The 45,140-nt window shown below is 66.3% G+C and carries 44 protein-coding genes and 1 tRNA gene; 25 read left to right on the top strand and 20 right to left on the bottom strand.

From position 1 onward, the window contains the following. The first annotated feature begins 167 nt into the window (after positions 1-167). On the top strand, positions 168-731 hold the full coding sequence (locus G3N94_RS19245; RefSeq protein ID WP_205794166.1) for a YggT family protein: 564 nt from the start codon (positions 168-170) through the stop codon (positions 729-731). Positions 732-777: 46 nt separating this feature from the next. Here G3N94_RS19245 and G3N94_RS19240 read toward each other — a convergent pair whose 3' ends face one another. Next, the gene (locus tag G3N94_RS19240; protein WP_205794165.1) at positions 778-1,128 is read right to left on the bottom strand and encodes a DUF190 domain-containing protein; all 351 of its coding nucleotides are present in this window, start codon (positions 1,126-1,128) and stop codon (positions 778-780) included. Positions 1,129-1,153: 25 nt separating this feature from the next. Then, complete coding sequence (gene crcB, locus G3N94_RS19235) at positions 1,154-1,540, bottom strand: fluoride efflux transporter CrcB (RefSeq protein ID WP_205794164.1); 387 nt, start codon at positions 1,538-1,540, stop codon at positions 1,154-1,156. A 467-nt stretch (positions 1,541-2,007) separates the two neighbouring features. Between crcB and G3N94_RS19230 the strand changes: the two genes are divergently transcribed. After that, positions 2,008-3,216, top strand: a complete 1,209-nt coding sequence (locus G3N94_RS19230) for a S53 family peptidase (protein ID WP_205794163.1) — start codon at positions 2,008-2,010, stop codon at positions 3,214-3,216. Between the two features lie 115 nt (positions 3,217-3,331). Here the strand turns inward: G3N94_RS19230 and G3N94_RS19225 are convergent, their stop codons facing one another. From G3N94_RS19225 to G3N94_RS19210, 4 genes are all read right to left on the bottom strand, one after another. Further along, positions 3,332-4,192, bottom strand: a complete 861-nt coding sequence (locus G3N94_RS19225) for a Sir2 family NAD-dependent protein deacetylase (RefSeq protein ID WP_205794170.1) — start codon at positions 4,190-4,192, stop codon at positions 3,332-3,334. A gap of 172 nt (positions 4,193-4,364) precedes the next feature. Then, positions 4,365-4,643, bottom strand: a complete 279-nt coding sequence (locus tag G3N94_RS19220) for an SMR family transporter (RefSeq protein ID WP_205794162.1) — start codon at positions 4,641-4,643, stop codon at positions 4,365-4,367. A 127-nt stretch (positions 4,644-4,770) separates the two neighbouring features. Further along, positions 4,771-5,190 (bottom strand): DUF4406 domain-containing protein, encoded by a 420-nt coding sequence (locus tag G3N94_RS19215; RefSeq protein ID WP_205794161.1) that lies wholly within the window; start codon positions 5,188-5,190, stop codon positions 4,771-4,773. Further along, positions 5,187-5,786: an NUDIX domain-containing protein gene (locus G3N94_RS19210; protein ID WP_205794160.1), complete on the bottom strand. Its 600-nt coding sequence runs from the start codon at positions 5,784-5,786 to the stop codon at positions 5,187-5,189. Before G3N94_RS19210 ends, G3N94_RS19215 begins: the two co-directional genes overlap by 4 nt. A gap of 78 nt (positions 5,787-5,864) precedes the next feature. Between G3N94_RS19210 and G3N94_RS19205 the strand changes: the two genes are divergently transcribed. Continuing rightward, positions 5,865-6,620: a DeoR/GlpR family DNA-binding transcription regulator gene (locus G3N94_RS19205; protein WP_205794169.1), complete on the top strand. Its 756-nt coding sequence runs from the start codon at positions 5,865-5,867 to the stop codon at positions 6,618-6,620. Positions 6,621-6,724: 104 nt separating this feature from the next. Here G3N94_RS19205 and scpB read toward each other — a convergent pair whose 3' ends face one another. The 3 genes from scpB to G3N94_RS19190 are packed head-to-tail and all read right to left on the bottom strand — an operon-like array spanning position 6,725 to position 10,121. Then, positions 6,725-7,534: a methylmalonyl-CoA decarboxylase gene (scpB, locus tag G3N94_RS19200; RefSeq protein WP_205794159.1), complete on the bottom strand. Its 810-nt coding sequence runs from the start codon at positions 7,532-7,534 to the stop codon at positions 6,725-6,727. Beyond that, entirely contained in the window at positions 7,531-8,772 is a 1,242-nt protein-coding gene (locus tag G3N94_RS19195) for a CaiB/BaiF CoA-transferase family protein (RefSeq protein WP_205794158.1), read from the bottom strand. The genes scpB and G3N94_RS19195 overlap by 4 nt, the downstream gene beginning before the upstream one ends. A gap of 35 nt (positions 8,773-8,807) precedes the next feature. Continuing rightward, entirely contained in the window at positions 8,808-10,121 is a 1,314-nt protein-coding gene (locus G3N94_RS19190) for an MFS transporter (protein WP_205794157.1), read from the bottom strand. A gap of 173 nt (positions 10,122-10,294) precedes the next feature. On the opposite strand from G3N94_RS19190, the gene G3N94_RS19185 reads away from it, so the two are divergent. The 3 genes from G3N94_RS19185 (at position 10,295) to G3N94_RS19175 (ending at position 12,450) form a co-directional block, all read left to right on the top strand. Then, the gene (locus tag G3N94_RS19185) at positions 10,295-11,221 is read left to right on the top strand and encodes a LysR substrate-binding domain-containing protein (protein WP_205794156.1); all 927 of its coding nucleotides are present in this window, start codon (positions 10,295-10,297) and stop codon (positions 11,219-11,221) included. A 96-nt stretch (positions 11,222-11,317) separates the two neighbouring features. Further along, the gene (locus G3N94_RS19180; protein ID WP_205794155.1) at positions 11,318-11,911 is read left to right on the top strand and encodes a chromate transporter; all 594 of its coding nucleotides are present in this window, start codon (positions 11,318-11,320) and stop codon (positions 11,909-11,911) included. Next, on the top strand, positions 11,911-12,450 hold the full coding sequence (locus G3N94_RS19175) for a chromate transporter (protein WP_205794154.1): 540 nt from the start codon (positions 11,911-11,913) through the stop codon (positions 12,448-12,450). Before G3N94_RS19180 ends, G3N94_RS19175 begins: the two co-directional genes overlap by 1 nt. Before the next feature lie 88 nt (positions 12,451-12,538). Here G3N94_RS19175 and G3N94_RS19170 read toward each other — a convergent pair whose 3' ends face one another. From G3N94_RS19170 to tssI, 4 genes are read right to left on the bottom strand one after another with little or no spacing between them, the layout of a single operon-like run. After that, on the bottom strand, positions 12,539-12,802 hold the full coding sequence (locus G3N94_RS19170; RefSeq protein ID WP_205794153.1) for a PAAR domain-containing protein: 264 nt from the start codon (positions 12,800-12,802) through the stop codon (positions 12,539-12,541). A gap of 37 nt (positions 12,803-12,839) precedes the next feature. After that, on the bottom strand, positions 12,840-14,483 hold the full coding sequence (locus G3N94_RS19165) for a DUF6396 domain-containing protein (protein WP_241021943.1): 1,644 nt from the start codon (positions 14,481-14,483) through the stop codon (positions 12,840-12,842). Between the two features lie 10 nt (positions 14,484-14,493). Further along, complete coding sequence (locus G3N94_RS19160; protein WP_205794152.1) at positions 14,494-16,527, bottom strand: phospholipase D-like domain-containing protein; 2,034 nt, start codon at positions 16,525-16,527, stop codon at positions 14,494-14,496. A gap of 38 nt (positions 16,528-16,565) precedes the next feature. Beyond that, the gene (tssI, locus tag G3N94_RS19155; protein WP_205794151.1) at positions 16,566-19,304 is read right to left on the bottom strand and encodes a type VI secretion system Vgr family protein; all 2,739 of its coding nucleotides are present in this window, start codon (positions 19,302-19,304) and stop codon (positions 16,566-16,568) included. Positions 19,305-19,660: 356 nt separating this feature from the next. Between tssI and G3N94_RS19150 the strand changes: the two genes are divergently transcribed. Beyond that, positions 19,661-19,735 (top strand) — tRNA-Gly (locus tag G3N94_RS19150). Positions 19,736-19,863: 128 nt separating this feature from the next. Here the strand turns inward: G3N94_RS19150 and G3N94_RS19145 are convergent. The 3 genes from G3N94_RS19145 to G3N94_RS19135 are packed head-to-tail and all read right to left on the bottom strand — an operon-like array spanning position 19,864 to position 24,166. Continuing rightward, entirely contained in the window at positions 19,864-21,288 is a 1,425-nt protein-coding gene (locus G3N94_RS19145) for an aldehyde dehydrogenase family protein (protein ID WP_205794150.1), read from the bottom strand. 37 nt (positions 21,289-21,325) lie between these two features. Further along, positions 21,326-22,723, bottom strand: coding sequence for an aspartate aminotransferase family protein (locus G3N94_RS19140; RefSeq protein ID WP_205794149.1), 1,398 nt, complete (start codon positions 22,721-22,723; stop codon positions 21,326-21,328). Positions 22,724-22,774: 51 nt separating this feature from the next. Next, on the bottom strand, positions 22,775-24,166 hold the full coding sequence (locus tag G3N94_RS19135; protein WP_205794148.1) for an APC family permease: 1,392 nt from the start codon (positions 24,164-24,166) through the stop codon (positions 22,775-22,777). Positions 24,167-24,478: 312 nt separating this feature from the next. On the opposite strand from G3N94_RS19135, the gene G3N94_RS19130 reads away from it, so the two are divergent. Both G3N94_RS19130 and trmB read left to right on the top strand, forming a co-directional pair. Beyond that, positions 24,479-25,570: an AraC family transcriptional regulator gene (locus tag G3N94_RS19130; protein ID WP_205794147.1), complete on the top strand. Its 1,092-nt coding sequence runs from the start codon at positions 24,479-24,481 to the stop codon at positions 25,568-25,570. Between the two features lie 335 nt (positions 25,571-25,905). Next, on the top strand, positions 25,906-26,673 hold the full coding sequence (gene trmB, locus G3N94_RS19125; protein ID WP_205794146.1) for a tRNA (guanosine(46)-N7)-methyltransferase TrmB: 768 nt from the start codon (positions 25,906-25,908) through the stop codon (positions 26,671-26,673). A gap of 139 nt (positions 26,674-26,812) precedes the next feature. On the opposite strand, the gene G3N94_RS19120 is transcribed toward trmB, so the two are convergent. The 3 genes from G3N94_RS19120 to G3N94_RS19110 form a co-directional block, all read right to left on the bottom strand. After that, a complete protein-coding gene (locus G3N94_RS19120; protein WP_205794145.1) occupies positions 26,813-27,643 on the bottom strand; it encodes an undecaprenyl-diphosphate phosphatase in 831 nt (276 codons plus the stop codon). Between the two features lie 78 nt (positions 27,644-27,721). Next, positions 27,722-28,303, bottom strand: a complete 582-nt coding sequence (locus tag G3N94_RS19115) for a DUF1439 domain-containing protein (protein WP_205794144.1) — start codon at positions 28,301-28,303, stop codon at positions 27,722-27,724. A 139-nt stretch (positions 28,304-28,442) separates the two neighbouring features. Then, positions 28,443-28,751 carry a YkgJ family cysteine cluster protein gene (locus G3N94_RS19110; RefSeq protein ID WP_241021942.1) on the bottom strand — a complete coding sequence of 103 codons (309 nt, stop codon included), beginning with the start codon at positions 28,749-28,751 and terminating at the stop codon, positions 28,443-28,445. Between the two features lie 161 nt (positions 28,752-28,912). Between G3N94_RS19110 and hemN the strand changes: the two genes are divergently transcribed. From hemN to G3N94_RS19090, 4 genes are all read left to right on the top strand, one after another. Then, positions 28,913-30,298: an oxygen-independent coproporphyrinogen III oxidase gene (gene hemN, locus G3N94_RS19105; RefSeq protein ID WP_205794143.1), complete on the top strand. Its 1,386-nt coding sequence runs from the start codon at positions 28,913-28,915 to the stop codon at positions 30,296-30,298. Between the two features lie 80 nt (positions 30,299-30,378). Next, entirely contained in the window at positions 30,379-30,636 is a 258-nt protein-coding gene (locus G3N94_RS19100; RefSeq protein ID WP_205794142.1) for a hypothetical protein, read from the top strand. 100 nt (positions 30,637-30,736) lie between these two features. After that, positions 30,737-31,390 carry a protein-L-isoaspartate O-methyltransferase gene (locus G3N94_RS19095; protein ID WP_124600277.1) on the top strand — a complete coding sequence of 218 codons (654 nt, stop codon included), beginning with the start codon at positions 30,737-30,739 and terminating at the stop codon, positions 31,388-31,390. Between the two features lie 13 nt (positions 31,391-31,403). Then, complete coding sequence (locus tag G3N94_RS19090; protein WP_205794141.1) at positions 31,404-31,727, top strand: rhodanese-like domain-containing protein; 324 nt, start codon at positions 31,404-31,406, stop codon at positions 31,725-31,727. A gap of 106 nt (positions 31,728-31,833) precedes the next feature. Here the strand turns inward: G3N94_RS19090 and G3N94_RS19085 are convergent, their stop codons facing one another. Beyond that, complete coding sequence (locus tag G3N94_RS19085) at positions 31,834-33,162, bottom strand: aspartate aminotransferase family protein (RefSeq protein WP_205794140.1); 1,329 nt, start codon at positions 33,160-33,162, stop codon at positions 31,834-31,836. Positions 33,163-33,498: 336 nt separating this feature from the next. Here G3N94_RS19085 and urtA point away from each other — a divergent pair, with 336 nt between their 5' ends. The 12 genes from urtA to ureG all read left to right on the top strand — a co-directional run bounded on the left by urtA (position 33,499) and on the right by ureG (position 44,922). Then, positions 33,499-34,806, top strand: a complete 1,308-nt coding sequence (gene urtA, locus G3N94_RS19080; RefSeq protein WP_205794139.1) for an urea ABC transporter substrate-binding protein — start codon at positions 33,499-33,501, stop codon at positions 34,804-34,806. A 25-nt stretch (positions 34,807-34,831) separates the two neighbouring features. Next, the gene (urtB, locus tag G3N94_RS19075) at positions 34,832-36,451 is read left to right on the top strand and encodes an urea ABC transporter permease subunit UrtB (RefSeq protein ID WP_205794138.1); all 1,620 of its coding nucleotides are present in this window, start codon (positions 34,832-34,834) and stop codon (positions 36,449-36,451) included. A 117-nt stretch (positions 36,452-36,568) separates the two neighbouring features. Next, positions 36,569-37,753, top strand: a complete 1,185-nt coding sequence (urtC, locus tag G3N94_RS19070) for an urea ABC transporter permease subunit UrtC (protein ID WP_205794137.1) — start codon at positions 36,569-36,571, stop codon at positions 37,751-37,753. Then, positions 37,750-38,610: an urea ABC transporter ATP-binding protein UrtD gene (urtD, locus tag G3N94_RS19065; protein ID WP_205794136.1), complete on the top strand. Its 861-nt coding sequence runs from the start codon at positions 37,750-37,752 to the stop codon at positions 38,608-38,610. The genes urtC and urtD overlap by 4 nt, the downstream gene beginning before the upstream one ends. A gap of 4 nt (positions 38,611-38,614) precedes the next feature. Continuing rightward, positions 38,615-39,307 (top strand): urea ABC transporter ATP-binding subunit UrtE, encoded by a 693-nt coding sequence (gene urtE, locus G3N94_RS19060; protein ID WP_205794135.1) that lies wholly within the window; start codon positions 38,615-38,617, stop codon positions 39,305-39,307. 137 nt (positions 39,308-39,444) lie between these two features. Then, a complete protein-coding gene (locus tag G3N94_RS19055) occupies positions 39,445-40,320 on the top strand; it encodes an urease accessory protein UreD (protein ID WP_205794134.1) in 876 nt (291 codons plus the stop codon). A 249-nt stretch (positions 40,321-40,569) separates the two neighbouring features. Then, positions 40,570-40,872, top strand: coding sequence for an urease subunit gamma (gene ureA, locus G3N94_RS19050; RefSeq protein ID WP_006048588.1), 303 nt, complete (start codon positions 40,570-40,572; stop codon positions 40,870-40,872). Positions 40,873-40,882: 10 nt separating this feature from the next. Then, positions 40,883-41,188 (top strand): urease subunit beta, encoded by a 306-nt coding sequence (locus tag G3N94_RS19045; RefSeq protein ID WP_205794133.1) that lies wholly within the window; start codon positions 40,883-40,885, stop codon positions 41,186-41,188. A 40-nt stretch (positions 41,189-41,228) separates the two neighbouring features. Further along, a complete protein-coding gene (gene ureC / locus G3N94_RS19040) occupies positions 41,229-42,935 on the top strand; it encodes an urease subunit alpha (RefSeq protein WP_205794132.1) in 1,707 nt (568 codons plus the stop codon). Between the two features lie 31 nt (positions 42,936-42,966). After that, the gene (ureE, locus tag G3N94_RS19035) at positions 42,967-43,590 is read left to right on the top strand and encodes an urease accessory protein UreE (protein WP_205794131.1); all 624 of its coding nucleotides are present in this window, start codon (positions 42,967-42,969) and stop codon (positions 43,588-43,590) included. Continuing rightward, positions 43,577-44,257 (top strand): urease accessory UreF family protein, encoded by a 681-nt coding sequence (locus G3N94_RS19030; RefSeq protein ID WP_205794130.1) that lies wholly within the window; start codon positions 43,577-43,579, stop codon positions 44,255-44,257. The genes ureE and G3N94_RS19030 overlap by 14 nt, the downstream gene beginning before the upstream one ends. Before the next feature lie 17 nt (positions 44,258-44,274). Then, complete coding sequence (gene ureG / locus G3N94_RS19025; RefSeq protein WP_205794129.1) at positions 44,275-44,922, top strand: urease accessory protein UreG; 648 nt, start codon at positions 44,275-44,277, stop codon at positions 44,920-44,922. The last annotated feature ends 218 nt before the right edge of the window (positions 44,923-45,140 follow it).

The raw sequence follows: 45,140 nt of genomic DNA, 5'->3' as shown, positions 1-45,140 counted from the left end.
CCCGCGTCGCTGCCGGCGCTCGCCGACGCGGTCGAGGCGGCGCTCGCGCGTGCGACAGCGGGCGCCTCCCCCTCGCACGACGAGGCGTGATAAGGTGTCGGCCGATGCGCCGCCATCCGGCGTTGGCGGCCGCACGCTACTCGACTGTATAAAAAAGGATGCCAACGATGTTCGGCGAGATCGCCCGTTTTCTGCTCAATACCGTCTTCACGCTGTTCGGCGCCGCGTTGCTCCTGCGCGTCTGGATGCAGGCCGTGCGCGTGCCGCCGTACAACCCCGTCACGCAGGCCGTGCTGCAGGCGACCAACTGGCTCGTGCTGCCGCTGCGCCGCGTGATCGCGGGCGTGCGCGGGATCGACTGGGCGTGCATCGTCGCCGCGCTGCTGACCTCGCTCGTGTACGTCGTCCTGATGATCGTGATGGCGGGCGTCGATCCGACGGCGCTGGCCGCGACGATCGTCGTCGTCGCGCTGCTGACCGTCGTCAAGTGGGCGCTGAACCTCGTGATCTGGATGACGATCCTGATGGCGCTGCTGTCGTGGCTGAACCCGCGCTCGCCGGCGATGCCGATCCTGTACCAGCTCACCGCGCCGTTCCTGAACCCGCTGCGCCGCGTGATCCCGAACCTTGGCGGCCTCGACCTGTCGCCGATCCTGCTGTTCGTGATCGTGCAGGTGCTGCTGATGATCGTCACGCGCGCCGCCGTGTCGCTGACGCTGTTCGGGATCTGACGACGGAGAACCTGCAAGCGCGGTGCCGGCCAGCCCGCGAGGCCTGCTAGCCCGCCTGCCCCTGCGCGGCCGGCGCGCCGAGCGTGTCGATCACGCCGAAGCGCGCCGGAATCATCGCGTAGCACACGCGCACCTTTTCCTGCCCGATGCGCTCGAGCAGGCGCTGCGCCTCCTCGTCGGTGACGACGAACTCGACCTCGATCGTCAGCGATCCCTGCAATTCGAAGAAGCGGTCCTCGTGCAGCACACGGTGCTGGCCGAAGCCCGCCATCGCGCGAAACGCGGATCCGCCCGCGACACCCATCCGGCTCGCCTCCTCGAGCAGCCACTCCCACAGCGGCTTCCAGTGCAGCCGATGCTGCTCGTGCACGTAGAAACGCAAGAAGATCCTGTCCATCGCGAGCCTCCGGTGCCGGTCGCGCTCAGGCCGCGGCGAGCCACGCACGCGCCGTCCACATGCCGAGCGCGGTCAACGTGAACGATCCCATCAAGTGTAGGGCAGCCACCGCCAACGCCCATCCGAACTCGCCCTGCAACGCGTGCGTCATCACTTCGACGGAGTAGGTCGAAAACGTCGTCAGCCCGCCGAGAAAACCGGTGATCACGAACAGGCGCCACTCGGGCGGCAGGCCCGCCTTCGCGGTAAACACGACCGCCGCGATGCCGATCACGTAGGCGCCGATCAGGTTCGCGGCGAGCGTGCCGAGCGGCACGTCGGGAAGGTATTCATTGAGCGCGAGGCTCAGGAACCAGCGCAGCAGCGCGCCGAGCCCGGCGCCGACGAAGATCGCGACGATCGAATAGAACAAGTGGATGCCTCACTGACGATGCGGCGCGGCACCGGCCGCTGCGCGCGGATTGCAGGCTACCGCCGACGAACGCCGCCCGCGATGCGTGGCGGCCCGGCGCACGCTGCACTGTATGCGGATTTGCGCGGCGCCGGCAATGCATGCCAAGCGGATTGACGTATGCCGGATGCCGCCTCCAGCGCGCGATGCGGCGGCGATCGATTAGCGCCGCGCAACCCGAATTTCCGACGCATTACGCTGCTCATTACAAAGTCATTCTGATAAAACGATTATCTTCCGACCTCGAAAAAATCCGGAAATCGATTTCATGACTTTTATCGATTTCCCGAAAACACCCGTTTTACATGGCCCTCCGGTATTTTCCCTGTTCAGAGTTTCCCGAATTCTGCCGATAAGACATCCAATCCAATCGGATTATTTCGTAGACTTGATTCGACCCATCCACTCCATCGACATGGAGACTCAAAATGAACAAAAACCGCCTGTCGTCCATGTTGATGCCGGCGCTGTGCGTGTCGCTGCTTGCATCGACCGTCGCATTCGCGCAGGACAACGGACAGTCGTACCTCGAAGGCAATCGCGCGCCGAAGGGTTTTGCGCGGCCGCCATTCCACACGAAGCCGCGCGCGAGCGCGGCCACCGTCTCGGGGCTCACGCCGGCGCTCACCCGCCACGCTTACGGTTTCGACGCGCTGTCGAACCAGGGCGACGGGATGGTCGTCGCGATCGTCGACGCGTATGACGATCCGAAGATCGAGTCCGACCTCGGCGTGTTCAGCAGCACGTTCTCGCTGCCGTCATGCACGACGCTGAACGGCTGCTTCACGAAGGTGTATGCGAGCGGCAGCCGGCCGAGAAGCGACGCGGGCTGGGCGCTCGAAATGGCGCTCGACGTCGAATGGGTGCACGCGATCGCGCCGAAGGCGCGGATCGTGCTCGTCGAGGCCGCGTCGGCCAGCTTCACCGACCTGATGACCGCGGTCGACGTTGCCGTGAAGCGCGGCGCGTCGGTCGTGTCGATGAGTTTCGGCGGCAACGAGTTCAGCGGCGAGAACAGCTTCGACAGCCATTTCAGCGCGCCGGGCGTCACGTTCGTCGCGTCGTCCGGCGATAGCGGCACCGGCACCGAGTATCCGGCGGCCTCGTCCAACGTGATCGCGGTCGGCGGGACGACGCTGTCCGCCGACGCGTACGGCAACTACGTCGGCGAAACGGCGTGGAGCGGCAGCGGCGGCGGCGTGAGCACGCACGAGACCGAACCCGCCGGCCAGGCGGCGTGGCCGATTCCGGTCGCCGGCAAGCGGGGTGTGCCCGACGTCGGCTACGACGCGAATCCGTCCACCGGGTTCGCGGTGTACGACTCGGTCAGCTATCAGCGGCAAGCGGGCTGGTTCCAGGTCGGCGGCACGAGCGCCGGCGCGCCGCAATGGTCGGCACTCGTTGCGATCGCGAATTCGATGCGCGCGGCGGCCGGCAAGAGCCGGCTGAGCGGGACGTACAACGCGCTGTATGCGGCCGGGAAAAACGCGTACGGCAGCGACTATCACGACGTGACGACCGGCAGCAACGGCAACTGCGGCACCGTCTGCAACGCGGCCGGCGGCTACGACTACGTGACCGGCCTCGGTTCGCCGCACGCGCCAGCGCTCGTGCAGGCGCTCGTCGGCCAGCCGTAGCCGCGACCGCCGGCCACGCGTGGCGCGGCGTCGGCGTTCAGCTGTGTCGTTCAGCTGTGTCGTTCAGCTGTGTCGCTCAGTGGCGCCGTTAAGTGGCGTCGTCCAGCGGCGTCGTTCAGCCGCGCCGCCACGCGGCGTCGAGCGCGGTCAGCGTCGCGAGCGCCCCGCCCTTCAGCCCGATCACGTCCGCGCGGCGCGCATGCGCTTCGCGTGCGTTGATGCGGATTACGTCGGCGCCGATCCGTTCGCTCATCAGGCGCACGGTCGGAATCGCGGTGCCCGCGCCAACTTCGACGACGACGACCCGCCCTGCCCCCGCAAGCCAGTCGTCGAGCGCGCGCTGCTGCGCGTCGTAACGCTCGCCGATCCATCCCGTGTCGCCGAACATCAGGATATTGGGCCGGGCGACCCCGCCGCAGTGCGGACACGCCGGCAAATCGCCGACAAGGCGGCAGGTCGCGTCGTCGACGACCGGCGCGAACGCCTCCGCCGACCAAGTGTGTCCGCTGCACGGCCGCAGGCACTGCATCGCATGGATCGAGCCGTGAATCTCGACGATGCGCGCCGGATCGAAGCCGGCCTTCTGGAACTGCCCGTCGACGTTGCTCGTCAGCACGAAGCCGCCGTTCGGCATCGCGTCGATCCAGCGGCGCAGGATCGCGAAACCGTCGTGTGGCACCGTCGACCGGTACAGCGCGAGGCGATGGCCGTAGAAGCCCCACGCGAGCTGCGCACGCGCGCGAAACGCTTGCGGCGACGCGATCTCGTGGAATTCGAAACGCTCGTGGCGCAACGCGGGGTACGCGCGCCAGAAGCCGTCCGTGCCGCGGAAGTCCGGCAGGCCGGAATCGACGCCGATGCCGGCGCCGGCCGTGACGAGCAACGCGTCGGCGCGCGACAGCGCATCGACGGCGGCAGTAACAACGGACGCGGGAAGCGGTGGTTCGGTGAAGGCAGTGGAATCGGTGGGCGGCATCATGGTTTGGTCGTCAGCGGCGAACGTCGTGGCGTTCGCCGCCGCGATCATACGCCGGAACGGACGGCTTGCAACGGGTTCGTCCGGGCAGGGACGACGCCTGACCGAATGCTGCCGATTGCTGTCGAATGTGGCCGGACGCGGGCAATATGCGGGGCCGCGCGCGGAACCGTCAGCGCCCGTCGCCGGCCGCATTCAGCGCCGCCAGACTGCCCACTGCCAGCGCAAGACCGACAAGCTTGAGCGGCGCAGCCGATTCCCCGAAACACAAGATGCCAACGACGGTGGTCGCCGCGGTGCTGCCGCCGGCCCAGACCGCATAGGCGAGACCCATTTCGATGCGCGTCGTCGCGAGCGCCATCAGCCAGACGGCCGCGAGGTACGCGATCACGGTCAGCGCGGCGGGAAGAACGAGGTCAGCGGTACCCTGGAACGCTTGAGCGTAGTGCACGCGCCGCGCGAATACAAGCGAGCGCGTGAACGCGCATGGCGGGCGTGGCGGGCCAGCGGACTCGTCCGCGATCGCGTCGCACGCGCCGCGCGGTTGCCGGGATATGGCTGCCCGCCCGCGTCAGCGGTTACCCGCCAGCGCCGCCCGGTTCACCCGGTTCACCCGGTTCACCCGGTTCACCCGGCACCGCAGCCGCTATCTCGTCGAGCGCACGATAGACGGGCTTGCCGAGGCGCCGCGCCAGCGCCACGTCGGCATCGGCGCCACGCGATGCGCCGTGGATCCGCAACACCGCGTCGCACCTATGCAGCAGCCGGTGCGCGGCCGGATACAGGAATGCCTCGCTGACCGCATCGCCGACCTGCCGCGATCCGGCCGTCGCCGCGAGCGGCAGCGACAGCCACTCGGCGATCATCGGCACATGCCCGCGGCGATAGACGGCAAGCGCCGCCTGTTCGAGCCGCGCGAGGTTCGCGGCGATGCGCGCGGGATCGCCGTCGGTACCGCTGCGATACGGGCCGGCGATCAGGATCAGTTGTGGCGTCATGCGCGCCTCCCGCCTGCGAGGCCGTGCAGCGCGACGTACTGCAGCAGCATGATCGTCTTCGCATCGACGATCTCGCCGCGCTCGATCGCGTCCAGTGCCGCGTGCAGCGGCATTTCGACGACTTCGAGATCCTCGCCCTCGTCCGCGAGCCCGCCGCCGTCGCTCGTGCGCAGCGACGCGTCGTATTCGCCGACGAAAAAGTGCAGTTTCTCCGTCACGGACCCGGGGCTCATGTACGCGTCGAACACCTTGCGGACGTTGCGCACGCGATAGCCCGTCTCCTCCTCGGCTTCCGCGCGGATTCGCGCATCCGGCGTCGCGTCGTCGAGCAGGCCCGCCGCCGCCTCGAGCAGCATCCCGTGATGGCCGCCGACGTACACCGGCATCCGGAACTGGCGCGTCAGCACCACATTGCCGGTGTCGGGGTTGCACAGCAGGATCGTCGCGCCGTTGCCGCGATCGTAGGTTTCCCGGCTGAGCCGCTGCCAGGTGCCGTCGCGACGGCGGAAATCGAACGTCACCTTCTTCAGCACGTACCAGTCGTCGGACAGTACGGTAGTCTCGATGATGCGCACGCGGTCCTGCATTGCAGTCATGGCAGCCTCCATTCGACAAATGACGACGCTCATGCTAACGTGCATATTCGTGCAGTTTCAAGAAATTTCGTGCAAACGATGCTGACGACGCAACGCAAGAAAGCCATCCTCGATTTGCTCGCCCGCGACGGCCAGGTGTTGGCCGGAGCATTGAGCGAAGCGTTCGGCGTATCGGAAGACACGATCCGCCGCGACCTGCGCGAACTCGCCGCGGAAGGCCTGCTGCAGCGCGTGCATGGCGGCGCGCTGCCGGCCTCCCCGGCCACTGCGCCGTTCGCGCAGCGGCAGGACCTCGAGTCGGCCGCGAAACGCCGCATCGCGCGCCGGGCCGCCGAGATGATCGCGCCGGGACAGGTCGTGATCATCGACGGCGGCACGACGTCGGCGCTGCTCGTCAGCCAGTTGCCTGCCGATCTCGTGGCGACCGTCGTCACGCACAGTCCGAGCGTCGCGGTCGCGCTCGTCGAGCATCCGTCGGTGGACGTGATCCTGATCGGCGGACGGCTCTTCAAGCATTCGATCGTGACCGTCGGCGCGGCCGCGATGGAGGCGATCGCGCACGTCCACGCGGATCTCTACTTCATGGGCGTGACCGGCGTCCATCCGAGCGCCGGCCTCAGCACCGGCGACTACGAGGAAGCGGGCATCAAGCGCGCGCTCGCCGCCCGCGCGGCCGAGACGGTCGTGCTGGCGTCGTCGTCGAAACTCCATGCGGCGTCGCCGTTCGTGATCGGCGACATTACGCTCGCGCAGACGATCGTCGTCGAGCAGACGGCCGACCCGGAACTGACGAAACCGATCGAAGCCGCGGGCGTGACGGTCGTGCGGGCGTAGCGGCGCGCGCCGCGCAGCCGCGTTGTCACGCGACAGCCGCTACGGCATCCGCCATGCGGCAACCACCGCTACATCCGCCATGCGGCAACCGTCGCGGCATCTGGTCAGCTGCCGCGAAATTGCGGCCGCCGCCGTTCCGCAAACGCGCGCAAGCCTTCATCGAAATCCGCCGCCGCGCACGCGTGGCGGCGCAACTCGGCGATCCGCTCGAATGCATCGACCGGCAGCGGCCGCGCGTCCTGCAGCACCCGCAACTGCTCCTTGACCGCCTGCACCGCGAGCGGCGCCTTTGCAGCGATCGTCCGTGCGAGCTCGAGCGCGGCCGCCTCGAATTCCCCGTCGGCGGCGAGCCGGTTCACGACCCCGAAGTGCGCGGCGCGCTCCGCATCGAGCGGCTGCGCGCAGAAGAACATCTCCTTCAACACGTGGATCGGCAGATTGTCGCTAAAGCGCAGCAGGCCGCTCGTCGAGTACGGCAGGCCGATGTTCGCGGGCGTCATCGCCAGGCTCGCGCCGCGCGCCGCGACGACGAGGTCGCAGCTCATCACGAGATCGACCGCCCCGCCCCACGCGGAACCCGACAACGCCGCGATCACGACGCCCGGATAGGTCCGCACGCGCCGCAGCGCACGTTCGAGCGGCTTGTCGTATGCAAGCGGATCGCGGTCGTCGGCCAGCTCGCGCAGATCGTGTCCCGCGCTCCACACGTCGCCGCCGGCGGCGTTCGACAGGATGACGACGGGCGGCGGCCGGCGGACCGCGAGCGCATCGAGGTGCGCGACCAGCGCGTCGAGCAGCGTCGCATCGAGCGCATGCCGGCGCTCGGGATTCGCGAACGCGACGCGCGCGATGCGTTCGTCGAGCAGTTCGACCGTCACGCGCGGCGGCGCGGCATGTGTCGTCGGCGCGCTCATTGCATGGCTCCCGCCAGCGCGTCGGCCGGCTCGACCGCCTCCGCCTGAAAGATCGCGCGCGACGCGAGCAGCGACTCGATCGTCCCGGCTTCGATGCCCGCTTCGCGCAGCACCTCGACCGTATGCTCGCCAAGCAGTGGCGGTGCGCGGCGCGTGCGCGGCGACGGCTGGTCGCTGTCCATGTCACCGAGCGGCGTGACAACCTGGCGCAACGCCCCGAGCGTCGGATGCGCGACCGTCTCGACGAGCCCGCACTGCGCGACCTGCGGATCGTCGAATACTTCGTCGAGCGTGTGGATCGGCCCGGCCGGCAGCCCGGCCTCGACGAAGCGCTGCGTCCACTCGCGCTTGCCGCGCGTGCGCAGGCGCGCTTCGAGCAGGACCTTCAGCGCGTCGCGGTTCGCGACGCGCGCGTCGTTGGTCGCGAAGCGCGCGTCGCCGGGCAGCTCGGGCAGGTCGAGCAGGTCGCACAGGCGCAACCACATGTCGGTCGTGATCGGCGCGAGGTTGAGCGGCCCGTCGGCCGTCTCGAACACGCCGTACGGCGCGATCACCGCATGCGCGTTGCCCGTGCGGCGCGGCACGTCGCCGAGACTCAGGTAGCGCTGCCCGTGCACGCTCAGCAGCGCGACGAGACTTTCGAGCAGCGACGTGCCGACGTGCTGGCCGCGGCCAGTGCGCGCGCGCTCGAACAACGCGGCGACGATCGCGGTCGCGACCCACATGCCGGAACTGAGATCGCCGATCGCCGTGCCGGTGCGGGTCGGCTCGCCGTCCGGGAAACCCGTCAGGCTCATCAGGCCCGCATACCCTTGCGCGATCTGGTCGAAACCGGGCCAGTCGCGCAGCGGGCCGCGCGGGCCGAACGCGGTGATGCTGCCCATCACGAGCCGCGGATCGCGCGCGCTCAGCACGTCGTAGCCGAGCCCCATCGCTTCCATCGTGCCGCCCTTGAAGTTCTCGATCACGACGTCCGCCTGCGCGATCAGTTGCCGCACGACGTCGAGGCCCGCCGGTTGCCGGAAATCGACGCAGATGCCGCGCTTGTTGCGGTTGCAGGACAGGTAGTACGTGCTGACGCCGCGATCGAACGGCCCCCACGTGCGGCTCATGTCGCCGTGCGGACCGGATTCGACCTTGATCACGTCGGCACCGAGATCGGCGAGCACCATCGAGCAGAACGGTCCCGACAGCGCGCGGCTCAGATCGACGACCTTGATTCCTTGTAAAGCCTGCATTCCGGACTCCTGAGATAGAACATTGAACGCGCCGCTCATTCCGGCAGCGCCTGGTGACGGGTTTCGACCGCGAACGGCAGGATCAGGATGCCGAGCACGAACGCGGCCGCGGTCCACGCGACCGGCACGCCGAGCGACCCGTAGCCGTGAATCGCCGCGCCGAGCACGAAGTTCACGCCTGCGCCGATGAAGCGGCCGACCGATGCATTGAATGCGAACGCGGTGGCACGCACCCGCGTCGGATAGAGCTCCGGCAGCCAAAGCGAGAAGATCGCGAAATTGCCGCCGAAGAAGCCAAGCAGCACGAGCGTGACCATGAACGCGCCGAGCCCGTTCGGCTGATAGAACGCCCAGCCGAACGCGAACACGATCGCCCAAGCCATGCCGGCAAAGTACGCGCCGAGCGCGGCGCGCCGGCCGATCCGTTCCGCGAGCCAAGGCGCCGCAACGCAGCCGACGATCGTCGCGCACGACAGGATCGCCGCGCCGATCGACGCGAGCCGCAGCGCGCCGACGTGGTCGATGCCCGCACGCGCCGCGAGCGTGCTGACCGCACTCGCCTCGTACACCGAACCGGCCCACAGGCCGATGATCGCGACGCCGACGAGACTCGCGCTCGTCAGCGTGCGGCGCCGGTACGCGGGTGCGAAGATTTCGCGCAGCGGATGGACGGGCCGCGCGTCGGTGTGCGCGATGTCGCGCCGCCGCCATTGGCCGGGCTCCTTGACGCGCATCACGGTGAACACCGCCAGCAGCGCGGGTGCGAGGCCGCACAGGAACATCGCGCGCCAGCCATAGGTCGCGCCGATCGTGTAGTTCAGGCACGCGGCGATGAAGAATCCGAAGTAATAGCCGGTCTGCAGGTAGCCGGCGCCCATCTTGCGGCGGTCTTCCGGCCAGCTCTCCGCGACGTAGGTGCCTGCGAGCGCCCATTCGCCACCGACACCGATCCCGGCGATCAGCCTGCACGCGGCCAGCATCCACACGTCGTGGACGAATGCCGCCGCGCCGGTGAACACCGAATAGATCAGGATGCTCGCGGCGAGCGTGCGCACGCGGCCGAAGCGATCGGCGAGCGGCCCCCAGATGAACGACAGCCCCCAGCCGACGAGGAACAGCGCGAACAGGATCGACCCGTACAGGCCGAGGTTCGCGGGCGTCGCCGCGATGCCTGATGCCGGCAGCAGTTCGGTCAGCGCGGGAATCAGCACGAGCGCGTAGATCACCGAATCCACGCCGTCGAGCACCCAGCCCGCATAGACCGCCCAGAAGCCCTTGACCTGCTCGCGCGTGAGCGGCGTGCGCCGCGGCTTCGCGCCGGCCGCGGGCGCATCGATCGCGTTGGACATGCTTCGTCTCCTTGCCGGTCGTGCCGGCGTCTGTCGCCACGGCCGGTCCGGGATGGCCGGCGCGCTGGCATTTTTGTGAAGGCAGTATAGAAACGCGATCGATCGCCGAAAAATATGATATTTGTCTTGATCGATCGGATTGCCTTATGGCTTGACGTACGGGGAGGATCGACATGGATCTCAGGCAGCTGCGCTACTTCGTCAAGGTGGTCGAATGCGGCAACGTCACGCATGCGAGCGAGGCGCTGCATGTCGCGCAGCCGGCGATCAGCCAGCAGATGCGCAATCTCGAACAGGATCTCGGCATGCAGTTGCTCGAACGCAGCGTGCGCGGCGTCGCGCCGACCGCGGCCGGCCGGACGCTGTACCGGCACGCGCTCGAGCTGCTGCGCCAGGCCGACGGCACGCGCGAACTGCTGCGCCGCGATGCGGACACGCCGCAGGGACGCGTGACGGTCGGCATGCCGTCGAGCACCGCGCGCGTGCTTGCGATTCCGCTCGCGCGCGCGGTACGTGAACGCTATCCGGGCATCATGCTCGAGCTGATCGAAGCGCCGAGCGCGGACCTCGACACGCTGCTCGCGAGCGCGCGGCTCGACCTGGCGATCGTCGTCGATGCGGTCGACGCGCGCGGCATCGCGATCCAGCGCTTGCTGACCGAGACGCTTTACCTGATCACATGGCCCGGGTTTCCGGTGCCGGACGAACCCGTGCCGCTCGCTGCGATCGCGCGCATGCCGCTCGTGCTGCCGAGCGCGCCAAACACGATCCGCAATCGCGTCGAGTGGGCGATGCGCGAGGCCGGGCTGTCGTACCAGATCGGCTTCGAGGCAAGTTCGACCGGGCTGCTGTTCGCGGCCGTGATGGCGCAGCTCGGCGTGACGATCCTGCCGTGGACTGCCGCGCATATCGAAATCGACGAGCGCAAGCTCCAGCTCGCGAAGATCGCGCACCGGCTGTTCATACGCGACGTGTCGCTGTGCTGGCACGACTCCGCGCTCGTCAGCAATGCGGTGCAGAAGGTAAAGGCGGAGATCGTCGGACTGTTCGACACGCTCGGGCGGCGGCCGGAATGGGCCGCCGGCAGCGGCGCCGTGTGAGCGGATACGCCGGCCGCAGGTTGCCGGTCGAATGCCGCCCCGGCGGAACTCGGTAAGATGACACGCTCACCGTCTCCGCCGCCGACCAGCGATACCATGCCTCCCGCGCCCGACTCCCCTGCCCGCACTGACGCGCCCCCCGGCACGCTCGCGCTGTTCCTGACCTTCGCGCAGATCGGCCTGACCAGCTTCGGCGGCGGTCTGAGCGGACGGATGATGCGCGATTTCGTCCACGAGCGGCACTGGCTCGACGAAGAGGAGTTTCTGAACGGCCTCGCGCTGTCGCAGGCGCTGCCCGGCGTCAACGTGAAGAATCTCGCGATCTGGATCGGCTACCGGCTGGGCGGATGGCGCGGCGCGGTCGCCGGCTTCACCGGCATCATCGTGCCGCCGGCGATGGTGATCGTGCTGTTCGGCGTCGCGTTCTCGACGCTCACGCGGTTCCCGCTGACCCACGTCGCACTCGCCGGCGCGGCGGCGGCCGCGATCGGGCTGTCGATCTCGATGGCCGTCACTGCCGTGCGCCGGCTGCCGCGCCGCGTGCCGCCATTCGTCGTGATGACGCTCACGTTCGTGTCGGTCGCCGTGCTGCATTGGCCGCTCGTCTGGACGGTGCTGATCGCCGGCGGCGCGAGCGTCGCGCTCGAATACCGGCGCGTGGCTGCCGCGTCGGCCGGGAGCGAACGCTGATGCCGGTCGCTTCCCGCTACGTGTCGTTGTTCGCGGTGTTCGCGCCGCTGTCGATCGCGACGATCGGCGGCGGACAGGCGATCATCGCGGACATACAGCGCCAGGTCGTCGACGTCCATCACTGGATGACGGCCACCCAGTTCGTGAACGATTTCGCGATCGCGCGGATGGCGCCCGGCCCCGGCTCGCTGCTCGCGACACTGATCGGCTGGCAGGTAGCGGGCTTCTGGGGCGCGGTGATTGCAACGCTCGCGCTGTTCGGCCCGACCGCGTTCCTGATCTATGGCATCGCGCACCTGTGGCGGCGGCATCGCGGCGCGCGCTGGCAGATCGCGCTCGAAGCCGGGCTGCGGCCGGTCGCGGCCGGCATGATCCTCGCGTCGGTGTGGGTGCTGCTGCAGAGCCTCGACGGCGGATGGACGGCGCGCGTGCTGGCGCTGGTTTCCGCCGTGTGCGTGATGCGTACGCGCATTCATGCGCTTGGGTTGATCGCGGCGGGTGCGGCGCTGTTCGTCGCGTTGCGGCTGTTCGGGTATTGACACGAACGCGGTGTGCTTCCGGCACGCGTGGAGGAACGACGTTCAGCCGCTGGGTATCAGGCGATTCAACATCGTTCCCGCATTCCGCTCACACAATCGACAAAGTCGCACGCCGACTGACCAACGTGCACCCGCACGCGGCCCGATGACCTTGAAGGGCGACCGGGCGGCCGCCGAGCGTGCTCGATTCGTCGCCTTCCACAATGTGCTGGGTGCCGTGTTGATTGCATTCGACCGTATCCCCCTTCCGGGCGATCGGCATTCCGTCGACCACATCGTTGTTCGATCCGGTCGTGACGTTACCGCCATGCGGTGCCAGCGTATCCCCAACCACAATGACCTGACGGACCATCTAGCCGCCCTCCATTCGATGCTCGGTTCGCATGCGTCTACAGTCGAATCTCGTGTACGCCCGGACCGATTTCGGCATTCGGGCTCCCCAGATAAGTCCAACGAAGCGCGTCCTCACCCATCCCGATGAAGTGCGCCCCCGGGCTGGGGAACGACTGCCCCTTCTCCAGGAAGGTTTGCTGATTCCAACGGTTGTACAACGCCGCCAGATCATTGTCTTCAGCCACGCGTCCTTCCCATATCCCGGTTTCCGGGCAGCGTTCGTCGCCCTCGCACGTCAACGCGACTGGCGTTGCCGGCACTTCGCGCATCATGCCGGCATCGACCAGGTTCGCAATGAAATCCGACCGCTGCGGAGGAAGACGATACGCGTCCCCGAGGTAGTGCCACTGGACCCGATCTTGCGACAGCCACTCGTATGGCGCTGGGTCGAAGCGCTCTCCCGCCGCGTACCGCTCGGGTTTCCCGGAACGGGCGATCAGGCGTGCGCTTCTCTCGCCGTCGGCACCATATAGCGCCAACCAGTACCCAGTCCTGGGTACGTGCTGGTCCCCCGGCACCGCCAGCGTACTCTGGTCGAGCGGAGATACAGCAAAACCCGGCGGAATGTAGTTGCGTCCCGACTCGGTCGTCGCACTCGCCTGCGATTTGACCGGCGGCGTCACGGCTTTCGCAGCATCGATCAGGCTTTGAACCTTGCCATTCCATTTTGGCAGCGGCGCAGGCGGCAATGGCAAGACCTTGTCCAGATTCGGGAGCTTCAGGCGCCCCCGGTAGTGCTCCAGCGCGTCGCCGATCTTGCCGTAGCGTTCGGCACGGGCCTTGTCGATCAGCCCCGGAAGGTTTCGCCCATTGGTCAGGTTGAAGCCGTCGAATTCGATCGACAACTTGTTCGCACATTTCGCACTTCCGAGCTTCACGCCTTCATGCAGAATATTCAGTGCGCGCTGCTTCGCTTCTACAGTCTTCGGACGAGCGTAGATGAAGCCCAGCTCCTCGGCGGCATCGCCGAAGCCTTGCGCGAACGCACATTCGAGCATCTGCGTGGCAACCGGCAGATTGGCCCAGAATCCGCTGCTCGGGTCGTCGTGCGCAGCATCCATTTTTTCGCCGAGAAAAGCCATCGCCGAAGGACTACCCATGTCGGCCGCGCGCTGGAAGAACGCATACGCGCTCGTTGCGTCTCCACCCTTGACGAGTCCGTTCTGGTGATAGGTTCCCATCACATCGTACGCATCGGGCACGCCCAACCGCATCGCCTTTTCAACCCACTGAATCGCTTTCTCGGGGTCGTGTTCCGGCACGCCCGCATTGTCGGTCAGAATCAGCGACGCCAGATTGAGCATGGCCTTCCAATGGCCCCGATCCGCTGCCTGGAGGTAGAGCTGATAGATCTTCGCGAAGTCACGCTGCCCGTAGTACACGTCGGGATTGTCAAGCACGAGTGCTTGCTGAAACCACATCTCGGCTTGCGGATCAACGGGCGGCACACGCTGACTTTGATACACGCACGTGAAGTTCTTCCGGTGAGGATCAAAGAGCGGCAATTTTTCGAAGCGAGGCAAGTCGGACATAGCAATATTGGCCTTGGAAAGCAGCGAGGACGTGCCTTCTGCATGAACATTTACAGCAATCAAGCTCAGAGCACTTATGGCGATTCGAAAGATGAATGCTATCCGCATGAGCGCTCCGTTACACGGTCTGGCTGACACTATTAGTCGAAGGAATGTCTATCATTGCGTGCAGCACCGTCTTCTCGCGCATGTCGATAAACGGCAAAAGGAAGCCGTTCAGCGTATCGGTGCCCAACTTTTGAATATCCCGGTTGTCTTTCATTCTTCCAGTCCATTTCCTGAACACCTCCGGCATTGCATCTCGTGCGCCACTCCCCACGATATCTCCACCGGACATGAGCGCGAACACGTCTCGCCGAAGCTTGGCCGCTTCCTCTCCCGTCGCCGCGATGTTGATCTCGCTGTCGACGGCCATGCTCCGCTGGTTGATGTTGGCGCTCCCCAAGGTCACGAACACGTCGTCGATCAGCATCAGCTTCGAGTGAATATAGATCTCCCGATACGCCATCTGTTGATTCGCGGTCATCCCGCTGGTGCGCAACCGCGCGATGCTCACTTTCAGGCCGTACGTACTCTCCAGTTCCTCAAGGGTCGCCGGATGGAACGTATTGTTGCCCTGGGCATCCTTGTAGACGCGATCGACGCGACCGTCCTTCACCAGTACGCCCTGACCCGGCATCTTGTCACCATGTCCCAGCTCGGCGAGCGTATCGTGGGTTCGCGGAATCATGCCCTCGTCTTCCGGATGAGGCGTCACGACGAACAGGTGCAACATCGGCGCCTCCTGCTGAGGCTTGTTCGACAGCTTCGCCCACTCGTCGTGAAACTTCTTGCGCTCGAGCTTCAAGTGCCGCGCAAACTCCGGATAGAAGAAGTACTGATTCTCGATGTAGATATAGTTGCGCGCAAAGCTGGTTGCCTGAAAGTACAGTTTCTTGATCGTCTTTTCCCGCTCATGAGCCTGCGTCCGCACAATCTGCGCCTTTCGTGCGGGATTGGCTTTCACTGTCGGGATTTTCGACATTTGCCCGCTGATCTCCGTCGCCTGCCACGCAGGCGGCGCGAACAGATTCCAGCCGCGCACGAAGTTCTGATGCAGGCGCTTCAACGCCGGCCCAACCACGCGGCACGCGTAATCCTGATAGGGCTTCGTGCGCTGATAGACCGCCGTACTGAGAGGGCCATCGGGATTCTGTGTCTCTTGCTCGTGCGCGAGCTCGGCCTGAACGTTGTCGCTGATCCACTCCTCTCGCAACGGATCGTCGATCTTGTGTTCGGTCGTATCCCAATAGTCCGTGACCGAGTTCAACCCCATCACATAGCCGACCGCCTTGCTGCCATCCTCATACGCATAATCGATCAGAATCGGTTTCTGGTGATGAGTCGGGTAGCCCTCCAGCAGCGACTTTTCGTTGAGCCCGGCTACCTTCTCCATACCCTCCGAATGCGTGCTCGGCGCGTCCTCCTCCTTGATGTCCGCATCCATCAACGCCTTGACATCGCCTTTCGAGATACTACGCAACACCACTTGCAAGCGCGGGTTCTTGCCGGTCCCGCTCTTTCCGCCGGGCAGGTTCCGTTGCCACCATTCGGTGCAGTACTTCGTTCTCGCCTCGTTCTGATAAGGCGGCTTCTGCTGCAATTTGTAGCGCTGAATCGGGTGCCACGTTCCGGAGACCGGAACGTCCGTCAGCCCCGGCATGTTGTTCTGCTTCAGCGATCCGTCGGGATCGAACCAGACCAGCAATCGCACCGTGACCGGATTTTCTTTCCGGGTCGTCAGGTCTTCCAGCAGTTGGCCATATACGATGCCACGCGGCCAAACGCCAGACTGGCCAGACTGAGACGGCTGCGCCGTCTGCGGCGTCCCGACCCAGCACGCCGATCCGAGGCTCCGAACGAGCTCCATTCCGGGATCGAATCCCCAGCAGACGATGTCGACCGTCGACTTTGCCGCGAGGAGGTCCTCTGCAATCGCTGCGAATCCTTCTTGCCCGCAAATCATGAAGCGGAGCGCGTTCCCCTGGGTCGGCACGACATCGTCGTCCACGCCCTTTTCCAGCAACCACTGAACGGTGCCATTTGCCTTCTGTCCAGCCTCGTCGATGGCGACATCCATCGGATTGTGAGATTCAAGCGGGTAATTTGCCACGTTGTTTTCCTTGAATTAACGGCGACGGCAAATCCGGCTCACAAGAGCCGTTCACCACGGTTGGTCCGACGATCCGCGTGCTTGACGTCTTCATTCAGCACATCCCGCACCTTCAAATCGAATTGCCCGCCGTTGGCCAGCCTGACCTGATACGCGGGGGTGCCCGGCTGGTGATCGTCGATGATGATGCGCCCGAATTCGTCCGTGACGCCCTCGCCGATCTTCGTGCCGCCCTTGAACAACTCGTAGGGTTCGCTGACGTACTGATGCGCCTCTCCCGGCAACGCACCCAACGCGAAGTGCAGTTGCTCCTTTTCGGGTGGCAGCGCCGCGATATTCGGCCGGCCAACGCTATCCGGCCCGACAAACGAACGGCTCGCCGAATGCACTTCGTAGCCGCCCGACGTGCCGCTCTTGATCTGCCCGCTCGTCCAGCGCGTATAGCTGCCGCCCGCGTTGATTTCCACCTCCTGCTCGGCGCTGATGGTGATCTTGGTCGCCGTAACGGACACATTCAGCTTCGCGAGCAGGTTGATGTTGTTCTTCAACGCCTTCAGATCGATATCGCCGCTCGCAGCAACCAGTCGTATGCCCGCTTCATGAACGAACAGCCGCAGCGCGCGGCGCATGCTGGCGAACAAGCCACCGCCCGTGCTGATCGACACGTGCTCCCCGGTCGTAATCGCCGTCGATTGCCCGCTGCTGAGATGTATTTGCTCAGGCGTGCTGACTGCTACGCCAGCCGGGCTGGCCAGTACGAGATGCGGTTGTGCGAGCTGCTTGAGGGTGCCGCCCCCCTGGATTGCCCGCGCTTGCGCCTTCAGCGCCGCGGCGACATGCTTCTGCTCGCCGTCCTGCGCGCCCGCGGATTGAGCCGATTGCGCGAGGCCGGCAGCGATATCCTGGGCGCCCGCCAATTGATGATTCACCTCGTCCACGCTGAACGCATCGCCGGCGGCGCCGGAACGCGGATGCGTCGTCAACAGCAGGCCACGCGCCCCTCGAATGGCTGCATGGCCATCGGTTCGCAGCTCGACACCCTCGCCCCGCTTTTCGCCGCGTCCGGCCGGCTCGCTGACGCGCGTCAGGTACCCGATGTGCAGGCCACTCTCCAGATGGTCGCTGCGCAACTGGGTCTGCACTTGTCCCGGGGTATCGTCCTTCAGCCAGACATTGTTCTGCCGCCCGCCAATTTCCTTGCTGACGAAACCCGACAGCGCCTGCTGGCCTGGCAGATTCCATTGCGGCCGGTTCGCACCATTTCCGACGCGCGCCGTGACAAGCGGTCTATCCGGATCGCCGTCGAGAAACGGTACGACCACTTCATCGCCGATTCTCGGCAGATGAATGCCGCCGAAACCGCCGCTGGCCCACGGTTGCGCGACACGAACCCAGCATGAGCTGGTTTCGTCGCGTTTCCCGATACGATCCCAATGGAACTGCACTTTCACGCGGCCGAGTTTGTCGGTATGGATCTCCTGCCCTTTCGGACCGACCACGGTTGCCGTCTGCAAGCGCATGTCGGGCTTCGGATGCTCGAACGGGCTTCGGTACGGGACCGTCCTGCGCTGCGCTTCCACCTCGACGAGAAAGAAGCCGACTGAGCCATCCGAATGCCGCACATCTGCTGCGTTGCCCGCGCCGTGACTTGCACGTGCTTCGGTCACGCGGGATTGCAGGCTATTCGGGAAATGGCCGTGATGGCTCGACATCGGAAGATTGTTCTCGATGAGCCACGTCGTTTCGATCACCGCGAAATTGCGCGTTTCCTCGGCATCGCGGTCATGCTCGGGATGGCCCGACAGTTCGAACCATCGTCCGGCGTCCATTCTGCGCACCCCGCCGATGCCATGGAAGCGCTTGGCGCGCGACTCCCATTCCTCGACTCTTATCTTGGACAAGTGGCTTCCGCGCTCTTGCGACAGGAAGCTGTATGGGCCGGTGAAGTCGTATATTTCCAGTTGTTCGGGCAGATCGCCATGTTCCGGCAATGCCGTAACGTTCGTGCCCTTCGGGTTCGCCAGCGCAGGCGGGCTCTTGTAGTCGTAGCTTCTCGTCGTCAGCGCAGCACTGTGCAAGCGCCGGACGCTGGACCACTGCACCAGCGAGTCGGTTTCGCTCCGCGTATTCGCGCGGTAGAACGGAATGGCACGCGGCCCCAATGGCTCGAGCGTATCCAGACTATCGGTAATAGTCAGGGTATGAGACTTGCCGTCCTGCTCCTGCGCCCAGAACCCGAACAACCCTTCGGATTCCATCAACCGATGGACGAAATTCCAGTCGTCTTCGTATTGCGTGCAATACGATCTCTGCGGCAACGCCTTTGAAATTGCGAAGCGGAAGCGGCCACGGGCCTGCGGATGCTCATTGAATACGTCGGCAATGATTTCATCTGGCGTCCTTTCTTGCCAGATGCGGCGGTCGCTCCGGAATTTCAGGAAATGCATCCACGACGCGAAACCGAGCTGGTAGCTCGTCAGGCCGCCATCCGATCCGAGTCGACGGGCGGTATAGACGTAACCGTGGTACGGAAGATAGGACTTATCCGTTTGCTGAATCCACAGCGTGACCGGCTGGGCGATCAGTTTTTTCAGCTCGATATTCGCGTCGGCCGACAACGCGTCGAGCGTGAACTCGAAATGCCGACCGATTCGCGACCATCCGATCGCTCGTTGCGGCAACAAAACGTTGTCGCCCAGTGGAGTATCCAGCCTCAACAAACGGTCCTGTTGAAGCACCCCGCCCCGAATGGCCCTCAAAATGTCCTGCGCGTTCATTCCCCCATCCCTCTATTACTTTTTTGTCGATTTCGCTTCATCAATTTGTCATGGGTGCTCTCTCGCGCGATTGTACCCCGTATTCCTCCGGGGAATATCAGTTGACGTTGGCGGCCGAACAGGGGCTCATTCCCGACAGTGCAGCCAACGGAACGGCAAAATCTGACCAGTGCGCCTTCTTTCCTGCCTTATTTCCTTGAGGCAGCACGGTAGCTTCGTGCTCGAAAGCCCTTCGTCCGACAGGTCCCATGCGGGCATCAAACCCTTCCCCGAATTCCCGTCTTGTCGGCTCGACGCACTCACCCCGCCGACTCGCTTGCCAATTTCACACAAGCCCCTGTAGAATTGCAGGCTCTGCGGGCGTCGTATAATGGCCATTACCTCAGCTTCCCAAGCTGATGACGTGGGTTCGATTCCCATCGCCCGCTCCACTACTCAAAATCCACAGAACTCCATGGCTAGCCACGGAGCGCTGTAGGTCCATGACGCAAGAGGCTCTGTTCTTGCTTCAGCGTCCATCGGGCCGCCGCCCCCCGCGAGCATTGCGGCGAATACCCGATCACACATACCCCGTCGTGCCCTTCGTCTCGAGATATTCCGCAAGCCCGAACTCCGCATACTCGCGCCCGTTTCCTGAGCGCTTGTAGCCGCCGAACGGCGCCGCCGGATTCCATGGCGGATAGTTGATGTGGACGTTCCCGACGCGCAGCCGCGCCGCGATCCGGCGTGCGCGTTCGATGTCCGTCGATTGCACGTAGGCCGCGAGTCCGTAAACCGAGTCATTCGCAAGCGCAATCGCCTCCTCGTCGGTCCGGTAGGTCATGATCGACAGAACCGGCCCGAAGATCTCTTCGCGCGCGATCGACATGTTCGGCAGTACGTTCGAAAACACCGTCGGCCGCACGTAGAACCCTTCGCTCAAGCCGTCCGGCCGCCCTGGACCACCGGCGATCAGCGTCGCGCCCTCGTCGATCCCGAGCCGGATGAAGTGCTGGATGCGGTCGAACTGCGTGCGGCTGACAACTGGCCCGACCTCGGTTTCCGTCGCGCGCGGATTGCCGACCACCGTGCGCTCCGCCTCCCGCCGCGCAGCCTGTTCCGCAACAGCCAGATGATCCGCGTGCACCAGCATCCGGGTCGGCGCATTGCATGACTGGCCGCTGTTGCTGAAGCAGCTTCGTGCGCCGCGCGTGACCGCGTCCTCGATATCGGCGTCGGGCAGGATGATGTTCGGGCTCTTGCTGCCGAGTTCCTGATGCACGCGCTTCACGGTATCCGCGGCCGCCTTCGCAACCTCGACACCCGCGCGCGTCGAGCCCGTAAACGACACCATGTCGACGTCCGGATGCCGCGACAGCGCGTCGCCGACGACGTGTCCGTACCCGTGCACGAGGTTGAACACGCCGGGCGGCACGCCCGCCTCGTGCAGGATCTCCGCAAAGAGGATGCCGCTGAACGGCGCAACTTCACTCGGCTTGAGCACCATCGTGCAACCGGCGGCGAGCGCGGGCGCAACCTTGCACACGATCTGGTTGATCGGCCAGTTCCACGGCGTGATCAACGCGCATACCCCGATCGGCTCATGCGACACCAGCAGCGAGTCGGTCTGCCTGCTGAACGGGAACGACTGCAGCGCACGTATCGTCTGCTCGAGGTGCGCGGTGCCGACCGCGGCCTGCATCGCTCGCGAAAACGCGATCGGCGCGCCCATCTCCTGACTGATCGTCTGCGCTACTTCGTCGTAGCGACGCTTGTAGATCTCGAGCACGCGCAGCAGCAGTGCGACGCGCGCGTCGACCGGCCAGCGCGAGAAATGGTCGAACGCGCGCTTCGCCGCGCCGACCGCGTAATCGACTTCGGCCTGTCCGCCGATCCTGAGCTGTGCATACGGTCGCTCGGTAGACGGATCGATCACGTCGATTGCCTGCGCGCCGTCAGGATCGAGCCACTGTCCATCGATATAGGTCTGTTGTGACGTTCGCATCGAATGCTCCTTTTTTATACGGGGCGTCGCGGCACGCTCAACGCGTCGCGCGCGCATACGCGGCGGTGATGATGTCGCGAATCTGCGCGACGAACCACGCGATCTCGTCGCGCGACATCACGAGCGGCGGCGAGAACTGCACGATCGGTGTGCCCTCGTGGTCGACGCCGGCCCGGCACAGCAGCCCAGCATCGAAGATCGCGGGCGCGAGCACGGTCGACACGAACGCCTGCGCGCCGATGCCGGCAGTCCAGCGCCGCGCGTGCTTGTCGGTCACGAGTTCGAGCGAGTAGTGGTAGCCATCGCCGCGCACGTCGCCGACACACGGCAATTCGAGCAGGCCGTCGAGCGTCTTGCGGAAATACCCTTCGTTCTCGCGGACGTTCGCGAGCACCCCTTCCCGCTCGATGATCGCGAGGTTCGCGAGCGCGGCCGCGCATGCGACCGGATGGCCGCCGTACGTCGCGCCGTGCAGGAACATCTGCTGCGGCCCGCCGAGCACCGTGTCGACGACGGCGTCACTCGCAATCACGCCGCCGAGCGGCACGTAGCCCGACGCGATGCCCTTCGCGAACGTCAGGATGTCCGGCTTCAGTCCATAGCGGCGCGACCCGAAATACTCGCCGAGCCGGCCGAACCCGCAGATGACTTCATCCGCGACGAGCAGCACGCCGTGCCGGTCGCAGATCTCGCGCAGCCCCGTCGCGTAGCCGGCCGGCGGCGTCAGGCTGCCGCCCGCGTTTTGCAGCGGCTCGACGACGATCGCCGCGACGGTGTCCGGTCCTTCCTGGACGATCAGCGATTCGATTTCGTCGAGCAGATGGCGCGTGAACTGCGCTTCCGTCTCGCCGACCGGGCGACCGTAGCGCTTCGTGTTGCTGACATGTCGCACACCTGACATCAACGGCTCGAAGTGTTTCCGGAAGTTGGTCATTCCGTTCAGCGCGAGTGCGCCGAACGACGTGCCGTGATAGGCGACGCGCCGCGCGATGAACTTGCGCCGCTGCGGCTCGCCGCGTGCCTGGTGGTACTGGCGCACCAGCTTGATCGCCGACTCGTTCGACTCCGACCCGCTCGACGTGAAGAACACGCGATTCAGGTCGTCCGGTGCAAGCGCCGCGAGCTTGTGCGCGAGACGGATCGCGGGCTCGTGGCCGTAGCCCCAGTTGGTTGCGAACGGCAGCCGGACCATCTGCTCGCGGAGCGCGTCGCCGATTTCCGCGCCGTGGCTGTAGCCGATCTGCACGCAATACAGTCCGGCCAGTGCATCGAAATAGCGCTTGCCGTTCCGGTCGACGAGCCAGCATCCTTCGCCGCGGTCGAATACGGTCAGCGCGTTGTCGCGATACGCATCGGCGTGCGTGAAGTGCATCAGCAGATGGCGTTTGCCCAACGCCTGCAGATCCGCATCGAGATTGACGTCAACACCGTTCATTGCCTCACTCCTCCTTCACAGGTTCAAGACCGGAATCCGATGACCGGCCACTCAACTCATCGTCAGCGTCGGCGCAGCGCGCGTGAATCCGCGGGTCAGCCACACCAGCTGGCAGAACCCGAACGCGAGCCAGCCGATGCCGACATAGAACGTCTGGCGCGACAGTCCGGACCAGAGCCAGACGTTCATCACGAAACCGATCGCCGGCATCAGGCCGAACGTGATCCAGCCCGTCAAATGGCGGTGCTCCGGCCGTGCGAGATAGCTGCGCATCACGCACAGGTTCACGACAGCGAACGCGACGAGCGCGCCGAAACTGATCATCGTCGACGCGAGATCGAGCGTAATGAAGAGCGCGGAAAGCGATACGACACCGACCGCGAGCGTCGCGCGCACCGGCGTACCGAGCCGTGCATGCAGGTGGCCGAACACGCATCCCGGCAAGACCTGGTCGCGTCCCATCGCGAACAGCACGCGCGTCACGCTCGCCTGCCCGGCCATGGCACTCGCGAAGCAGCCGGCAACGTAGACCGCAACGAAGAACCCCGACAGCGTGCCGCCGCCGATGCGCTGCATCAGCTCGAGACTGGCCGAATCGAGATCCTTGAACGCATGCCAGTTCGGAAAGACCACTTGCCCCGCGTAGGCGATCAGCATGAACAGCACCCCGCTCGACAGCGTGCAGAGCAGAATCGCGCGCGGGACAGTACGTCGAGGCTCGCTCGTCTCCTCCGACAGCGTGGAAACGGCATCGAAACCAAGGAACGACAGGCACAGGATTGCCGATCCGGCCAGGATCGCGCGGGCGTCGCCCGATTGCGGCAACGTCACCGTCATCGTCAGCCCCTCCCCGGACGCGAGCCGCGCCGACGCGACCAGGAAGATCGCGATGAAAACCAGCTGGCTGGCAATCAGGATCAGGTTGACGCGATTGACGAGCTTGATGCCGACGATGTTCAGTCCGGTGATGACCGCGATGCTCGCCACGATCCACACGCCGGAAGGCACCGCCGGAAACAGTTGCTTCATGTAGATGCCGATGGCCAGATAGCTGATCATCGGGATGAACAGATAGTCCATCAGCAATGCCCACCCGACCATGAACCCTGCCGATGTACCGAAATTCCGGCTCGCGAACGTGTACGCCGAGCCGGCGCTTGGCATCAGTCGCGCCATGTGCCCATAGCTGCGCGCGGTGAACAGCATCGCGATCAGCGTGACGGCATACGCGGCCGCGAGATGCCCGTTCGTCTCGCGGGTGACGAGCCCATAGGTGGTGAACACCGTCATCGGCAGCATGTAGGCCAGACCGAAGATCACCAGCGTGAAGAGCCCGAGTGGACGCGCATGCCCTCGACCGGTTCCGACACCTCGACTGGCACCTTGCCCGACGTCATCTGTCGCACCGTCAAACGCGCATCGATCTGGCCTTTGGCTCTTCATGCTGTCCTCACGTGGAGTTCGTCCATGACTTCAACACTCATCGGGTCGGCAACGCGTGGGTTGCGCGATTCGAGAACGAGTTTGGTGTGCCAAAAAGTCGAGGACGAATGAGAAAAGCGGACGTAATCGGGGGATATTTCCGGACGCAATGCCGCGCATCACGCGGCCACTTACGCCGCTACTTACGCCGCTACTTACGCCGCTAATTTCGCCGGGAATGACACCGTGAAGGGCCCGCGGGCGGGCGCCCCCACTGGCGTTCTGCAGCCGTTCCGGCTATGTTCTACGCACACCATTCGCGGCATTGGCAACATGGACAGCAGGTTCCATCGAAATCAAAGCGGAGCCGAGCGAAGCTTGCGTTCATCGCTCGGACTGGCACGTCCGGCCGGGCGCCAGGCGGACATACCCGCCACCGTTCACGCGATAGCAGTCGCGCTGGACGAGTGTCGTGTGCGGCATATCGATGGCACCGCATTGCTGGAAGGCACGGGGCTCGGTGCGGACGAAGTTGCGTCGCCCACCATTCACGTGAACCGTAGCCAGGAGCAGCGCTGTTTCAGGAATCTGCTGCGGTGCAGCGGGGTGCCGTCGATCGGCCTCGCGATCGGCAACCGGCTCCACGTATCGACCCTTGGACTGGCCGGCTATGCGATGCTGATCAGCGGCTCCGTCACGCAGGCGCTCAAGTGCATGAGCCAGTTTCCGTTGTTCATGGGTCTCTACTTCGACGTCCGTGTCCATGCGCACGCGGACGGGATGAGTGTGTCGATCGGACGGTACAACGGTGAACCTGATCTCGAGGTTTTTCAGACCGACATGTGTCTGTCCAGCCTTCGCTTGATCGTGTCCGATCTCGTCGGCAAACCGGTCTGGCCTTCGCACGTGCATCTCGTGCATCGCGCGCCTCGTGATGGCACCGAGTACGCGCGCCGCTTCGGCTGCACGGTGAATTTCGATGCGAGCGAGAATCGTCTCGCGTTCACGACGGTGGACGGGACCGAGATGCCACGGCTCGCGAACGAGGTCAGCTTCAATGCGCTGCACTGCCAGTGCGAGGCACTCGAGCGACAGTGGGCTGCGTCGATCGGGACGCGGTTCGCCGATCGCGCGAAGGAGTTGATGGGACGCGACCTGTCGCGTTTCAAGTCGATGACCTCACTTGCGAACGCGCTGCATATGACGGAGCGCACGCTTCGCAGGCGGCTCGACAAGGACGGCATGACGTTTCAGTCGTTGCTGGACGCAGTTCGTCATGAAGAAGCAACCCGACTGCTGAGCGACGACATGCTGACGGTCGCCGCGATTGCTGAACGCCTCGGCTACAGCGAACCGCGCAGTTTCCGCCATGCATACCGACGCTGGACGGGACAACCGCCGCGCGTGAAGCTGGACACGGACTAATTTCTTGCGTTTCGAGTTTTCGCCTGACGCGCATCGCACGGCGGCTGGACGGACGATTTTGCGTTGTGCTACTCTACCGACCCCTGCATGGCAGGCCTGTTGCCCATGCCCGCCTGCTCGACGTTCAGGCAGGCGACCGGGCAAGCAGTTGAATGTAAGAGGAATTTCGGGTCGATCGCGGACTGTCCCGTCGCCCGCTCCACTTTTCGGCTGCACCGCAGCCTGCGCGTCAGCCGCCTCGTCGAAGGCGGCTTTTTTGTACCGCGTGCCGGTCCGGCCGGCGCGCCATCCGCGCCACGGGCCCTCGCCCGCAACCGAGCCTTTCTCTGTCACCGATGATGCACGACGATCCGAACGAAGCCGGCCTGCCGCCGCACGACGACGCCCTTCCCGACGAAGCCGCCCCCGGCGCCGACGAAATCAATCCGCTGCACCTGCGCCGCATCCGCAGCTTCGTCACCCGCGCCGGCCGCGTCTCGACCGGCCAGCGCCGTGCGCTCGACGAACTCGGCCCGCGCTTTGTCGTCCCGTATACGCCGGAAAACCCCGACTGGGATGCGGTGTTCGGCCGCGCGGCGCCGCGCATTCTCGAAATCGGCTTCGGGATGGGCGCGTCGACCGCGGAAATCGCCGCGATGCGGCCGGGCGACGACTTCCTCGGCGTCGAGGTGCACGAGCCGGGCGTCGGCGCGCTGCTCAAGCTGATCGGCGAGCAGGGCCTGACGAACATCCGCATCATCCAGCACGACGCGGTCGAGGTGCTCGAACACATGCTCGCGCCGGAAAGCCTCGACGGCGTGCACATCTTCTTCCCCGATCCGTGGCACAAGGCACGGCATCACAAGCGCCGGCTGATCCAGCCGCCGCTCGTCGCGCACCTCGCGTCGCGCCTGAAGCCGGGCGCGTACCTGCATTGCGCGACCGACTGGCAGAACTATGCGGAGCAGATGCTCGAAGTGCTCGGCGCCGATCCGTCGCTCGAGAACACGGCCGACGGCTACGCGCCGCGCCCCGACTACCGCCCGGTGACGAAATTCGAACGGCGCGGGCTGCGGCTCGGCCACGGCGTCTGGGACCTGGTGTTCCGCAAGCGCGCGAGCTGATCGCTACAAGGCCGCGTCCCGCGCGTGCGCGATACGACGGCCTGATGAAAAAACCTGCCCGACCGGCACGAGCCGATCGAATTGCACCCCAAAAGCCGGATCCTGATCCGGGCTTTGGGGTGTTCCCCACTGCCCGTCGTTACGCCCAGTTCAGCCAGCCGCTGTAGCCGACGAGCAGCACGAACAGCCCGAACGCGATCCGGTACCACGCGAACACGGTGAAATCGTGCGATGCGACGTAGCGCAGCAGCCAGCGCACGCAGACGAACGCGCTGACGAACGCCGATGCGAGCCCCAGCGCGAACAGGCCGAGCGAGTCGACCGTGAACGCGTGCCAGTCCTTGACGGTTTCGTAGAGCGTCGCGCCGAAGATGATCGGGATCGCGAGGAAGAACGAGAATTCGGTCGCGACGCGCCGGTCCAGACCGAACAGCATCCCGCCGATGATCGTCGAGCCGGAGCGCGACATCCCGGGAACCAACGCGAAGCACTGCGCGAGGCCGACCTTCAGCGCATCGAGCGGCGTCAGCGCATCGACCGACTGTACGCGCGGCGTCTCGCCGCGCTCGCGCTGCCGCGCCTCGGCCAGCAGGATGATCACGCCGCCGACGACGAGCGCGAACGCGACCGGCACCGGCGAGAACAGCACGGCCTTGATCTTCTTCTCGAACAGCAGGCCGAGCGCGACGGCGGGGATCGTCGCGATCACGACGTTGAGCGTGAAGCGCCGCGCGTCGGGCCGGCCCGGCAGCCCGGTGACGACCGACGCGATCCGGCGGCGATACTCCCAGCACACCGCGAGGATCGCGCCGAACTGAATCACGACGTCGAAAGTCTTCGCCTGCGCGTCGTTGTAGTTCAGGAAGCTGCCCGCGACGATCAGGTGGCCGGTGCTCGACACCGGCAGGAACTCCGTCAGCCCCTCGACAACACCGAGGATCAATGCCTTGCAGATCAGTATCCAGTCCATCCGTGGCCCAGTTTCGAAGTGGTCGAAGAAATGGGCCGCATCGCCGCCGCGGCCCGCCCGGCCGCGCGCGGCGCGACGTCACTTTTCGACGATCGCCACGCGTATGCCGTTTGTAAGGATGGTGATTGTACCGGGTTCGTAGTTCACGCCGGCGAATTGCAGCTGTTCCGGCTTGAATGTGTAGATCGGATAGTTGGTCAGCAATTGGGTCGCGATCATACCGGCGGCCGCGCCGATCTGCTGCGTGTACACCTGTGCGTCGCCGTCGAGCGTCAGGTTGTCGACGGCCGGCGCCTTGATCACGACCGAGCGGCTCGGCGCGTCGTACGCGAGCTGGCCGGACACGGTGAACTTGCCGTCGACCGGCGCGCGCAGGAACGGGCTCACGAAGTGCGCGTCAAGCTGCACCGCGATGCGGTTCTGGTCCGGCAGCAGGCCGACGACGGGATTCGCGAGCGACACGTCGAGCACCGGCGCGACGGTCTTCTGGTACGGGAACTTGCGCGCGACGGCCTTCTGCACGTCGCCGCGCGAGAACGTGTAGTGGTCGGGAATGAACGGGAACGTCGACGCGCATGCGGCGAGCGACACCGACACGCCGACGGCGGCGGTGCAGGCGACGAGGAAGCGGCGCCGGCTGGGCGCGCGACTGGCGGTCATGCTGAATCTCCTTTGACGGCAAGAGTTGGCGCTTTAGCGCTTACTCCTGCCCCATGCTTCGCGGTCGGCCGGAGTTGGCGCTTTAGCACCTGTTCCGATCCGCTGCGTCACATTCCGGTTCAATGTCGGAACGAATCGATCACGACGGCTGCGTCGCGGTTTCGAGCTGCGTGAGCCATGCGAGCGCGTCGGCGCGCGACGCGCCGCACATCTCCGCCGACGGCTGCAGCCCCGAACAGCACGCGGGCCGCTCGGGCCGGCCGAAAATCCGGCAGCGCAGATCGTCGCCGAGCTGCACGCAGCGCACGCCGGCCGGCTTGCCGCCGGGCATCCCCGGAATCGGGCTGGAAATCGACGGCGCGATGCAGCACGCACCGCAGGCCTCGCGGCACGCATGGGGCGGCGGAATCTCGGCGGGCGCCGGGCGGACAGGCAATTCGACGGACAACTCGGCTCTCTCGAACGGAACGACGGTAACAACGCGGCGCCGCACCTCGGGTCCGGCGGCCGCACCCCGCATTGTGCCATCCCCGGCTGCGACGTTATTACACAATGCAGGCCAATCGCGCGTTTATATACTCGAATGCATCTAAAAAGCGTGAGACTGCGATGAGCTCTGCCGACACTTTGTTCCGTCCCGATTTGCTTGCGAAGTACGGCGCGAACGGGCCTCGCTATACGTCGTACCCGACGGCGCTGCAGTTCCGCGACGATTTCGACCCCGCCGACTACGCACGCGCGGCCGGCGACCCGGGCGCGTCGTCGAGCGAACTGTCGCTCTACTTCCACATCCCGTTCTGCAACACGGCCTGCTTCTACTGCGGCTGCAACAAGATCGCGACCGGCAACCGCCGCCGCGCGCGCCCGTATCTCGACCAACTCAAGCGCGAGATGGCGCTGCAGGCCGCGCTGTTCGACCCCGCGCGCCCGGTCACGCAGCTGCACTGGGGTGGCGGCACGCCGACCTTCCTGTCCGACGACGAGACGGCCGAGCTGATGGCGGCGACCCGCGAGCATTTCACGCTCGCACCGGACGCCGACGCCGAGTTCTCGATCGAGATCGACCCGCGCACGGTCACGCCGGCGACGCTCGTCCATCTGCGCACGATCGGCTTCAACCGGCTGAGCCTCGGCGTGCAGGACTTCGATCCGGCCGTCCAGCAGGCAATCAACCGGATCCAGCCGCTCGCGATGACGGCCGACCTGCTGAGCGCCGCACGCACGACGGGCTACCAGTCGGTGAGCGTCGACCTGATCTACGGGCTGCCGCACCAGACCGTCGCGAGCTTCGGCCGCACGCTCGAGACGATCATCGAGCTCGCGCCGGACCGGCTGTCGGTGTTCGGCTACGCGCACATGCCGCACCTGTTCAAGATGCAGCGCCAGATCGACGATGCAACGCTGCCGCCGCCCGCGACGCGCGTCGCGCTGCTCGGGCTCGCGATCGAGATGCTGACGTCGGCCGGCTACGTGTACATCGGCATGGACCACTTCGCGCGGCCGGGCGACGAACTGGTGGCGGCCCAGCAAAACGGCACGCTGCAACGCAATTTCCAGGGCTACAGCACGCGCGCGGATACCGACCTGATCGGCATCGGCGTGTCGTCGATCGGCAAGGTCGGCGACGTCTACGCGCAGAACGCGAAGGACCTGCCCGCGTACGGCGCGGCGCTCGACGCGGGCCGGTTGCCGATCGCGCGCGGCGTGCGGCTCACGGCAGACGATCGGCTGCGCCGCGACGTGATCACGCAGCTGATGTGCAACCTCGAACTGCCGTTCTCGCACGTCGAGGCCGCGCACGGGGTCCGCTTCGCCGACCATTTCGCGCGCGAGCTGGATGAGCTGCGTGCGTTCGAGCGCGACGGGCTGCTGACGATCGCCGGCGACCGCCTGACGATCCACCCGGCCGGCCGGATGGTCGTGCGCAACATCGCGATGGCGTTCGACGCGTATCTCGTCCACACGCCGCAGCAGCGCTACTCGCGCACGGTCTGAGCGGGGCGCCGGCCGCGCACGCGCGGCCGGTTGTTGATAAAGTGTGGGCCTCACCTCAAGTCCGCTGCAGAACCCGCACCATGCGCACCACCAAGGCGACCCACGCGGTCGAACGCCTGAAAACCCGCTCCGGCAACCCGCACTTCGCGGCAGTCGCGATGTCCGGCGGCCTGTTCTATCTCGTCGACCGCTCGGGCGGCACCGCCGAAAAACGCTGCGAACCGCTGTCGCTCGACGAATTCGTGAAGTTCGTCGACGACCTTGGCCCCAAAAAGCCGCGCAAGGCCAGCAAGCTCGACCTCGCATTCGAGGAACAGATCAAGAACAGCAAGCGATAAGCTCCATTGCAGGGCTTCTGAAGGCTGGCCGGGCGCCCGGTTTGGTACAATCGACAAGTTTCTCTATCCCCGCTGATAGCCGACCAGGCTGCATGACACCATGAATATCGAACAAGCGCGTTTCAACATGATCGAACAGCAGATCCGTCCGTGGGACGTCCTGGATCTGGAAGTTCTGGGCCTGCTGTCGATCGTCAAGCGTGAGAATTTCGTCCCGGCCGCGTACCGCGACCTCGCATTCGCGGACCTCGAACTGCCGCTGCCGGGCGGCCACAAGATGCTGTTCCCGCGCGTCGAGGCACGCGTGCTGCAGGAACTCGCGGTGAAGAAACACGAGAACGTGCTGCTGATCGGCGCGGGCTCGGGCTACCTGGCCGCGCTGTTCGCGGCGCGCGCGCAACACGTGACGGCGGTCGAGATCGATCCGACGATCGCGAAGTTCGCGGAAGTGAACCTGCACAACAACGGCGTGACGAACGCCGAAGTCGCGCTGGGTGACGGCTCGCGCGGCTGGCCGGCGAAGGCGCCGTATGACGTGATCTGCGTGGCCGGCGGCCTGCCCGTCGTACCGCAGGAAATGCTCGAGCAGCTGAAGATCGGCGGCCGCCTGTCGGCATTCGTCGGCGGCCGTCCGGTGATGAAGGCGCAGATCATCACGCGCATCGACGACAAGCAGTACCGCGTCGCCGACGTGTTTGAAACCTACGTCGACCACCTCGTCAACGCGATCGAGCCATCGCGCTTCAAGTTCTGAGCCCCCGCCTATCATGCAGATCCTGACAGCCGCGATGCTCGCGGAATGGTTGGCCGACAAGACCCGCACCGCGCCCGTCGTGCTCGACGTGCGCGAACCGTGGGAAATCGCGACCGCGCAGATCGCGGGCAGCATGTCGATCCCGATGCAGCAGATTCCCGCGCGCAGCGAGGAACTGGACGACGAAGCCGAGATCGTCTGCGTATGCCATCACGGAATGCGCAGCGCGCAGGTCGCGATGTTCCTCGAATCGCGCGGCTTCACGAAGCTCTACAACCTGCAGGGCGGCATCGACGCGTGGTCGCGCGATGTCGATCCGTCGGTGCCGCGTTACTGATCGCATGGATCGCAGCCGGCCGGCCGCGCTTCACCAGCTGCACCTGGCCGGCCGCACCTGATCTCCACGACGGGCGCGCGATGCGCGCCCGCTCCCTCTTCCCGCGTTACTCCGTTTCCTTGAGCGCGTCGGCGACGATCGCGAACAGCTCGGCAATCTGCGCCTCCTCGACGATCAGCGGCGGCGAAAACGCCAGGATGTCGCCCGTATAGCGCGCCATCGCGCCCTTCTGGTAGCACTTGACGAACACGTCGTACGCGCGCGCGCCGGGCTTGCCGTCGCGCGATTTCAGCTCGACGCCGCCGACGAGGCCGAGGTTGCGCACGTCGATCACGTGGCGCGCATCCTTCAGCTTGTGGATCTCGCGCTCGAACACGGGCGCCATCCGCGCGGCCCGCTCGAACAGCTGTTCGCGCTCGTACAGGTCGATCGTCGCGCATGCGGCGGCAGCCGCGAGCGGATGCCCAGAATACGTATAGCCGTGGAACAGCTCGATGCCGGCCGGCGCGCCATTGACGATCGTGTCGTGGATCGCATCGCTCGCCGCGACCGCGCCCATCGGCACCGCCGCGTTGTTGGTGCCCTTCGCCATCGTCAGCAGGTCGGGCGTCACGTTGAAGAACTGCGCGGCGAACGGTGCGCCGAGCCGGCCCCAGCCGGTGATCACCTCGTCGAAGATCAGCAGGATGCCGTGCTTGTCGCACAGCTCGCGCAGCCGCTCGAGATAACCCTTCGGCGGGATCAGCACGCCGGTCGCGCCGGCGACCGGCTCGACGATCACCGCCGCGATCGTCGACGCATCGTGCAGCGTGACGAGGCGCTCGAGCTCGTCGGCGAGATGCGCGCCCCACGCGGGCTGCCCTTTCGAGAACGCGGCTTCGTTGATGTTCAGCGTATGCGGCAGATGGTCGACCGACGGCAGCAGCGCGCCCGAATACGCCTTGCGGTTCGGCGCGATCCCGCCGACCGAGATGCCGCCGAAGCCGACCCCGTGATAGCCGCGCTCGCGGCCGATGAAACGCGTGCGCTGTCCTTCGCCACGCGCGCGGTGATACGCGAGCGCGATCTTCAGCGCGGTATCGACCGCTTCCGAGCCTGAGTTCGTGAAGAAGATGTGCTTGAGGTCGCCGGGCGTATGGCGTGCAATCCGAGTGGCCGCTTCGAACGCCTTCGGATGCCCCATCTGGAACGTCGGCGCGAAATCCATCTCCTCCGCCTGCGCCTTCACCGCCGCGACGATCTCATCACGGCCGTGCCCCGCGTTCACGCACCAGAGCCCCGCGGTGCCGTCGAGTATGCGCCGCCCGTCGTGCGACGTGTAGTACATCCCCTTCGCGGACACGAGCAGCCGCGGCGCGTCCTTGAACTGGCGGTTGGCGGTAAACGGCATCCAGAATGCGGACAGGTCGGGGGTGTTCGATGACTGCTGACTCATGGTGGCTCCTCGGATTGAACGATCGGCGCAGCAACGCGGCGCCGGCACTGTGCGACGCAAGTCGAAACCCGAGTGTAAGCACCGAAACGGTGAAGCACAACCGTGCACCGAACGTGCACCGGCCGTGCACCCGCGTTGCACCCGCTGTGCACCATCCACGCCCGCGATACTGCACCGCAACGGGCCATCCATCCCGCACGCGGCGTCGCGCGCGGCGCGCCGCCGCGTGCGCAGACACGTCCGCCGTGCACGCATGCGACTGGCACATGCCTTGCGTAATACCGATGGTCGACGCCGCAGCGGCGCACGCACATCCAACACGTGAAGGGGAACCCGATGAAACGTCGCAGTCTGTTGAAGTTCGGATCGATGGCCGGCGCGCTCGCGCTGGCAGGCAAGACCCCGTTCGCGCACGCAGCCGACGCGGGCACGGGCCCGATCAAGGTCGGCATCCTGCATTCGCTGTCCGGCACGATGGCGATCTCCGAGACGTCGCTGAAGGACACTGCACTGATGACGATTGCCGACATCAACAAGAGCGGCGGCCTGCTGGGCCGCAAGATCGAGCCGGTCGTCGTCGATCCCGCGTCGAACTGGCCGCTCTTTGCCGAGAAGGCGCGCCAGCTGCTGACGCAGGACAAGGTCGCATGCGTGTTCGGCTGCTGGACGTCGGTGTCGCGCAAGTCGGTGCTGCCGGTGTTCGAGGAACTGAACGGCCTGCTGTACTACCCCGTCCAGTACGAAGGCGAGGAGATGTCGCGCAACGTGTTCTACACGGGCGCCGCGCCGAACCAGCAGGCGATCCCCGCCGTCGAGTACCTGATGAGCGCCGAGGGTGGAGGCGCGAAACGCTTCTTTCTGCTCGGCACCGACTACGTATACCCGCGCACGACGAACAAGATCCTGCGCGCGTTCCTGAAATCGAAGGGCGTGAAGGATGCCGACATTCAGGAGGTCTACACGCCGTTCGGACACAGCGATTACCAGACCATCGTCGCGAATATCAAGAACTTCTCGCAGGGCGGCAAGACGACCGTGATCTCGACGATCAACGGCGATTCGAACGTGCCGTTCTACAAGGAACTCGGCAACCAGGGCATCAAGGCGACCGACGTGCCGGTCGTCGCGTTCTCGGTCGGCGAGGAGGAACTGCGCGGGATCGACACGAAGCCGCTCGTCGGGCATCTGGCCGCGTGGAACTACTTCATGTCGGTGAAGAACCCGTCGAACACGAAGTTCAAGGACCAGTTCGCCGCGTGGGTGAAGGCGAACAACCTGCCCGGCGGCGCGAAGCGCGTGACCAATGACCCGATGGAAGCGACCTTCGTCGGCATCCATATGTGGAAGCAGGCGGTCGAGAAGGCGAAGAGCACCGACGTCGACAAGGTGCGTGTCGCGATGATCGGCCAGGCAGTGACCGCGCCGTCCGGCTTCACGCTGACGATGGACGGCAATCATCACCTGCACAAGCCGGTGATGATCGGCGAGATCCGCGGCGACGGGCAGTTCAACGTCGTGTGGAAGACCAAGACCGCGATCCGCGCGCAGCCGTGGAGCCCGTTCATCGCGGGCAACCAGGGCAAGCCGGATATCGTCAGCTCGATTCCGGCGTTCCTGCGCCGGCAGCGCGCGGTGCTGGCCTGATCTCCACGCCTGCCAGGGGATCCCGATGCCGACTCTCTTCAGCCGTGCCGCCGTCGCGCTCATCGCGTGCGCCGCCCTTGCCGGCTTCGCGCCGCGCGCCGCACTGGCGCTGACGGCCGCCGACACCGCCGCGCTCGCCGGCGACGACTTCGACGCGAAGACGGCCGCGATCGAACGGCTCGCCGCCGACCCCGATCCGCATGCCGTCGCGCTGCTCGACGCGCTGTCGTCCGGCGACGCCCTCACGACCGACGACGGCCGCGTCCTGATCCAGACCGGCGACACCGCGCATGACGCGCTGACGCAGGCCGCCGCTCAGCCGGGCAACGCGCAGCCGGTGATGCTGAACAATCTGCTGCGCACGAAGATCGCCGGCGCGCGGTCCGGTCTCGCGCTCGCGTCGCCGGACCTCGCGGCCCGACGTGACGCGATCGACGCGCTGCTGAAGTCACCCGATCCCGCGCTGAAGCCGATGATCGAGCGCGCCCGCGCGAAGGAGACGGACCCGGCGCTCAAGCGCCGCCTCGACGCGCTGTGGGCGATCGCCGCGCTGCACGACGCCGATCCGGCGAAGCGCCTCGAAGCGGTGCAGGTCGTCGCCGCGCGCCACGACCTCGACATGATCGAGCAGTTGCGTCCGCTCGTCGCAACGAACGCCGACGGCAGCTACGCGGAGCCCGACGCGCGCGTGCGCGACGCCGCGCAGCAAGGGCTCGACGCGCTGCACACGCTGCAGCGCCGCGGCGAGATCGCGGGCACGCTGTTCGCGGGCCTGTCGCTCGGCAGCGTGCTGCTGCTCGCCGCGCTCGGCCTCGCGATCACGTACGGGCTGATCGGCGTGATCAACATGGCGCACGGCGAATTCCTGATGATCGGCGCCTATGCGACCTACGTCGTGCAGACGCTCGTGCAGCGCTTCGCGCCGGCTGCGTTCGACTGGTATCCGCTCGTCGCGGTGCCCGCATCGTTCGCGGCGGCCGCGCTCGTCGGCATCGTGCTCGAACGGCTCGTGCTGCGGCATCTGTACGGCCGTCCGCTCGAGACGCTGCTCGCGACGTTCGGCGTCAGCCTGATCCTGATCCAGGCGACGCGGATGCTGTTCGGCGCACAGAACGTGCAGGTCGTGAACCCGTCGTGGATGAGCGGCGGCGTGACCGTGATGCAGAACCTGATCCTGCCGTACAACCGGCTCGTGATTCTCGCGTTCGCGCTCGCGGTGGTCGGCATCGCATGGGCCGTGCTGACGAAGACTCGGCTCGGCCTGTTCGTGCGCGCGGTCACGCAGAACCGGCGGATGGCCGCGTGCGTCGGCGTTAAGACCGCGCGCATCGACGCGTATGCGTTCGCATTCGGCGCGGGCATCGCGGGCCTCGGCGGTTGCGCGCTGTCGCAGATCGGCAACGTCGGCCCCGACCTCGGCCAGAACTACATCATCGATTCGTTCATGGCCGTCGTGCTGGGCGGTGTCGGGCAGATCGCCGGCACCGTGCTCGGCGGCTTCGGGCTAGGCCTCGTCAGCAAGGCGATCGAGCCATTCTGGGGTGCCGTGCTCGCGAAGATCGCGGTGCTCGTGATGATCGTGCTGTTCATCCAGAAACGTCCGCAGGGCATGTTCGCGCTGAAGGGACGCAGCGCGGAGGCATAACGTGAAACGACCACCCATGCTCGCTTTGCTCGCTGCCTCCCGAAGCGGCTGTCGGCCTCCTTGCGGCAGCCCCGACGAGGCTGACATGAAACAACCCGCACGCACCGGAGCACCGGCATGACTTCCGTCACGAATTCCCTGTCGAATCCCGTCGCCGCGGCGCCGACGCCCGCCGCCCCGCGTTCGACCGACGGCTTCGCGCTCGGCTTACCGCCGCGCCCTGCGCTGCTGTCGCGCCGCGCGTGGCTCGCGCTCGTCGCGCTCTGCATCGCGATCGGCGTCGGCGTGCCGCTCGCCGCGCTCGTCGCGCCCGAGTCGAGCGCGTTCCATCTGTCCGCGTATGCGATGACGCTCGCGGGCAAGCTGATGTGCTACGCGATCGCCGCGCTCGCGCTCGATCTCGTGTGGGGTTACTGCGGCATCCTGAGTCTCGGCCATGGCCTGTTCTTCGCGCTCGGCGGCTATGCGATCGGCATGTACCTGATGCGCGAAATCGGCCGCGACGGCAAATACGGCAGCGACCTGCCCGACTTCATGGTGTTCCTCGACTGGCACCAGCTGCCGTGGTACTGGAGCGGCACGCAGCATCTCGCGGTTGCGCTCGCGCTCGTCGTGCTCGTGCCCGCCGCGCTCGCGTGGGTGTTCGGCTTCTTCACGTTCCGCTCGCGCGTGAAAGGCGTGTACCTGTCGATCATCACGCAGGCCATGACGTTCGCGGCGATGCTGCTGTTCTATCGCAACGAAACCGGCTTCGGCGGCAACAACGGCTTCACCGATTTCAAGCGCATCGCCGGTTTCCCGATCACGTCGCCCGGCACGCGCACGGTGCTGTTCCTGCTGACCTTCGCGACGCTCGTGCTCGCGTTCGTCGCCGCGCGCGCGATCGTCACGAGCAAGCTCGGGCGCGTCGTCACCGCGGTGCGCGACGGCGAGACGCGGCTGATGTTTCTCGGCTACAGCCCGCTTGCGTACAAGCTGTTCGTGTGGACCGTGTCGGCCGTGCTGTGCGGCGTCGCCGGCGCGCTGTACGTGCCGCAGGTCGGCATCATCAACCCCGGCGAGATGTCGCCCGGCAACTCGATCGAGATGGCGATCTGGGTCGCCGTCGGCGGACGCGGCACGCTGATCGGGCCGATCGTCGGCGCGTTCGCGGTGAACGGCGCGAAGAGCTTCTTCACCGCGTATTTCGCCGAATACTGGCTGTTCTTCCTCGGCCTGATCTTCGTGCTCGTGCCGCTGCTGCTGCCGCGCGGGATCATGGGTCTCGTCGAAGCCGCGATCGCGAAGGGGAAACGCGCATGAACGGAACCGCCCTTTACCAGTTTGCGCCGCCCAGCGAGGATGAACTGCTCGCGGTGAGCGGCACCGCCGCGATGGGACACGTCGTCACGCCGGGCGCGATCGACACGTCGCACGGCACGATCCTTTATCTTGAGGATATCGAAGTGAGCTTCGACGGCTTCCGCGCGCTGAACAAGCTGTCGCTCGCGATCGACGCGGGCGAGCTGCGCTGCGTGATCGGCCCGAACGGCGCGGGCAAGACGACGATGATGGACGTGATCACCGGCAAGACACGCCCCGACGCGGGCAAGGTGTTTCTCGGCCAGACGCTCGACCTGTCGCGAATGAGCGAACCGGAAATCGCACGCGCGGGCATCGGCCGCAAGTTCCAGAAGCCGACCGTGTTCGAGCAGCACCCCGTGTGGGAAAACCTCGAGCTCGCGATGCAGGCCGACAAGGGCTGGCTCGCGTCGCTGCGCGCACGGCTCGGCAAGGGCGCGCAGGCGAGGATCGAGGAGACGCTCGCGCTGATCGGCCTCGAAGCGCACGCGTTCCGCACGGCCGGCGAGTTGTCGCACGGGCAGAAGCAGCGGCTCGAGATCGGCATGCTGCTGATGCAGCGCCCCGCGCTGCTGCTGCTCGACGAGCCCGCGGCCGGGATGACCGACCACGAGACGATGGAGCTCGCCGAGCTGCTGAACACGCTGCGCGGCACCTGTTCGATGATGGTCGTCGAGCACGACATGGAATTCGTCGCGGCGCTCGCGGGCGATACGGGCCGCGTGACGGTGATGGCCGAAGGCGCGGTGCTCGCGCAAGGCACGCTCGATCAGGTCAAGCGCGACGACGCGGTGATCGAGTCTTATCTCGGACGTTGATGCGATGCTGACAATCGATTCGCTGAACCAGTATTACGGCGGCAGCCATATCCTGCGCAACGTGACCCTCGCCGCCGACGCCGGCAGGCTGACCGTGCTGCTCGGCCGCAACGGCGTCGGCAAGACGACGCTGCTGCGCTGCCTGATGGGTGTCGTCGCCGCGAAAAGCGGCACGGTGTCGTGGCGCGGCAGGACGCTCGGCGCGCTGCCGCCGTATGCGCGCGTCGCGGCCGGGCTCGCTTACGTGCCGCAGGGCCGCGACATCTTTCCGCGGCTTACCGTCGAGGAGAACCTGCTCGTCGGCGCGGCGAGCCGCAGGGCGCCTTCGAAGGTGCCGGACCGCATCTACGACCTGTTTCCGGTGCTGAAGGACATGCGCGCGCGGCGCGGCGGCGACCTGTCGGGCGGCCAGCAGCAGCAGCTCGCGATCGGCCGCGCGCTGATGAGCGAGCCGCAACTGCTGATCCTCGACGAGCCGACCGAAGGCATCCAGCCGTCGATCATCCAGGACATCGGCCGCACGCTGCGGCAGCTCGTCGACGAATCGAAGATGACGGTGCTGCTCGTCGAACAGTATTACGATTTCGCGCGGTCGATCGCGGACAGCTACTGGGTGATGAGCCGCGGCGAAATCGTCGCGGGCGGCGATGCGCGGGATATGGAGGCCAACGGCGTGCGGGAACTGATCGCCGTGTAGCAAGTCGTTTTCACTCGGCAACCCGGTTTCAGCAAACGTTGAAACCGCCGTTTTCACTGAAATTCCGTTTACGCCGGGCGCATCCGTTCGCGGTGCATTCCTGTAGCATTACCGCGCACCCGTCCTTCGCTTCAACGATGTCCGCCCCCGATTCCCACGCATCGCTATCCCACCCCGCCGTCGCCAAGTCGTGGCGCGCGCGCCTCGAACTCGGCTTCGAACGGCACGGCGCGCGCACGACGCTCGTTCACCGGCTGCACGACGGCCCGCTGCGCGTGCAGCGGCCGCTGTACCCGGAAGGCGACGCGATCTGCCACGCGGTGATCGTCCATCCACCGGGCGGCGTCGCGGGCGGCGACCGGCTCGATATCGACGTCGCGCTCGGCGCGGGCACGCACGCGGTGCTGACGACGCCCGGCGCGACCAAGTGGTACAAGTCGAACGGCCTCGATGCTACCCAGCGCATCGGCATCACGCTCGGCAGCCACGCGAAGCTCGACTGGCTGCCGCAGAACAACCTGTTCTTCGACGCCGCACATGCGTCGCTCGACTTCACGCTGACGCTCGGCGCGGGCGCGAGCGCGCTCGGCTGGGACGCGACCCAGCTCGGCCGGCAGGCGGCCGGCGAAGCGTGGTCGGCGGGCCGCATCGCATCGACATCGGCGCTCGTCGACGCCGACGGCCGGCCGCTGTGGACCGAACGCGCGCTGCTCGCGGCCGATGACACGCTGCGCGGCGCGCCGCAGGTGCTCGCGGGCTTTCCGGTCTACGGCACACTTTGGGCAGCCGGCACCGCGTGCGATACGGCGCTTGCGGAATCGCTCGCCACACGCATGCCGTTCAACGACACACTGCGCGCGGGCGCGACCTGCGTGACGCCGGGCATCGTGCTCGTGCGCGCGCTTGCCGCGTCGATGGAGGTGCTGCAGCGGCATTTCGTCGACTGCTGGCTGTACCTGCGCCCGATCGTGCACGGCGTCGCCGCGCAGCCGCTGCGCCTCTGGCAGACCTGATCCCGCGCGTTGCGCAGCGCAGCCTTCACGCCCCATTTCGGCGCAGCGCTGCACCCGGCACGGCACGCCGCCCATGCAGCGCGCACCACGAACGCGCATCCGGCGCCGCTCCGCATGCATGGCACGCAGCTTGCTGCTTACATATTCGATACGCACTGCGCGGCAGATGATGCGGTGCTACGATGAATCGCGCTTCCGCACGGCCGCAGTGCCCCGAGAAAAATTACGTTTTCCTGAACGCCCGCCTTCATGAAACTGACTCCCCGCGAAAAAGACAAGCTGCTGATCTTCACGGCAGCGCTGCTGGCCGAGCGCCGCCGTGCGCGCGGCCTCAAGCTCAACTATCCGGAAGCGGTCGCGTTCATCACCGCCGCTCTGATGGAAGCCGCGCGCGACGGCAAGACCGTCGCCGAGGTGATGCACTACGGCACGACGCTGCTCACGCGCGACGACGTGATGGAAGGCGTGCCGGAAATGATTCCCGATATCCAGGTCGAGGCGACCTTCCCCGACGGCACGAAGCTCGTCACCGTCCATCACCCGATTCCGTGAGGGCCTGCCCATGATTCCCGGCGAAATCCTCACCGACGACGGCGAGCACGAACTGAACGCGGGCCGCGCGACACTCACGCTGACCGTCGCGAACACCGGCGACCGCCCCGTGCAGGTCGGCTCGCACTATCACTTCTTCGAAGTCAACGACGCACTGTCGTTCGACCGCGCAGCCGCACGCGGCTTCCGGCTGAACATCGCGGCCGGCACCGCCGTGCGCTTCGAGCCCGGCCAGACGCGCACGGTCGAACTCGTCGCGCTCGCGGGCGAACGCGCCGTCTATGGTTTTCAGGGCAAGGTGATGGGGCCGCTCTGAGCGCGCGCCCTACTCTTCAGGTCTTCAGGAACAGCACGACATGACACTACGCTTGAGCCGCCGCGCGTATGCGGAGATGTTCGGGCCGACGACGGGCGACCGCATCCGTCTCGCCGATACCGAGCTGCTGATCGAGATCGAACGCGACTTCACGATCTACGGCGAGGAAGTGAAGTTCGGCGGCGGCAAGGTGATCCGCGACGGGATGGGCCAGTCGCAGCGCGTCGCCGCCGACGTGCCCGACACGGTGATCACGAACGCGGTGATCCTCGATCACTGGGGCATCGTGAAGGCCGACATCGCGATCAAGCACGGCCGCATCGCCGCGATCGGCAAGGCCGGCAATCCGGACATCCAGCCGGGCGTGACGATCGCGATTGGCGCTGCGACCGAAGTGATCGCCGGCGAGGGATTGATCGTGACTGCGGGCGGCATTGACACGCACATCCACTTCATCAGCCCGCAGCAGATCGACGAGGCGCTCGCGTCGGGCGTCACGACGATGCTCGGCGGCGGCACGGGGCCTGCCACCGGCACCAACGCAACGACCTGCACGCCGGGCCCGTGGCACATGGAGCGGATGCTGCAGGCCGCCGACGGCTGGCCGATCAACCTCGGCTTTCTCGGCAAGGGCAATGCGAGCCTGCCGCAGCCGCTCGTCGAGCAGATCGCGGCCGGCGCGATCGGCCTCAAGCTGCACGAGGACTGGGGCACGACGCCCGCCGCGATCGACAACTGCCTGTCGGTCGCCGACGACACCGACACGCAGGTCGCGATCCACACCGACACGCTGAACGAAGCCGGCTTCGTCGAATCGACGGTTGCCGCGTTCAAGGGCCGCACGATCCACACGTATCACACCGAGGGCGCGGGCGGCGGCCATGCACCCGACATCCTGAAGGTGTGCGGCGAGGCGAACGTGCTGCCGTCGTCGACCAACCCGACGCGCCCGTACACGATCAACACGCTCGACGAGCACCTCGACATGCTGATGGTGTGTCACCACCTCGATCCGTCGATCGCCGAGGATCTCGCGTTCGCCGAATCGCGGATCCGCCGCGAGACGATCGCGGCCGAGGATATCCTGCACGACCTCGGCGCGCTGTCGATGCTGTCGTCCGACTCGCAGGCGATGGGCCGCGTCGGCGAGGTGATCATCCGCACCTGGCAGACCGCGCACAAGATGAAGGTGCAGCGCGGCGCGCTGCCCGAGGACACCGCGCGCCACGACAACTTCCGCGCGAAGCGCTACGTCGCGAAGTACACGATCAACCCGGCGCTCACGCACGGGATCGCGCACGAGGTCGGCTCGATCGAGCCCGGCAAGTGGGCGGACCTCGTGCTGTGGGAACCGGCGTTCTTCGGGATCAAGCCGACGATGATCCTGAAGGGCGGGATGATCGCGATCGCGCAGATGGGCGACCCGAACGCGTCGATCCCGACGCCGCAGCCCGTCCACTACCGCGAGATGTTCGCGACGCGCGGCGGCGCGCTCGCGCGCACGTCGCTGACGTTCGTGTCGCAGATGGCGGCCGACGCCGGCATCGCCGAGCGCTACGGGCTCGCAAAGCGGATCGTGCCGGTGCGCAACTGCCGCAACGTGACGAAGGCCGACATGATCCACAACGCATGGCGGCCCGCGATCAGCGTCGATCCGGAAACCTACGACGTGATCGCGGACGGCCAGTTGCTCACCTGCGAGCCGGCCACCGTGCTGCCGATGGCGCAGCGCTATTTCCTGTTCTGATTTCCTGGTCCCGATTCACTGATCCCGATTCATGCGCACCATCGACAAACGCATTGCCCCGAACGTCAGACTCGCCGCGTCGCTCGTCGCGCGCGCGCCCACGCTCACGCTCGCGTATGACGCCCGTTGCAAGAGCCGCCTCGCGGCCACGCTCGACACCGGCGAGGAGATCGCGCTCGTGCTGCCCCGCGGCACCGTGCTGCGGGATGGCGACGTGCTCGTCGCCGACGACGGCGCGCTCGTGCGCGTCGCCGCCGCGCGCGAAACCGTGCTGCTCGTGCGCGCGCCGGATCCGCTGACATTCACGCGCGCCGCCTATCACCTCGGTAATCGCCACACGCCGGTCGAGATCGGCGACGGCTATCTGAAGCTCGAAGCCGATCCCGTGCTCGCCGACATGCTGCGGCGGCTCGGCGCGCAGGTCGAGCAGGTCGACGCGCCATTCCAGCCGGAAGCCGGCGCGTATGGCGGCGGCCACCGGCATGGCCACGACGCGACGTTCGCCGAGGATTACGCGCTCGCGCAACAGGTGTTCGGCGAACACCACGGCCACTCGCACGATCACGATCACGATCACGATCACGATCACGATCACGATCATCAGCATGGTCCCGGATGCACGCACGGCCATGCCCACGATCATGAACACCGCTGAGCTCGTCGCGCTGCTGCACCTCGCGTCGCCCGCGTTGCCGATCGGCGCGTTCAGCTATTCGCAGGGCCTGGAAGCGGCACTCGACGCGAACCTGATCCGCGATGCCGACACCGCGCGCGACTGGATCGCGAGCGGCCTGACCGACGTGCTCGCGCACGGCGAGCTGCCGTTTCTCGCGCACCAGCTCGCGCGCTGGCATGCGCACGATGCCGACGCACTCGCACGCGAAAACGCGTGGTTCGTCGCGAGCCGCGAATCGGCCGAGCTGCGCCGCGAGACTGAGCAGATGGGCTGGTCGCTCGCGCAGCTGTGCACGTCGCTCGAATGGGGCGACGCCGCGCGCCGCGCGACATTGTCGAGCCTCACGCCGATCGCGCTGCCGACCGCGTTCGCGTTCGCAGCGGCCGCACACGACGCACGCGCGGACGCGACGCTCGCCGCGTACGCATTCGGCTGGGTCGAAAACCAGACCGCCGCCGCGCTGAAGGCGGTGCCGCTCGGCCAGCTCGCGGGCCAACGCATCATCGTCGCGCTGCGCGGTGCGATCGACGCGGCCGTGCAGCGCGCGCTCGCGACGCCGCCCGACGCGATCAACACGTTCGCGCCGCAGCTCGGCATCCTGTCCGCACGGCACGAAACCCAGTATTCGCGGTTGTTCCGCTCCTGACCCACACGCTACCCGCCATGAACGCACCCTACTCCCCGTCCGCCCGCCGCACGAAGAAGCTGCCGCCGCTGCGCGTCGGCATCGGCGGCCCGGTCGGCTCCGGCAAGACCACACTGCTCGAAATGCTGTGCAAGGCGATGCGCGACCGCTACGACCTCGTCGCGATCACCAACGACATCTACACGAAGGAAGACCAGCGCCTGCTGACCGTCGCGGGCGCGCTGCCCGAGGAGCGGATCATGGGCGTCGAGACGGGCGGCTGCCCGCACACCGCGATCCGCGAGGACGCGTCGATCAATCTCGAGGCCGTCGACCGGATGCTCGCGCGCTTTCCGGACGCGGACATCGTGTTCATCGAGTCCGGCGGCGACAACCTCGCGGCGACGTTCAGCCCCGAGCTGTCGGACCTGACGATCTACGTGATCGACGTGGCGGGCGGCGAGAAGATTCCGCGCAAGGGCGGCCCCGGCATCACGAAGTCGGACCTGCTCGTGATCAACAAGACCGATCTCGCGCCGCTGGTGGGCGCGAACCTCGACGTGATGGCATCGGATACGAAGAAGATGCGCGGCGAGCGGCCGTACGTGATGACGAACCTGAAGGCGCTCGCCGGCGTCACGGATGTCGTCGCGTTCATCGAGAAGAAGGGACTGCTGACTGTCTGAGCGATGACGCCGTCGGCGGCGCGGCGTGAACAGCGTCGGCCGCCGTTGCACGCCGCACGGCGGGCGCCTACTCGCCTACTCGCCCTGCTCGCCCCGTTCGCCATTCGTGACGGGCGGCAGCAGCGCAGCGAGCACGTCGACGGTACGGGCCGTCGCGCCGCGATGGCGCGCCGCGAACGCCGCGCCGGCCGCGCCCATCGCGATGCGCCGCGCGTTGT

Origin of the sequence: Burkholderia sp. Ac-20353 (assembly GCF_017104785.1) — a bacterium.
In the GTDB taxonomy this organism is placed as follows: domain Bacteria; phylum Pseudomonadota; class Gammaproteobacteria; order Burkholderiales; family Burkholderiaceae; genus Burkholderia.
This window is presented reverse-complemented; position numbering and strand designations above follow the sequence as displayed.

What these genes read in the sequence shown, in the direction of transcription:
- tssI (WP_205794151.1), bottom strand. Translation starts at nt 19,304, where the DNA reads ATGAACGCGCAGGACATTTTGAGGGCCATTCGGGGCGGGGTGCTTCAA.
- urtA (WP_205794139.1), top strand. Translation starts at nt 33,499, where the DNA reads ATGAAACGTCGCAGTCTGTTGAAGTTCGGATCGATGGCCGGCGCGCTC.
- urtC (WP_205794137.1), top strand. Translation starts at nt 36,569, where the DNA reads ATGACTTCCGTCACGAATTCCCTGTCGAATCCCGTCGCCGCGGCGCCG.
- G3N94_RS19245 (WP_205794166.1), top strand. Translation starts at nt 168, where the DNA reads ATGTTCGGCGAGATCGCCCGTTTTCTGCTCAATACCGTCTTCACGCTG.
- G3N94_RS19195 (WP_205794158.1), bottom strand. Translation starts at nt 8,772, where the DNA reads ATGCAGGCTTTACAAGGAATCAAGGTCGTCGATCTGAGCCGCGCGCTG.
- trmB (WP_205794146.1), top strand. Translation starts at nt 25,906, where the DNA reads ATGATGCACGACGATCCGAACGAAGCCGGCCTGCCGCCGCACGACGAC.
- ureC (WP_205794132.1), top strand. Translation starts at nt 41,229, where the DNA reads ATGACACTACGCTTGAGCCGCCGCGCGTATGCGGAGATGTTCGGGCCG.
- G3N94_RS19115 (WP_205794144.1), bottom strand. Translation starts at nt 28,303, where the DNA reads ATGACCGCCAGTCGCGCGCCCAGCCGGCGCCGCTTCCTCGTCGCCTGC.
- G3N94_RS19030 (WP_205794130.1), top strand. Translation starts at nt 43,577, where the DNA reads ATGAACACCGCTGAGCTCGTCGCGCTGCTGCACCTCGCGTCGCCCGCG.
- G3N94_RS19190 (WP_205794157.1), bottom strand. Translation starts at nt 10,121, where the DNA reads ATGTCCAACGCGATCGATGCGCCCGCGGCCGGCGCGAAGCCGCGGCGC.
- hemN (WP_205794143.1), top strand. Translation starts at nt 28,913, where the DNA reads ATGAGCTCTGCCGACACTTTGTTCCGTCCCGATTTGCTTGCGAAGTAC.
- G3N94_RS19185 (WP_205794156.1), top strand. Translation starts at nt 10,295, where the DNA reads ATGGATCTCAGGCAGCTGCGCTACTTCGTCAAGGTGGTCGAATGCGGC.
- G3N94_RS19215 (WP_205794161.1), bottom strand. Translation starts at nt 5,190, where the DNA reads ATGACGCCACAACTGATCCTGATCGCCGGCCCGTATCGCAGCGGTACC.
- G3N94_RS19210 (WP_205794160.1), bottom strand. Translation starts at nt 5,786, where the DNA reads ATGACTGCAATGCAGGACCGCGTGCGCATCATCGAGACTACCGTACTG.
- G3N94_RS19140 (WP_205794149.1), bottom strand. Translation starts at nt 22,723, where the DNA reads ATGAACGGTGTTGACGTCAATCTCGATGCGGATCTGCAGGCGTTGGGC.
- G3N94_RS19090 (WP_205794141.1), top strand. Translation starts at nt 31,404, where the DNA reads ATGCAGATCCTGACAGCCGCGATGCTCGCGGAATGGTTGGCCGACAAG.
- ureG (WP_205794129.1), top strand. Translation starts at nt 44,275, where the DNA reads ATGAACGCACCCTACTCCCCGTCCGCCCGCCGCACGAAGAAGCTGCCG.
- G3N94_RS19175 (WP_205794154.1), top strand. Translation starts at nt 11,911, where the DNA reads ATGCCGGTCGCTTCCCGCTACGTGTCGTTGTTCGCGGTGTTCGCGCCG.
- G3N94_RS19165 (WP_241021943.1), bottom strand. Translation starts at nt 14,483, where the DNA reads ATGCGGATAGCATTCATCTTTCGAATCGCCATAAGTGCTCTGAGCTTG.
- G3N94_RS19230 (WP_205794163.1), top strand. Translation starts at nt 2,008, where the DNA reads ATGAACAAAAACCGCCTGTCGTCCATGTTGATGCCGGCGCTGTGCGTG.
- urtE (WP_205794135.1), top strand. Translation starts at nt 38,615, where the DNA reads ATGCTGACAATCGATTCGCTGAACCAGTATTACGGCGGCAGCCATATC.
- G3N94_RS19085 (WP_205794140.1), bottom strand. Translation starts at nt 33,162, where the DNA reads ATGAGTCAGCAGTCATCGAACACCCCCGACCTGTCCGCATTCTGGATG.
- G3N94_RS19095 (WP_124600277.1), top strand. Translation starts at nt 30,737, where the DNA reads ATGAATATCGAACAAGCGCGTTTCAACATGATCGAACAGCAGATCCGT.
- G3N94_RS19205 (WP_205794169.1), top strand. Translation starts at nt 5,865, where the DNA reads ATGCTGACGACGCAACGCAAGAAAGCCATCCTCGATTTGCTCGCCCGC.
- urtB (WP_205794138.1), top strand. Translation starts at nt 34,832, where the DNA reads ATGCCGACTCTCTTCAGCCGTGCCGCCGTCGCGCTCATCGCGTGCGCC.
- G3N94_RS19145 (WP_205794150.1), bottom strand. Translation starts at nt 21,288, where the DNA reads ATGCGAACGTCACAACAGACCTATATCGATGGACAGTGGCTCGATCCT.
- G3N94_RS19130 (WP_205794147.1), top strand. Translation starts at nt 24,479, where the DNA reads ATGGACAGCAGGTTCCATCGAAATCAAAGCGGAGCCGAGCGAAGCTTG.
- ureE (WP_205794131.1), top strand. Translation starts at nt 42,967, where the DNA reads ATGCGCACCATCGACAAACGCATTGCCCCGAACGTCAGACTCGCCGCG.
- ureA (WP_006048588.1), top strand. Translation starts at nt 40,570, where the DNA reads ATGAAACTGACTCCCCGCGAAAAAGACAAGCTGCTGATCTTCACGGCA.
- G3N94_RS19240 (WP_205794165.1), bottom strand. Translation starts at nt 1,128, where the DNA reads ATGGACAGGATCTTCTTGCGTTTCTACGTGCACGAGCAGCATCGGCTG.
- G3N94_RS19225 (WP_205794170.1), bottom strand. Translation starts at nt 4,192, where the DNA reads ATGCCGCCCACCGATTCCACTGCCTTCACCGAACCACCGCTTCCCGCG.
- G3N94_RS19120 (WP_205794145.1), bottom strand. Translation starts at nt 27,643, where the DNA reads ATGGACTGGATACTGATCTGCAAGGCATTGATCCTCGGTGTTGTCGAG.
- scpB (WP_205794159.1), bottom strand. Translation starts at nt 7,534, where the DNA reads ATGAGCGCGCCGACGACACATGCCGCGCCGCCGCGCGTGACGGTCGAA.
- G3N94_RS19170 (WP_205794153.1), bottom strand. Translation starts at nt 12,802, where the DNA reads ATGGTCCGTCAGGTCATTGTGGTTGGGGATACGCTGGCACCGCATGGC.
- G3N94_RS19180 (WP_205794155.1), top strand. Translation starts at nt 11,318, where the DNA reads ATGCCTCCCGCGCCCGACTCCCCTGCCCGCACTGACGCGCCCCCCGGC.
- G3N94_RS19135 (WP_205794148.1), bottom strand. Translation starts at nt 24,166, where the DNA reads ATGAAGAGCCAAAGGCCAGATCGATGCGCGTTTGACGGTGCGACAGAT.
- G3N94_RS19055 (WP_205794134.1), top strand. Translation starts at nt 39,445, where the DNA reads ATGTCCGCCCCCGATTCCCACGCATCGCTATCCCACCCCGCCGTCGCC.
- urtD (WP_205794136.1), top strand. Translation starts at nt 37,750, where the DNA reads ATGAACGGAACCGCCCTTTACCAGTTTGCGCCGCCCAGCGAGGATGAA.
- G3N94_RS19100 (WP_205794142.1), top strand. Translation starts at nt 30,379, where the DNA reads ATGCGCACCACCAAGGCGACCCACGCGGTCGAACGCCTGAAAACCCGC.
- G3N94_RS19045 (WP_205794133.1), top strand. Translation starts at nt 40,883, where the DNA reads ATGATTCCCGGCGAAATCCTCACCGACGACGGCGAGCACGAACTGAAC.